Genomic DNA, 57,671 nt, shown 5'->3' on the forward strand with positions numbered 1-57,671 from the left:
ACGCTCTTCCGAGTCATGAGAGGCCACGATGACACTGATTCCCCGTTCGACCGGCTCGTCAAACCATGGTGGAAGTTTAACCGGTTCGAACGTTTGCTCGACGAATCGGTTCCACGCTTTCTTCTCGGCTACGATTTCAGCTAACAGCTCATCGTAGTGACTCATGATGGCTTACATTCCTGCTCGAGTTTCGTGACGAGTTTACCCGCGAACGGGATTGATTTCGCCCGATTGACCACGCCTTGCAAACGCTCAACTTGACTAGTCAACTCTTCGATTCGCTGCTTCTCCTTCATCGCTTCTTGTTTCCACTTGTCCGTATTCGCTTTCGCTTGGCGGATTTCGCGTTCAAGCTCTTTCATTTTTTGGACGGTGTTCTCTTTGCCGCGAATATGCTTCGCGCCTTCTTCAAGCACGTCTTGCTTCACCGTTTCGATTTGGTCTGTCAGTGCATGTAACTGTTCCCGCAAAAATGCATTCTCACGTTCTACATATTCAACTTGTTGACGATCCATGACGATTTCCTCAGCTTTCTATGACCCACGACCCCATCCTCACTTGGACGGTGTGTTGATTGTTTTGGAATTTAATCGCTAACTTGACGAACTTGGCCTCGACTTCTTTCGGCAAACGGTGGCGGAGCGTGTTCACGCCGGGACGGAGCTCATGGCTGAACGCCGTCTTCTTCAAATTCTTTTTCGCGTCGTATTGCATGATATATAGTTCGATCGGTGTCGTCTCGTCAGACACGAGTTCGATCGTTCCTTCGATGTTTATATAAGGGGCGCTACCGAGTGTCGCATCTTTTTGGAACTCTGTCGATGGCGGCGCACTGAAGCTCTGGTTGAACAATTGTACGTAGCCGTTCTCCCCGCCGAGCGGTTTGACTTCGATATGGGTGGCAAATCCTTGTTCACGCATGTTGAACAGTTCGGCGTTGAACGGGATGAAGTAGTGATAGATGAACGGCTTGATCGTGACGCTGCGCGGCTTGTGTGCCTCCGGAATCATCAACTCGACCGTCTCCGGTTCGATTTCCGAACCAGACAGGCGGGCCGACCAGTTTTTAGCCGTCCAGTCGTTCCAAAGTGAGACGTAGCCATGGTCTGGCGTCTCGCTCGGTTGGAAAGCCTCAGTCACGCCCGGTTCGACACCGAGCAATTCATTCATTCGCTTCACTTGATTTGATGCGGTCGCCTCAAGCACGAGCCGCCAGTTGAGCGGCGTCGGTACGACCGTCGGCAACAGCGGTGTGTCACTCCAAGCGAACGTCTCCTTGACGAAGTGGAGCGGTTTCGTACCAAATAGCTCCTCAAGCGCAACTTTGACGAGATGACCTTGGCGGCGCAGTTCGTATGGCGCTTCGAGGATGTGACGCAAGACGTCGCGATCGAAAAGCGGTTGCAACAGCGTCATCTCACCCATGAACCCACGCCGTGCGTAAGCATGGAAATGTTCGATCTTCAAATGGAACCAGACCGCTTCGAGCCGGCCGTTCCAATCGCGTTCCGGTTCTGCGTCGAATAGGCGGTCGAGCATACCTTCCACTTGTTCGCGTTCCGCTTCACCAAATCCTTCGAATGCACGAATCGCTTTACGTGATAATTGTTGCTTCGCTTCGTGCTCATCCATGTTGTCTTTCAAAAACACGTGTTTCCCGTACAACCAATCCGTCCCGTGTTTCCCAACCTCGACATAGTCAAGGTCAACGGCTCTACCGGTCGGGATGCTCTCATAGGCAGTCAAGTTGCCGTCTGTCGCCTCGTAGGAAGCGGCGATCCGTTTAGAGAGCGACAACGCGAGTGTCGCCTCGGGGGCAGCCGTCTCGGCGAGCTCGATGTCGTCGAACAAGTCGCGTGCGACACGCGCCTCGTTCCCTCCCATGTCAGGTACGTGCAGCGTCACGTTTTTTCCGGCTTCGAGATAAAGTTTTGTGAGCAACACGTCGAGCGCTGACCCGGCGAACGGGATATTGACGGCTTGCATCGGTACGTTGACCGCGTTTCGAAGCGTCGTCATCCACGAGTCGACAAAATCGTCGCGGAGCTGTGGCGTACTTTGCGGAAGTTCGTCCCACGTGTCGAGCAATATCGCTCCGTCACGCACCGTCAATCGCTCGCCCGCACCGAGACGTTTGATTCCTTCGAAGCGAGTCCCGTCCCCAAACACATGCCCAATGAGGCGCATCTGTGAGACGGCCTCTGCGCGAACGGCCGTTTTCCCGGCTAGCTGTGCCACTTCTTCAAGTGACGTCCCGACGACGATCGGACTTTCTGAATAGTAGACCGGGATCAAGTTATTGAACGGGACGGCGACGCTGAACTGTTCGTCTAACGTGAACGAGATGTTCATCCCGTTCGGTTCGTCTCGTGACTGATCGTACATACCGAGACGAACGTCGAGCGGCGTCTCCGAGACGATGTGTGTCAGACCGTCGCGGCGCTCGAAATCAAGCGTCTGACCAGTCGATTCATATATAAAATGGCTCATAGCGTATCTCCTCAAAATAATTTCAAAACAAGCAAACCCGGGATGACCGGGCTTGCTTTTAGTGTTTCCGATTCAATTCTATCAAAAGGAGCTGTTCAAGCTTCGGCGCGAGCGTCTCGATGGCGAAATGATGATGTGCGTAAGCCATATAGTCTTGTGTCGCTGCGAGTAGCTTGGCTGAATCATCGCGGAACGATCGGATGATGTCGACGCCGTCTAGCACGTTTTCCATCAGCACGTCGTCCGGATAAATCGTCTCGCTCCCCGTCCAATGACGGATAATCGGGAACGTTCCCGACGTCATCGCCTCTGCTGGCGCAAGATGGAAGCTCTCGAGGTCACTCGTCGATAAGATGAAGCCGATTTTCGTCAGCCATTCCGGAACATCATCACCGTGACCGTCGAAGACGACACTGTCCTTGAACGTCGGTTCCTCGAGTCGTTCGAGCAGACGATCGTAATAGGCGCGCTCGTCTTCCCGTTTGTTGATCCAGTAAATCTCGTTCGGATGATGCCCTTTGATGAACAGCTTGTAGCGCGTGTCTTCCTTGCGGAGCGTCTCGAGCATGTCGAGCGCGAGATCAAGTCGTTTCAACTTCGGATTGACCCCGATCATACCGAGGTGGAACGTCAACTCGTCCAGCTGTTTCGGTTGGATGAGACGCGTCCCGTCGACCGCGTTGTAAATCATCGTCATCTTATGACGCGGGATCCGGAACAAGCGGTACATCTCTTCGAGCATATACGGCGACACGAGGATGATCCGGTCGATGTTGTGAAGGTTGTACTCCCGCGGGAACGGCGTCTCTTTCTCTTGGCGGTGGATGCGCACGATCATCGTCTGGTGTGGCTTTTTATGGTGCGAATACCAGACGGCGTTACCGAGACCCCATTCACAGAAAATGATATCGGCCTGGTCTAAGCACGCCTTACTGTGATTCACGTCATGGATTTTGTGACCTTCCCACTCGTCAATCAAGACGTTGAAGCGCGGATGGCGCTCAAAGTAGTCCATGAACAGACGCAGGAATTTGAAATCGTGTCCGGCGAAGAGCAAGTTGATCTTCTTCATCCCCCACAGTTCATCGTGGAGACGTTTATACGTGTTCGTGAACGTGTAATATTGCGCCATCTCATAGAGGCGACTCGCCGCATCGCGATAGACACGTTCATCTGTGAGCGCGAGCTTCGCCTTCTCGATGAACTCCTCTTCCGAATTGACGAATAGCGGATAGTCCGCACCGAGGATGAGTTCGTGCATCGGGTTACGGTTCAACAGCACCGGTTTTCCAAGCGATCCGTACTCGAGCAGTTTCGTCGACAGTTCAAGACTCGCGTCGAGCTCCGGATGACGCCACGACACACCGATCGCACTCGAGTCGATCAACGTCTCGACATCGGCGCGTGGAATCCCTTTCAACCAATGGACGCCGTCATCCGCCTTCAAGCGGGCGAGTACGTCTCGTTTAAAGTTCGGGTTGTTCGGGTCTTGATTGAACTTGTCGCCGGCGACGTGGAGTTCGGCCGGGTAGTCGGCCCGAAGCTTCGCGAACGCGTCGAGAATCTCCGTCGAATACCACAGCGGGGCGAACTTGCCCGTATAGACGAGGCGATCGTTCGGTTTCGTGAACGTCGGCGTCTCGTCTTTCACGTTCGGGATCATCGGGTTCAAGATGAGGAACGGCCGGTCCGTCGGCAGGAACGATTCGAAATACGTCTTCATCGCCTCGGTCTGACAGAGCATGCGCGCCGAACGCGACGCGATCTGCTGCAAGCGGGCGAGTTCTTCTGCCGACGCCTGCGTATGGTCGTGTGTGAAGTCGGTGATATATGTCCACGTCTTCGCCATCGTCCGTTCATACTGTGACAAGTCGTAGGCAAGCTGGAAGCCACGGATAAATGACATGTCGTAGCCGCCTGTCGTCATCAACTCGTCAATCAGCCCGGCCGCTTCGTCGGCTTGGAGTACCCCGCGCTCGTAGTACGGCGCGTCTTGTCTGCCTGAATCTTTGGCGAACACATCGATGAAGCGGACGTTCGGCAACTCACGGATGCCGGCCGTCACTTCCGGTTTTGTGATCGAGCGCTTCAGCAGCACGTCGACTTGAATCGATGGGTCTTGGTTCAACATCGAGACGACAGATGTCAGCCAAATGGCCGACCCGTCGATCAAATTTAAATTGACATCCCCATAGACGAGGACGCGAAGTGGTGTCGTCATAATTGTACCTCCTGAGCGACCGCTTTTGGCATATCGCTCCCTGCTTTCACGTATTGATACGGGTCTGTACTGAAGATCCGTTCTCCGGACTGAGCGAGCTCTTTGAGCGTCTCGTCTTGTTTTAAGACATCGAGCGCTTCAAGGACGCTGTAGAAGCGGAGCACATCCGGCTTCATGATCGAGCGCGACGGGGTCGCGTCGAAGACGTAGCGGTACGTGCCGTCCGAGTCAATCTTCTCGAGTCCGTCTTTCCAGACGAAGTAATCTTCTTTCGTCAAGATGTTCGAGTCCGCGTAACGCGTCGCGAGCATATAGTCCGACACGTAGGCCGGTCCGTAATAGTCACTCGGACGGATGAACGCCATCCAGTCGAAGCCTTCAAGAATCTCAGACAAGGCGTTATATTGCGTCAAGTAACTGAGCATGAACGTCGAGATGTCCTCGGTGTTGTAAGCTTCATACAAGTCAAGATGCCCCTCGAACTTGTCGAGGAAGACGACGAGGTGTTTATGCTCGTAGTCTTGCGCGCGGAACGTCTCGACGGCGCGGTCCATCTCGTCGGCTGAGCGGACGAACGCGACGAGCGCGACTTCCGGGTGATCGACACGATAAGGCAGACCGATGTTGCCGACGACTTGGGCGAGACGTTGTGTGTACGTGTGGTACTTGAGCACGTGTCGCATGCCGCCCATGGCGACGTCTTCATAGAAGCTGTCGTCCGTGAGCAGTTTGCGGAACGTCTCTTCGAGCATCTCGTCGCCTTCGTCTAGGAAGACGTAATCCCCGAGCATCTGCTTGACGCCGACAGAGCGCGTACTGACGACCGGCGTCGCACAAGCGAGCCCTTCGAACACGCGGCGTGAGAACATCGTCGGTGAATCGTTCACCGAGTTGACGTTCAGCATGACTTTGAAGCCTTTATACGCTTTAGCGATTTGGTTGTACTTCAAGCTACCGCGGATGGATTTACGGAACTGCTCCGGGAATTGGAGTTGATCCGTCTCACCGCGTTGGTTCATTTCATAGTTCCGGTCATAGATGACAAGGCCATATTTATCAGCCGCCGCGAACAAGCGATCCATATCGATACGGCGCGATTCGTGACGGTTTGCGTAATACGAACCGGCGAACGAGGCGTACGGTTCACGTGTGCCCGGCAGACGGATCGGATTATGCTCTTTCGGCTGCGCCGCGAACGGCAAAGCACCGACCCGGTCATGTCCGCAGTCTTCTTTATAGTTATCGAGAATGTTCGCGTCCGTCGTGTAGACAAAGTCGAACCGTTTCGCCGTCTCGATGAAGCGGTCATAGTGAATCGGGTCTTCTTTATTCCAAAACACGGTCGGCACGTTGTTGACGCGGCACCAGTCAAGGAGCGCGTCGAGCTCTTCCCACGTGTTCGTGCCATATTTGACGATTTTCTTCTCCCACGTCTTGTCGTTCCCTTTCCAGGCCGATTCGACCATGAGGAAGTCCGGTTGACGGTCGGCGAGAACAGCCGGCCAATCGTCCGGCGAGAACGTGATCAGTTCACATTCAGGGCGATACGAGGCGGTCGTGAACTCATCAAAGATGGCTGCGACTTTCATCTCGTGAAGCTCGCGTGGTTTCGCTTCAAACAGACGGGCCTCGCGTGGGTCGATCCACTCCGGCACTTGCGTCCGGTCCGTGATGATCTCTTCGGTGACGCGGATGTTCGTGACGAGCGTTTCGCCAGTCCCGTCGACGCGGAGTGCGAAGCGCAGGTAGCGCACGTCTTTCCCGAACTCGAAAATCTTCTCGCTACCGAGTTGTACTTGCTGCATCGACAACCGCTCAGTCAACGAATACGAGATGATGTAGAGGACGACACCGGTGTTCGCATCGAGTTCACCGTCGACCGTCACACGGTAACGATGGTTCGGTCGGACCGTATACGGTTTCTCTTTCGGGAGGACCGTGAAGCGGTTGTTCGTTTCCATATACGACACGTAGCGGCGCACGTCCGGCTCGACATCGAGGACGAGACGGAGACCAGACGGATCTTGTTTTAACTTGATTGATTCCGGTGTCGGGATCGTCCAGAACGTCGGGTCAAGGTCGAACGTCTCGGTACGGCGTACACTGTTCTCACGGATGACGCCGAGCTTCAAGTCTGAGAGTGTACCGTTGCCGTGGAAACGGACGAAATAACGAACCGAATCATGGCTCGGCGTAAGGCTCAAGACGTTACTGAAGCCGAGCGGGACCTCGATGAGCTGGTCGCGCTCACCGTGGGCATACGTCGCGACGAACAACGTCGCTTTCGCCAGCTCTTCGGCTTCTCCTTTTAAATAGAAACGATAGACGTAATCGTCCATATCGGCGAGCGAAAAATCGATACCGCGTTCGGTGTCGACGTGAGGGAGCGCCGTCTCGAACACACCGTAGTGCTCGTATTGGTTCCCTTGCCCGCTGACACGAATGAGCCCGCCATCGATCTCAACGATTCGGCTAAGCGGCGAGATGAGTTCGAGCGAATCCACATCTAAAGGAATCATCGCGTCAAAGTCGGCGTCTGCCACCGCACTGCTCATTCCTTCGACGTTCCAAAGCGATTGTCCGTCAATCAGGAGCGATTGAATCAAGACCCGACCTTTTCCTTGCGTTTGAATCACAAAGCGTGTCTTCGTCTCACCGTCTACAAGCGAGACCGTCGTACGGACACCGTCTCCGACGCGAACGACACGCTTGCGTTCTTCGTCGCTATAAATCATGACGAGCAACGTGACCTCGATGTCACCGCTCTTCTCAACGTTTAAACTCGCGTCAAACTCACGGATTGACGGGTTGAGTTGAAACGAGTTCGCACCAGGTACCGCCCGAAACGACGAGGCGCGCTCACCGTATGATAAAAATTGTTTTTCAGCCATCGTAGAAACGAGCGCCGCACCGTCAACTTCATAGTTCGCAGACGTCCGAGCGTGCCAAGACGGGACGACTTCGACGAACTGTCTCGTCTGCACTTGCGTCTTCGTTCCTTTCATCAACCGACGGCCGATTCGTTTGCCGCGTTGCATGCCTAAATAGACACCACGCTTCACTTTTCGTTTCCAACTCATGGGGGGTTCCTCCAAATTCATAATGGCATCGTTTTCTCTTTAGCCGATGCCCTGTTATTCGAAACATCTCGTTTCGACACCCATTGATTATAGCAAACGCTCAATTCAAAAGGCAAAATCATCTGTTTGACAAAACGGAGACAAAAAAAGGACACCCCGAGGATGTCCTTTCGAAAATCATTATTTGACGTCTTTGATACGGTCTTCAACAGTTGGTGTGACTTCGCCTTGCTTCACGAGATAGTCACGCATGATCTCCCAGTCGATGAGACCGAGGTCGTTGACGCGTCCTTCTTCATAAGCCTTCTTGAACTCGAGGTAGTTGTCGCCACCCTTCGCTGCGAAGAAGTTTGTGGCAATCTTGTAAGTCGCTGCCGGGTCGATGTCGACATACGTCTCGCCTTGGAGCACTTGCGCCTTGACGACACGGCTGTTCGCCGGTTTCGAGCTATCGAACTCAAGCTTCATGCCAGACATGTGGAGGAAGCCGCCGCTCTCGATCGGATAGACGCTGACACTACGTTCAAGTGCCGCGAGCAACTCACTGCCTTGAAGCGTCATGACCGCGAGTGTGTTCCCGAACGGAAGCGTCGTGAGCACTTCGCCTGTCGTGATCGAACCCGCATCGATTTTAGCACGGATACCGCCCGCGTTTTGAATCGCCGCGACGACTTGTGGGTCGGCTTGTTTCGCACGTTCGAGCATGCCGTCCGTGATCAAGTTACCGAGAGCCGTCTCATTTTTACGAACGCTCGGCTTCGTCACGTCACCTGCGTCACGCAAGTTTTCAAACTCGGCAGTCGCTGTCGCGCCGATTTCAGCGTTCTTGATGCCGTCGATTTCAGCCGCGAACGGTGCGAGGAGTCGGGCTGCGCCTGGGTCTGGTGCATACGTCTTCACATCGATGAGCTTACCGGCTTGTGAGACGACTTTTCCGTCTTTATCGAAGACGAGGTCGAGCGTCCCGAGGAAGTCACCGTATTGATACGCTTGGACGACGACGGTCGAGTTACCACCTTCTGTGATGACGACCGGTGCGTCAAGACGTGAGTGTGAGTGACCGCCGATGATGACATCGATGCCGTCGACGTTTTTCACGAGTTCGAGGTCGTTGTCGATTGCCGGGTTGTCGTCGTAACCGAGGTGCGAGACGGCGACGATTTGGTCGACGCCCATGTCTTCGAACGCTTTGACGGCTTTTTTCGCTTCGTCGATATAGTTTTGGAATTGAATCGGTCCTGGGCTCGCGATGTTCGCCGTGTCTTCCGTCGTCAAACCGAAGAATCCGACTTTCTTACCGTCGACTTCTTGGATGATCCCTTCATACAAGCGACCGTTGTAAGGCTTCATCGCGATCTCATCACGGAAGAGCGACTTCACGTATTGATCGTTCGAGTAGTCGACGTTCGAGCTGACGAACGGGAAGTTCGCGTAACGGACGAATTGTGCCAACTCTTTATGGCCTTGCTCTGTGCCGAGGTCGAACTCGTGGTTACCCGGTACCATCATGTCGTACTTCATATAGTTCATGAGCTTGAGATCGACTTGTCCTTTGAATTCGTTGAAGTAGAGCGAGCCAGAGAAGACGTCACCCGCGTCAACTAAGAGGCGGTTCGGGTTAGCGGCACGGAGTTCTTTGACTGCCGAAGCACGGTTCGCCGCAAAGTCGAGCGACGCGTGCGTGTCGTTCGTATGCATGAACGAGAGTTCGAAACCTTTTACTTCGTAAGGAACGTCGAGCGTCACCGTGCGGCCTTTGTGCGTGTATGATGCCGTCGCCGTGAATGTACCGATCTTGTCAGTCGATAAGTTCGTCCACTTCACCGGTTGGCGTAGAACGCGGTCGACGAATTGGATTTGGAGCGTGTTCAATTGCCCAGTCAACTTCTCGCCGTGCTTGAACGTCCAATCACCCTTCGGTGCGATGATCGCTTTCGGATAGTTGATGACGCGCACTTTCTTCTCGAAGTGTTGGTTCTTCCACTTGATGTAGCCTTTTACCGTTTGATATGTACCGAGTTTGTCCATGTTGACTGTCGATTTGTACCAATAGATCTTGTTGCCTTGGTATGTCTTATCGAGCGCTGCGTCAAGATCCCCGTTCTCAACGAAAGCCGCCTTCAATTTGAACGTTTTTTTCGCCGGGGCTGCCTCTGTCACGACCGCCGGGGCGATCACCGATGCCGTGAGCGTCGCCGCGAGCATCCCTTGATAAAACTTGCGTGTCTTCGAATTCAACATGCACTGTTCCTCCTCTATTATGTATAAGTCGACCGAACCGAAGTCATAACCGCCATTTCGTCGCCACTGCCAGATGTCTGACCTCAAGCCAATGGAAGCGATTACAAAACGCGTACAGACTTCACTTTTAAAGATACGCAATCTCACAGAATAACACAATTACTTTTCTGTAAATATTTCGTTATTTCTTTTGAATTTTGAAAAAAAGGACACCGATTGGCATCCTCTCGCTCATTCTGATATTTCAACTTCCTCAAGCTCCAACACCGGTCCTTCACCCTTCGGCATCTCAATCGTCCGCGAGCGTCCGTCCGAAAGAGAATACGTGACAACATAACTCGCATCATTCTCAACCACGTTCGAGAACGTAACGTTCGTCCCCGACTTCGACATGTGGAACAACGTGACGAACGATGTCCCTGCACCCGTTTTCGTCGAGACGACTTGGTGACGCGGCACCCACTCGAAGTCACGGTAGGCGATAAAGCTCGACTCTCGTTTCATGGCACCAGACGACGCGACCGGAAGCTGAACGACTTGGAGAGTGCGTCCCTCTTTGTCGCGGAACGTCATCTCACCAGTTTGTTCCGCGACTGGTTCTAACCCGACACCGAGGTGGAAACGTTGGGTGAACGAGGCACGCGAATCCGACCGAATCGTATCGGCGACAATAACCGTGCCCGCTTGATCATGGGCGATACTGCGCGTATGGTGCATATCCTGCCCAATCAACTCGCTGTATCCAAGTGCTCGTTGTAACCCTTCCGTCTCCTCGACCGATACGATCCCGCTCTTACCGATCGTACTCGGATGAAGCGTCAATTGCCGGGTGCCAGTGTTCACCGTGTTATGGGCGTTGACGTGCACCGCTGCATTTCTCTGCGGAAGCGTCGTGTACCCGAAGCGTCCCGTCTCGACGATGAAGTCACGGCCGTAGCCGTACAAGTCGATGCTCAAGTCGTCTTGATGCTTGTGCGCCGTATTATGGAAGCCGGCCGTCATCATGAGGGAGATGGCATCAGCGAACGGCTCCTTCTCACCCCAATGTTCACGTAGAATCGCGTATTGGGTATGGAGCTGTTTCGTCCGTTCGAGCGGACGTTCCCCTTCCTTCCCGCCACTTACCGCATACATGAGATGCGGATAATTGCGCAGCGTCGATATCATCGACATCGTCCGCGGCTCGCCTGTCGTGTCCCCAAACAGCGGCAGCGTCCGGTTCGGCTTGACGAGATGAGTCAGCGTCTCCGGCATCTGTCGGACGGCTTCGAGCCGTGGTGACGTCGTGAAGGCGTTCGCCTCGATCCAGCGATTGAAGCGGTACAGCATCTCATACGTGTACACTTGATAGCCCGGCGAATGCTCGAGATGGACGTTGTCCGGACTCAACGAGTGGTCGAGCTGCTCGGTCAGACGCAACGCGGCGAGGTCGCGCCACTCCGATGACCGTTCGAGTTCCGGGAACGTCTCGGCGATATCGGTAAGCGCCATGTCTTGGAAGATGCCGTGATTATGGCGCGGACGATAAAATGACGGCGTCGATAGGATGTCACCGTGTCCTTCGACCGTGCGCAACACGAGCGCGCTGAACGCCGGGTCGTTATTCAGACGCGACTTTTTAAATTGATTCCAAAAGTTGATCAAGTGGAACGTCCGGATGGCCGTCCCTTGCTGATGGTAGGCGTTCGGATAACGCTTATACTGCGCCGTCGGATATTGTTTGACCCACCCTTCGACGAGCTGTTTACCGTATGCCAAATACTTGGCGTCTTTCGTGTAATGGTACGCCATCGTCACTTGGTTCAAGACCATCCAGTACTGGGCCTGGAACATGAACGACGTCGAGTCGCCGACTCGAATGTCACGTTCCCAATCGAACGTCGCGATGTCCGGGACGGCTTGTCGACCCGGTGCTGCACCGAGACGCCAACTGCCTTTGAGCGCCGAGTCCGCTTGCGATACCGCCTGCGCCTCGGTCAAGAAACCATAATAGTATGGCACTCCGCGCTTCACCGAGTGCGCCGTATAGTTGTGGAGCAGACGGTCGTACTGACTGTCCGCGACGACCGCCTGCGTGAGGAGTGCCGTCTTGAGCGGGATGTCCCGTTTCAATCCGTATGTACGACGTCCATTGACCTCGACTTGATAGTACCCGCCCGAGACGCCGACGACGTCATAGCGCTTGTTCGGCGTGAGCAATGCGATCGGCTTCATCGACTTATCCGGCATGAGCCGATAGACGGTCGTGTCTTTCGCGACTTCTGTGAAGAAGGGACGCGCGCCGGCCTCGGCCCCGACAGACGTCGCCGCCATGACGAGCGCCGTCGTGAGAAGCGTCCCTCTGATTAAATGTTTCATCGAATACCCCATTTTTTCTTTTTTTACCATCATAACACGTACATAAGGAAACTTTTTCAAAATAGAGGGAACTGTTTTTTGGTTTTTGTTTTCAAACAACTCGTTTCTACCTTCATACAAAGGAGGCTGTTTGCGTATCCGCTCGTCGGAACAGGCATGGCTTCAACACGCTCAGCAGTTCAAGACAGATGGGATGGCCCCACTCGCAGTAGGCAACATGTTTCAGGCAGGCGGATACATATCAAGCAAAGGAAAATCGATTCGAATTCAAGCGTATGGCTACACAGATGTACTCGTCCGAACCCCTTAATTTCTATGCTTTCGAAACGCAATTTCGTAAAATTATTCAATTCCTTGTATTTGGAATTCAAAAAAAGATCAGACGTCAATTAATGCAAAATCATGACCTAAATAACGAAAAAAGAAGCGACAAATTATGGGTATGAATGTATACTGATGTGGAAGAAACTGATAGAAAGAGGTGCGGTCATGACAACTTTTCTCCCTTGTTCCGAGCGATTCACATATAAACGAAATTTACAGCGGCTCGCGGAGATCGATTTGCACCAGTCAGCCACATCTGAATTCTCGTTCACGCTGCGCGTCAGTAAGCAAGCGAAGCTGGCCGAGCCATTCCAACAAATCGATTCACTCGACTCGGCAGCGCTTTGGAAATGGTTCCCGAACGTCAAAGCCAAATACGACACGCAGCGCGACTGCCTCAAAGCGGCGACGTCTTGCCTGTCTGTCATGGTCATCAATTAATTTTTCAAACGAGGTGCTTCACGCGCCTCGTTTTTCTTTACAAGAAAACGCCTGCCCGATTTCAATTCGGACAGGCGTTTTTCGGTTTAGCGGACGGTCACATACACCGTCTGCGTACGCCCTTTCGGCGTCGTGAATTTGATGGTCAGGCGCGTGCCTGACTTTTGTGCCGCAATCGCGACCGGTGTCGATTTCGACGTCACCGTCTTCGTCGCGATCAGCGTCGTTCCGCGACGGACCGTAATCGTGCCGTAGTCGACGTTCGCGTTCACCGTAAGCGTGCGCATCGTACTCGTCGGGGCGGCGACCTTCATGACCGGGGTAAGACCCGCCTTCACGTTCACCGTCTGGACGAAGCGATAGACACCGCGTGTGCTGACGAGCGTGATCTTCGCCTTGAGCGGTTGCGGTGCCAAGCTCATGACGACACGACCCGTCGATGAGCTCTTGCCGCTCGCGACTTGTTTCGTCCCGTTCTGCAACGTGACGCGACTGTTCGGGAGCACCATGCCGACCCACGTCTTCTGTTCATCGTGGAGACGAATGTTGCTGAACGTCACTTGCGGGAGGGCGAGGCGTGTGTCGAGCTTTTGCCCGCCTCGTGTCAAGCGGACGAGGACGATGTCGCCCGGTTTTGCCGGCACCGTGAAGCGTGTCGATGAGACCGGTGTCGCCGTCGTCAACTTCCCGTTGATGAAGAATTGGAGCACAGCGCGCGTGTCACGACGGACGCTGACGACCGTATGTGTCGCCGTCATTGCGACGTCCGTCACTTCTAAAATCGTCGGACCGACCGCGGCGACTTGGTGCTCGATCGTCTTCGTCCGGTCGCCGGCTCGCATGACGACGCGCACGACGTCACCTGGCTGAAGCGACTTCTCGAGATGGAGCAGGCTTCCGCCGGTCCCGATTAACACGTCGTTGACGTAGTAGCTCGTCGTCACGAGGCGCGTCGTCGTCGTGACTCCGATTGACAAGTCCCCTGCCTCCGGTGTTTTACGCAACGTGAACTCAGGTTCGGCCCGTTCGAAAATCGTCAGCACTTTCTCGCTGCTCACAGGACCGCCAAACGGACGATAGTAGAACTGGACGCCTTTCGTGAGCGGGTCGACCGAGTCCGTCACCCGGAAATTCCCGTTTGCATCCGCTTGGACCGTCTCATAGTAGCTATGGTAACGCTCTTTCACGAACAGGCTGATCTTTCCGTGCGGGACTGTCTTGAAGGCGACGCCCGTCTCCGCATTGTCGCCGACGACCGTGATGTTCATGTCGAGCGGGATGCCGTCCGTCACAGTGAAGCGTTTTTGATAGGCGACGGTCGTACTGTCACTCGACGAGATAACGAGAGTGGTGCCTTTCACCAATCGGTCCGTCGGGATGTGGAATCGTCCGCCGGCATCGGCGCGGCCCGTGTACGTGACCGGCTGCCCGCCCGAGATGGCTTCAATCGTGATGTAGGCGCGCGGAGTCGATTCGCCGATCACCTCGCCGTCCATCCCATACTGCTGGACGGTGACGGTCCCTTCACGCTTCGTATGGAACGTGCCCGAGAACTTGACCCCTTTATACATCATGTTGTAAGACACTGACGTCGCATAGTTCGTCCGAAGCGGCGAAGAAATACCGGAATCGGTGTAGGTCGGCGTCAGGCGATCGAGCGGGATCATTCCTTCCGTGCCGTCGATCCGCGTCTCTTTCAAGAAAATCGGATACGACCGGTTGACGTATAACGTCGCATCCCCTGGCTCGTTCGCTTGTCGGTCGACGAACAGCTCGAGTTTCTGCGGGAGTTGACGATAGTCGGATAGCGCCATCCGTTCTCCGTCACTGAAGACGATTCGTTCAGGGAATACGTTCATCGATACCGCGACCGGATACGTCTTGACGTCCGCTGTCGCGACATCGTACACAGAGTACGCGCCGTTATGGAACCAATGAATCGCGCCATTCGTCATCGCATAGTTCGTGTACGATTCGTTCCGTGTCGTCAACGTAACGTTCCCGGTCACTTCATTATAAATATAGTGCGCTTGGTGATGGGCGTGCACCGTATAGATGGTGATATTTTCGAAAGCTAACGGCTTTTTGACAAGGACGCCTTGTTTGGGAAGCGTGCGGGTGAGGCGCGTCTCCCCCGTCTCAGCAGAAACGTGTTCGATTTGTTCCAAGTAGTCCGCTGCCGCAAGGACCGTCTTCCCATCCGCTGTCAGCGACACGTTCGATGTGCCGAGGTTCTTCTCCCAAATGACTTCGCGGTCGAACGTCGTCGCGACGGTTTTCCCGTCATTGAGATACCAGAACAGACGGTCGTTGCCGATATCGGCCCCGATGAGGCGATCGTTTTCCGGGAACGAGCTGACACGAACCGTCCCGTCTAAACCGACGACATAAAGCGTCGACGAACAGTCGGTGCAGCGCTCGGTGAAGACGAGATAGTCGCCTTCCGGGCTGGCAAACTGGTCAACCTGGGTGAAGCGGTTGAACGTGACGTCTCGGGTGAGCGGAATCCGCTCGCCTGTCGTCGTGTGATACAGCGCCTTCCCGTCGTTCAATAAGACGTAAGGACTGTTCGGGATGATTTGATGGGGCGGGAGCGGCTCACTGCCCGTCGCAGCGTTCGCGCTCGGCAAGGCGAGTCCTCCTACCATCAAAAAGAAAGCTAATAAAAAGATGATTCGATTCACGTATGTTTTCCTCTTTTCTTAAAATTATGGGAAATGATATTTTTTATTACAAAAAAAGTATAATTGCTTTTTTAGAAAAGGGGAATAGTTTTTTGTGCAAAAATACAGAAAAAACCGGCAGTGCCGAGGCACTACCGGTTTACAAGATGGCTCCGTCCGAAGACTTTGCTCTATTTAACCCTAAGGGAGGGTCAACGATTACTGAACGACTTTTACGTCGAACGATACTGGTGAAGAAAGGAGGTTCCCGTTCTTAGCAGAAGTTGTAATTTGTGGTACGACGATTGTAGCAGTACCTGAAAGGCGACCTTCTACAAGTGTGAGCTCCCCACCTTCGTACTTAAGACCAACCAAGTTTGTGACAACTGGTGCGATGTTAACTTCCACTCCGTTCGAGAGGATAGCGATATCTTTGTAGTCCATTGTCTTACCGAACTGGTCTACGACCGTTACAGCAGGAGCGAATGCGAACTTGTCGTCTTTGATTTGACCGAAGAGGAGGTCTTCCACTGTCAACGACTTGTTGAACTTAGTAGCAAAGTCAGAAGCGTCGATTGTACGCATCGCTGTGTTGACTTGTGCTTTCGTCGCTACAGAATCAGTGTTTGTGTAGTCCACTGAGTTTGTGTCAACTTGAACACCGTTCACGAGTGCTTTGATCGTTGCTTTACCTGAAGAAGCGAACTTCACAGCAGCGTCGGTGTTGAATTCAAGTACCCCGGTCGCATCAAGTTCATTGAAGAAAGCTTTATCTGTAGCTGAAGAGTAAGTTACAACATAGTCAACTTTAGCGTTGTCGACAGTTGTGATAACGTTGCCATACTTGTCAAGTCCACGGACTTCGAATGATACGAAATTATCATTCGCAGCTGGTTCGACATCTACGTCAGCATCAAGTGACGTGTTCTCTGATGTAAGAACGAGGTCGTAAGAAGCGACTGTTGCATCGAATTCAGATACTTTAACAGCGACTGACTTCGTGAATACCACTTTACCAGCGTTGTCTTTGAACGTGATCGTCACAGTAGCAGAACCGTTGCGACCCTCTTCTTTAACCGACACTTTGCCGTTATCGTCGAGTTTGACTGACGCCACGTTCGTGTTGCTCGATTTCACTTCAAGTGTACCAACTTTAGAAGTACCAAATTTAACGTCTCCATCAGCTTCGATGACTGCGCCGAATGCTTCTTTATACTGATCAAGGAATTTGACTTCTACAGTTTGTGGAGAGTCGACTTTACCAGATACATCTTTAGAATCGAAGCTGAGTGATGATTTTGTAAGTGTTGCATCAGCAATTTTAGAGTCAGCTACAACTGAGAATTCTACGATACGCTCGAAGTCGCCGCTCACAATTTTCACTTTAGCCGTTCCAGTTGCGTGAGCAGAGATGATACCGTCTTCAGATACTGTCGCGATTGCCGGTGTCAAGTTCGTGTACGTTGATGTTGCTTTCGTAAGAACTTGAATGTTACCAGACACGTCTTTCACGAAGACATCCAAGAATTGGTCCTTCTCAGAGAGTTTGATTGTCGTATCAAGTGTGCCATCTTTCTTAGCTTCCTTGTAAGCCGCTACAACTACCGGTGCTTTCGTGTCACCATCGTATGAAGAGATGTGAACGCCATCGAATGCTGCGATTTCTTGAGCACTAGATACAGTTACTTTCACAGCGCCTGTAGTTGCCAAGACTTTCGAACCGTCTACTGCTTTAACTTCAACGAAGAATGTGTTTGCAGATCCAGTAGTAGGTTCAGAATCGAAAACAAATTTTCCATCTGATTTTAAAACAGTTGAAGTTGAAGAAACTTCTAACTCTTTATTTGACAAGAGAACACCGTTTTTGTCTTTGACAACGAGGAAGTCGTAGATGTTTTCGCCATCAAGGAAGTTTGTTTTTGTGAGTGTGATTGAAGCAGCAGCAGCAACTTCGAACTCGAAGTCTTTTTCGATCGCAGTTGTCACTTCGCCAGATGGAACTGAGAAGTTGTTAACTGAAAGCGTGTACTCGCCACGGTCAACCAAGTCTGCGTTGAGTGTGAGAAGCAATTTAGACTTGTCGTCAGCGTCAACTGTTACTTTAGTAACGTAGCGGCCGTTGTTGAGTTTGAAGTCAGCAGCTTCAACGCCTGAAACTTCTTTGTTGAATTTCACTTCAAGTTGGTCAACTTTAACTGGCTTCACTGAGAATTCAGTAGCTTCAACTGTGAAAGCAGTTTCTTCAGTCATTACTTCACCAGACTTGATGACGAATGAGTGAGTTCCTGCAGGAAGAGCTGGAGTCTTAGCAGTCAACTTACCATCCTTGATTGTTGCAGCAACTGGGATTGCTTTAGAAGCGTCTTTGAATGGGTAGATGAGAACATCTGCCTTCGTATCTTCTTTAGCGTTTTCAACGTCAGCAGTTACAGAAAGAACTTCTTTCGCTTGATCGACTGAAGAAGCAACGTTTGAGAATGCAACTTCGCTTGCGACAACTGTGTAAGTCAAGAACGAAGTGATACGGTTACCGTTGTGGTTGTAAGAGATGAGGACTTTTTGCTCGCCTGCATCTTTCGTGTTGTAAGTTGAGCTCATTGTGAAACGCTCAGGAGCTTGTGTGTAAACTTTACCGTCGCGGTACATTACGCGAATCGATGGTTTCACAAGTTCAGAACCAGCTTCGACTTCACCGAGGTCTTGGTCAAGAACGTAGAGTGGGTAGTTACGAGCATAAAGTTTCTTGATGTAAGTCTTGCCATCAGAACCTTGGCCTTTAATTGTCTGCCATGTGTTGATTGCAGTTACGAGGTGTTTGCCCCATTTGATTTCTACACCTTTAGGCGTGTTAAGCGCGAGCGCTTCTTTGAACTTGCCGCCGAGTACGACCTCTGCTTTAAGTTCTACTGTTGAAGTTGAAGCTTCTGCTGCCATTACCGGAGTAAGAGCTGCTGCCGTCACAGCGAGTGCTGCTGACGCTTTGACTAACTTGAATGATTTCTTTGCCATCTTGTGTAAATCCTCCCTTTGGTATGTTGCGATTTTGCGCTACCAGCTTGCAAGCTACGCTCCCCCCACTAAACGATTCCATATGTATACGCCATTCGTTCGAACGACTTATGCAACCTGATCCTTTAGGTCTTGAGCTTCACTTAAACTGATAGGTACTTTTCAAGATGTGAATCTTGAACAATTTACCAAGTATGAACTTGGAAAACCTTACATCCATAATATACATAACGCTTCCAATCAGCACAAGCGTTTTTTTTCGCAAAAATGGGAATGATTTTGAATTTTGGAGTTTTAAAGATAATTAAGTATCGGTTTTACCTCTTTTACAAATGTCGAAAATCGTCGAAAAACGCCGATATAACGCCATTTCGACATCTTTCGATTAAATTAATCCTTTAAATGTATTTTATTTTACTTTTATTACCTCCTCATATAATTACCATGTCTAATTTTAGATTGTATCAAAATAAGGAATAAATTAACCCTTATTTTTACATTGACCAAACTTTTAAAACTGATTCAATAAGACTAGTTTGAAATTCAGGGAATGCATTTTGACTAGTCCGATTGCAAATTATACACAAAAAAAGCTACGAACCGGTTTGGTCCGTAGCTTATGAAAAACGTCTTTCTTCTATATTAGTAACCCGCGTATTGGAGCGATTGAATGAAGGCCCGTTTCTCGCCCCCGAGGAGCGCCCATTCGAATTCATACTCGTAGCCTTCGATGGTGATGACGATCCGGTTCTCTGGACGGACGTGTTGCTTAATGAACGCAATCATCTTCGCATCCGGAATGAACCAATACGTCTCGTCGACCGTTCCATCGTCGTACTCTATATAGTCGACATCGAACGGATCGATCGTATGGACGTACGATGCCGAACCGACACGGATACGGAGCTTCTCGAATTCGAGCGGCTCACCGTCTTCCGCATAGTACTGCAAGAGGAAGCCCATGCTCGCTTTCGTCGGGCGTTCGAAGAAGAACGGTGCGAACGTCTCGTTGTAACGAGTCGAACCATCCGCCGCGAACACTTCCTTATGAACGACGATACGATTTCCCTCTTCGTCACTGACACGGTGGAAGTTGTTGAAGAGTGCGTGTTGGACCGTGAGCGTCTCTGATGCGCTACGGTTGCCGGCACCGTCACGGACGACGAGCGACATCTTCTTGCCGAGCGGTTGTTTCGGGATCGGGAGAACGAACTTCCCTGTCGACATGACCGGGGCCGTGTACGCTTTCCCGTCGATCGTCACGATGACCGTCGCGAGCGGCTCTGCCGTTCCGGCAATCCCGTTCGAAAGCGTCGTGACCGCTTGCGTGAGGCGCGCCTTGCTCGGTGCGACCTTATCCGCTACGACCGTCGATTTGACGAGTTCGCTGATCGCACCGTTCGCCGTCTTCGCCTGCGCCGTCAAGACGGTACCGACTTTTTGAAGCGCGATGACACGGCGGTAGTTCCCGTTCGCGTCGAACGAGCCGTTGAACGTGCTGCCCCCGACCGTCACAGTGACGGCGAGTCCTGGTGTACCTTTCACTTCGATCGCACGAGCCGAGTTATCGACTGGATTGATGACCGGTGCCGCCGGACGTGCCGCCGGGTCTTCCGCGACGATGACGCGTGTCACGGCGCTTGCATTCCCGCTCGCATCGACTAAACGGACATCGATGACGCGGCCGACTGGTTGTGGGGACATCGTGAACACGGCTTCACCGTTCGTACGGATGACGCGCTCGTATGTTTTCCCAGCGACAAGGATTTCAGCTTTTGCACCGATCTCCCCTTGAATCGTGAGCGACGTCGACGTATGGAACGGTGCCGCTACGACCGGCGCAGCAGGTGCCGTCACGTCGGCGACAGTCGTCGTGTCTCCTTCAGCCGCGACGAACGTCGGTGTAAAGCCACCGATGACGAGTGTCCCGGCGAGGAAAAGCGCTAAGTATTTCGGTTGTTTCATTTTATGAATTCCTCCTAAATAATGTATCGAATTAGACAACAGCTTTATTTTAATGGATTTTTTTAAAAATAGGTACATAATTTTCTATTTTAGGTGCACATTTCTCTTCAGCACACAAAAAACATCTCCATCGCTGGAGATGCCTGATCACGTCTCGTGAATCATCGTCGCTTGTCCGCCTTGCCAGAGCCACGTATCCTGGTCTTTCACGTACAAGTGCAGTGCCCAGAATCGGCCCTCGTAAGCGTTCGTCCCAAGGATGAACCGCTCCTCGAGCAACAGTTGCACGACGGCGAGCTCACCTTTGATCGTCTCGTCGAACGTCACCGTCTCTTGGGCGATCCATTGAATGGCGGCCGGATCGACGAACTGATCTAAAAATGTCTCTTTATCGAACTGACGCCCGCTCGAGTCGACATAGCGGAATTCATCGTGCATGATGCCCCGCATCGCGTCAAGGTCGCCCGCCGTTTGAGACGCGGACCGGTCGTCAGAAAGTTGTTTCATGTTGAGTGTTTCCATAGCTGTACCTTCCTTTCACCGTACATCATAGCACAATTTCGTTCATTCGACCGAGCCGATTGCATCTGTCCTCGATCGCGTCCATCAGCGCGCCCCGGTGACGGTTCATTATGAATGGAGCATGATCAGCTTAAGTTCTTGGAATTTAATTTTCCCCGTCATCTCGTTCTCGATTGCCTATACATTCATCGGGAAACAGCAGACGGATCAGCAACTCTCGGATAGACCTTGACAATCTCACTTCATCCCGTTAAAGTAACGATAACATTATACGAACTCGCGATGAGAAAGAAGAGTAGCGCGAAGGAACGTCTCCAGAAAGCCGGTGGTCGATGCGAACCGGTGACGTGTCTCGCGTGAATGGGCTTTTGAGCGTTCAGACCGATACGTAGGCTCTGACGGGTCCTCCCGTTACCGAGGACAGCGAATGATCGTTCGCGATGAGTGGGGGAACTCCCCCAACGAAGGTGGCACCACGGGTCTCCCGTCCTTCATGTCTATTTAGACATGTCGGGCGGGGGACTTTTTTATTTGGAGGAGGAGATTACATGGAACAACTGATCATCAACGGCGACGAACTGACCCCGGTGGCCATCTTCCACCGGTTGCAAGGAGAACGAAAAATACTGCTCGAGAGCCGGGCTGAAGGCAAACACGGACGTTACTCGATCATCGCGGCAAATCCGGTCGAGACGATCCGTGTCGACGGCAACACCGTGACCGATGCAACGGGCACGACCCAGGCGGACGACCCGCTCGCCGTCTTATCCACATTGATCGAACGCGACACGGAAGACGCGCCCTACCCGTTCATCGGCGGCGCCGTCGGGTATATCGGCTACGACCTGCTGCGGACGTATGAGCCGATCCCGAACACGCCGACCGAGACGCGCGACTTGCCGGACGCGTTGTTCCAGCGCTATGAGACGGTCGTCTTATACGACCATCTCGAGGAGCGTGTCATCTTGATTGACACCGGCGACAGCGACGGAGCGGCCCGGCTCGAACAGTTGAAAATCGAGCTCGAGACGGCGAAGACGCATGAACTCGCGCCGGTCGTCCGAACGAGCGAACGGATCTTGACCGACAAGGACGCATTTATCGAGCGTGTCTTGAAAGCGAAAGAAGCAATCCTTGCCGGCGAGGTGTTCCAACTCGTGTTGTCGCAACGGATTGACGCGACGTTCACCGGTGACCCGTTCCACTTCTACCGGACGCTGCGAAAACTTAATCCGAGCCCGTACTTATTCTACATCGACCTCGGCGAAGCGATCGTCCTCGGGGCGTCGCCTGAGAGTCTCGTCCGTGTCGAAGGGAACCGCGTCTCGACGAACCCGATCGCCGGTACGCGCCCGCGCGGCAAGACCGTCGAAGAAGACATGCGCCACGCCGCCGACTTGATTGAAGACGAGAAAGAGCTGGCCGAACATCGGATGCTGCTTGACCTTGGCCGGAACGACATCGGCCGCGTCGCCAAAGTCGGCACCGTCACGATCCCGAAACAGATGGAAGTCGAGCGTTTCAAAAACGTCATGCATCTCGTCTCCGAAGTCGAAGGCGAACTGCGTGACGACTTGAACCCGATCGACGCACTTCGGGCCTGTCTCCCGGCCGGCACCGTCTCCGGGGCACCGAAGATTCGGGCGATGCAGCTGATCGATGAGCTAGAGACGGTGAAACGTGAAGTATACGCCGGGGCCGTCGGCTATCTCGACGTCCGGGGCGGCTTCGACTTCGCCCTCGCCATCCGGACGATGGTCGTCCAAAACGATACGGCGTACGTCCAAGCCGGGGCCGGCATTGTCTTTGACTCGGATCCGGTATCGGAATATGAAGAGACGCTGCATAAAGCCAAATCGTTACTGGAGGTGTTCGCATGATTTTACTGATCGATAACTATGACTCGTTCACGTATAACGTCTATCAAGACGTCGCTCGGTTCAGCGATGTCTCGGTCGTCCGGAATGACGAGCTGACGGTCGATGAAATTCGCGCCCTTAACCCGTCTGGCATCATCATTTCACCTGGTCCAGGGGGTCCGCGTGACGCCGGTGTCTCCCTCGACGTCGTCCGGCAGCTGTCGGGACAGATCCCAATTCTCGGCGTCTGTCTCGGTCATCAAGTCATTGCCGAGGCGTTCGGCGGCACAGTCGGACGGGCCCGGGAGGTCATGCACGGCAAGACGTCCGTGATCGAGACGACACCTGGTGCCTTGTTTGACGACGAGCCGATGGACGTCATGCGCTATCACTCGCTCGTCGTCCAAGCGACGGAACTCGCCGTGACGGCAACGACTGCGGACGGTGTCATCATGGCGCTCGAGCATCCCGAACATCCGACGTACGGCGTCCAGTTCCACCCCGAGTCGATCGGGACACCCGACGGACGGGACCTGTTCGAACGGTTCGTCGCGATTTGTCACACAAAAAGACCGAGGAACGTGTCCTCGGTCTGAGTGTCGAACTTCCGTACAATGATGAAGAAGTCTGATGCTACACATACGATGAATCATATGAACCAAGCGCGTCTTCGTTGAAATCGGAGATGCGCTTTTTCATGTCACTCACGTTCATAATTTGAAATATAACTCATCTATCCCTAAACATAGTCATACATTAAGAGAATGAGTATGTTTAATATTTTAAACTCATCATAAATAGGTTATATTATAGCTAAACATAGTCAAAAATTGATGAAATGAATATGTTTAATCAATTTTGATAATGAATGAGGGTGATTCTTATGCGAAATTACGATTATCAGTATTTAAGAAATCTCTCCTTGCCGATGGAGACCGTACGATTGATCGGCCACATCAATGAATACAAAGGCAAACAAGACCTGTATAAACAACAGGCGCCTCAAATTCTGAACACCTTGCGTGACGTGGCTGTCATCCAATCGACCAAGGCTTCCAATGCAATCGAGGGAATCGTCGTGACCGAGAGCCGCCTACACACCATCATGTCGAAGACCTCTGACCCGGCCGACCGCTCGGAAGCTGAAATTGCCGGATACCGGGATGTATTGAACTTGATTCATGCCTCAGCTCAGGACATCCCAATCAACCCGAACATATTGCTTCAGCTCCATAAAGAGCTCTACAAGTTTGTTCCGATTGAGGGCGGGAGATGGAAGAATGTCGATAATGAAATCAGTGAGACCTTCCCTGATGGCACGCGCCGGACGCGTTTCGTACCAGTCCCAGTCTTTGAGACCCCAGCGGCTGTCCAGGCCTTATGTGACAGTGTAAAAGAACGTCGGCAAAATGAAGACGTCGATTCGCTCATCTTGACGAGTATGTTCATCCTCGACTTTTTATCCATCCATCCGTTCAATGACGGGAACGGACGAATCGCCCGTCTTTTAACCTTGTTGATGCTCTATCAATTCGGCTTCGAGGTCGGTCGCTATATTAGTCTCGAGAAGATTGTCGAGGAACGAAAAGAAGATTACTATGAATCCCTACGATTGTCCTCAATCGATTGGCATGAGAATCAACAAGACCCTTTTCCATGGATTCATTATCTGTTGAGCGTGATTCTTGCCGCATATAAAGAGCTAGAAGATCGTGTAGGACTCGTCACGTCAGGAAGTCAAAGTAAGAGTAGTCGGATCAGACGATTCGTAGAAGGGAGAATCGTACCGTTTACCAAGTCGGATATCCGAAGCGCCTGCCCCGACATTAGTGAGGCGACCATCAACCGTGTCCTTCGGGAATTGCGGGATGAAAGGGAAATCGCTCCGTCTGGACTCGGCCGGAGTGCGAAATGGATTAAGCAATAATTCTTCCGAGACATGTTTTTTAGTAAAGACCGTCAAAGTGAAAAGAATGTATGTATTGTTGGCTCTTTGTGATGCGACTCTCGAATGCCGAGGAACGCGGACTGATGAAAATCGAAGTGATTGAAGACCCAAGATTCATCGGTGATTTACACTATTATGTACACGTGAAAAATGAACATCAGATGGAGCTCTTTCTCGAGGATGTCCCGCCCAACTCAAAGAAATTGATTCGAGACGAAGGACGATTCTATGATTATTTATTAGAAGAATGGACTGATGTCAAAGGCTCAATTGAAGTATTCAATAATTTGAATTTAGGCATTCACCGTGAAGACAAGTGGTCAAACGATTGAACATAAAGGAGAATCAAAATGAATCTATTTGAATACATCAGTCTGTCTGCAACCGCATGGTTTATGGGGTTCTTCCCTATGTTCGAAATCTATTTAGCCATCCCGAGTACGATGTTACTAGGTCTCGACGGCGTCTCTGCCGTCCTTTGGGCCGGGCTTGGTAACTTCTTGCCGGTTCCTCTGCTCGCTTATTTTTACGATTGGCTTCATCGATTCAAACGTCTTAGTGGCTGGTTAGACCGCCTAGAGAAACACCGTTTTAGTCATTTAATGCGCGAACATGGCAGTTGGTCCATCATCCTCGTCACGCCTCTATTAGGATCATGGGTAGTTGGCGTGATTGGTCATTCGATTGGGATGAGGCGCTCTACACTTCTCATCTATTCAGCCATCAGTATATTCGGGTATGGCGTGTTAATAGCTTGGCTCACCTCAAAAGGGATCGAGTTCACAATCTGAGGCATGCCTGACGTCCATAGCAAATGAAAAAGAGTGCTGACTCATTCTGTTTTCGAATGAATCGGCACCCTTTTTTTGATTGCACGAGATTGCTCAATCGTTATCCTTTGCCTGAAGAAGAGATCGTGTTTTTGTCTCTTTCTGCTAAAAACTCATCCAACTGAAAGTCATGCTTGTCGAGCATAATTTGATCGCGTGCGATGCCTCGCTCACGTAGTGTCGCGATCGTCTCCCGCAAGAAGTCGTCGCTCCCAACGATGTAATACAAACCATCCTGATCGGTCGCGAGCATCTCGACCGCCGCGTAATAATCTGAACGATTGGCGACAAACTCTGCCGTGAAGCTGTTTGATGACGTAAATACGTCGTTGAATAGATAGTTCGCTGACGTGTCGACGTTCAACGAATGGAGATGCGGGATACCTGCCCCATTCTGTAAGTATTCGAGTACGATCGGGCGGAACGTCGCGAGCCCGACGCCAGCCGACAGCAGGTAGACGTTCTTCCCGTCACGCTGGAGCGGGACGTTCGAATGTGTCTTGAAGATGGCGACTTGTTCGCCAATCTTCATATCACGCAAGATCGACTTGAACTCGGAGCACTCTCGCTTGATCCGTGTCGTGATACCGATCGCGCCTTCACGCGGCAACGTCGAGATCGACATGTGGCGAATCAAGCTCCGGTTCGGTCTGTCTTCTTTGTTGAACCCTTCTAAAGCGAAGTGGGTATGCGCCCCCTCGTCCCACGTGAATCCGTCGGGCAGCTCGAGTTGGAACGTGTATGTATCCGGCGCTTCGTTCACGATTTTCAGGATTGGCGTCCAGTAAATTTGCATCGTCGTCACTCCTTCCTTCTATTAATAGACCGCAATCGGTCCGTATGGTCCTTGAATGATTTCAAGCTTCGTCTCGAAGATATCGGATAGCGTCTCGGCGACCATGATCTCATCAACCGTACCGAAGGCGGCGATCTTGCCGTCTTTCATCGCACAAATCCGGTCCGAGTACTTGGCCGCGAAGTTGATGTCGTGGAGCACGGTGACGATCGTCCGGCCGAACTCGTCGGCGACGTGGCGCAAGTACTCCATCATCTGGACCGAGCGGGCGATGTCCAAGTTGTTGAGTGGCTCGTCGAGCAACACGTATTCCGTCTCCTGACAGAGCACCATCGCGACGTAAGCGCGTTGGCGCTGACCGCCCGACAGTTCATCGAGGTAACGGTGCTCCAAACTCGTCAAGTCGAGGAAGTCGATATATTTCGAGATGATGCGCTCGTCCTCTTGCGTCAACCGCCCTTTTGAGTACGGGAAACGGCCGAACCCGGCGAGTTGTCGTACGGTGAGACGCGTCACGAAATGGTTCTCTTGCCGTAAGATCGTGATGATTTTCGCCAAGTCTTTCGATTTCGTGCTCGACACGTCCATCCCTGCGACTTGGATCTGTCCTTCGTCCAAGTTGAGCAGACGGCCAATCATCATGAGCGTCGTCGACTTGCCGGCCCCGTTCGGACCAATCAACGACGTGAATCCAGCTTTCGGGATTTGAAGGTCGAGCGGCCCGATCTGGACGTCGTCCGTATACGATTTTTTTACTTGCTCGATTTGTATCATAGGGACCCCTTCCTTAATATCACCGCTAAGAAAATCACACCGCCGAACAATTCGATGATGACGGACACGACACTCGGTGCATTGAAAATGTGATAAATAAAAAAATATGCGCTCGTCAGTACGAAGAAGCCAAGCGCGAACGCCATCGGGAAGACGTATTTATGGTCATACGTCGCCGCGACCTGATAACTGAGCGTCGCGACCAAGAAGCCGAAGAACGTCAGCGGTCCGATCAAGGCCGTCGACACTGACATTAAGAGCGAGATGAGTATAAGCGTATAGATGACGCTTTGGCGATGGTTCACCCCGAACGACGTCGCCATGTCTTTCCCGAGCGCGACGATGTTCAACTGGTTCGAGAACAAGTAAAGCAAGACACCGACGACCACAACGATCGGGATGACGATTGGGAAGTAGGCGGCGTCCGCATTCGTCACCGAACCGAACAGACGCGCCTGCAACAGATCAAACTCGGACGGTGCGAGCATGCGGCGCATGAACGTCGACACCGAGTTCAACCCGGTCCCGATGATGATCCCGATGAGGAGCATCAGTTGGAGGTTGGCGTATTTTCCCGATAACAGCCAGCCGTACAACAGAAGACTCATCAGCACCATGACGGCAACTTGGCTCAAAAACGCACCCGTCCCGCTGAAACCGACCAAAGCCCCAGCCCCGAAGAAGAAGATCATACTCGTTTGAATCGTTGAATAGAGCGCGTCAAACCCAAGTAAGGACGGAGTGATGATGCGGTTGTTCGTCACCGAGTGAAACGCGACGGTCGCGAGACTTTGACAAAGTGCCGCAATCGCCATCGTGATGACGGCGACGACACGGCGCTCGACGACCGGCATGAATGACGGTGAGTCGAACGGGACCGGATTGTTGTAGACGAGAAGACCGAACGCGCATAACAGACCCCCAATAATGAAAGCGATGAGGAACACCCAATAGCGGCGTTCTTCTTTTTTTGAGCGAAACGCAGACGCGCTCCGCTCTTTCCCGCTTAGCGGACGAACGTCTTCTTCGTAAGTTTCTCTCTCCATGACCGTACTCATCGTACACCTCCCGTCTTCCGTTGTCGCAACAGAATCGCGATGAACACGACCGAGCCGACCGTCCCGAGAATGAGTGACACCGGCAACTCGAACGGCATGATGATCGTCCGGGAGATCAAGTCACTGACAAGGATCGCCCCCATCCCGATGACACACACCCACGGCAAGTTGCTGCGGAGGTCGTCACCGCGGAACATCGAAACGAGGTTCGGGACGATCAAGCCGAGGAATGGCAAGTTACCGATGACGGTCGCGACGACCCCGACCGATAACGCAATCAAGCCGGTTGCGATCAACATCAATAAGTTGTAGTTGACGCCAAGGCTCGTCGCAATATCTTCCCCGAGTCCGACGAGCGTCAACCGGTTCGCGAGTAAGAAAATAAAGAACGTGGCGATGATGATGAGCCATAAGTATTCATAACGTCCGACTTGGACCGAGGCGAACGAGCCGACGAACCAGCCTTCGAGCGTCTGGCTAGCCCGGAAGAACAATCCAAGAAACGTCGACACGGCCGAGACGACCGCCCCGAGCATGAGTCCGATAATCGGGACGATTAAGGACGAACGAAGTTTGACCGACCGTAAAAACCAAAAGAATACCATCGTTCCGATAAACGAGAATACGATTGCTCCCGTCATACGCATCATGAGTGACGGTGCCGGGACTAACAAGTAGACTGCCAACAACCCGAGACCAGCCCATTCAATCGTGCCGGTCGTCGTCGGTTCGACCAATCGGTTTTGCGTGATCAACTGCATAACGAGCCCCGCCATCGCCATTGCGGCACCAGTCAACATGAGCGCGACCGTCCGCGGGACCCGCGTGATCCAAAACATATCGAAGCCGTCCGCTTTACTAATGTCGTATACACCGGTGAAGAGCGATAGAATCGCAAGCATCAGGACGACGAGCATGGCAAAGATGAACGACTTCGTCCAAATGTTAGAAAAGGAGGGTTGAGCACTCGTCTCAACCCTGTCTAGTATTGGATTTTGCACAACGTGACCCCGTTACTTCGCGAGCGCTTTTGCGACGCTCTCAAAGAATTCCGAGTACGTTTGAATCGATTCGTTCAAGTACGTGTCTTTCGGTGTGTAGACGATTTGGTCTTCCTTGACGGCTGTCGTCTTTTGAAGTGCAGGTGCGTTATCGATGACGTCTTCAGCCGGGACTGCGCCTTCCGCGTCAGCGAGCGGTGCGTCGCGGTCAAGTACGAACAACCAGTCCGGGTTGCTCTCGGCGATCGCTTCGACCGATACTTCGTCGCCTTGGTGGTCGCCTGTCGTCTTCTCGACTTCTAGTGCTGGCACCCAGCCGAAGATGTCGTACATCGGTCCGAATACGCGGCCGCTGATTGGAGCTGAGAATCCGATGTCGCCACCTGAGACGATGACCGACATAATCGTGTCTTCGCCGTCATAAGCTGTTTTCGCGTCTTCGATTGATTGCCCGAGGTCAGCGACCATGTCTTCCGCTTCTTCGTTTTTGTCGAAGATTTGACCGAGCGTGAGTGTCGTGTCTTCAAGTCCTTGGACTAAAATCTCACCCGGTGTGCCTGAATCTTCCGGTAGTTCGATGTTCAAGTCGATAACAGCCGCATTCGGGACCAACTTTTTGATGTCCTCGTAGTAGTCGGCGAAACGTTGACCGACGATGACGACGTCCGGATCGACTCCGGCGATCGCTTCTAAGTTCGGCTCGAAGTGCATGCCGACGTCGACGATGTCTTCGTCTTTGACGTATGGTGACTCAGCCGGCATCAAGCCGACCGGCGCCGCCGCGAGTTCGACGTCCCACTCTGCGAGCGTCTCGAACGTCCGGTTGTCGAGTGCGACGACCGTCTCCGGGTTGACCGGTACTTCGATCTTGCCATGGGCGTCCGTGATCTCGACCGTCTTCGGTGTCGCTTCCGCTTCCGCGTTGCCCGTATTTTTCGCCTCATTCTCGTTCCCGCACGCCGCGAGTAACAAGACGAGCGATGTCGCCATGATTGATGCTTTCAATTTCCCCACTTTTTCCATCTCCCTATATGTATTGAGTACGCTGACAACCTTCTCAATCGAACGGCATCCCGGTTGTTGGTTTTGTCTATGTAAGTCACAGGAATACTTTCTCATTGATAATGATTATCATTGTCGTTTTCATTGAGAAGCATAGCAAACAAAAAAAGGATGCGCAATGCCAAAATTTCAAAAAGAGATTGGAAATATTTTTCCTACTATCTAACGCAAAATAAAAAGAAAGTGGTGCTCGACCACTTTCTGAAAGGTTAGGTTTCAGGTTCTCTTGTCTCGTTTTCGTTTGAGAATGCTGTAGATATTTGATCATTTTCCTAAGCTTCTGTGTTTGCGTTCGCTTTTTCTGTCGACACCCGTATATAACTCGGCACAGTTGCGACCGGACTCATCGTGCTCGGTGTCATCGTCATGAATTTCGGGAAAACGAATACGGTACACGGCTAACGTTTTTAGAAAGGAGTGACGCGAATGCTCGCACCATTGATCGAAGAGAAAGAACGACTTTTATTGACGACTGAAGTTCGGACGTCGCCCGAGCGATTGCGTGAACTTTTGACCGAAGATTTTTTTGAAATCGGGAGCTCCGGTCGCGTCTTATACAAAGAAGACGACACGAATACGATGGACCTTGGAGAGATTGACATCACACTGTCCGACTTCAACCTCGAAGTCATCCGCGACGATGTCGTGCTCGCTACGTATCGAACCGAAAATCACGCGACTGAGAAGACCGCTCTCCGCAGCTCGATTTGGGTCAGGATTGACGGCGTATGGAAAATGCGATTCCATCAAGGGACACCTGCACAATAACGATAGATAGGGCGCGCCGATTTAAGCGCCCCCTTTTTTTTCTATTCACCCTACCATTTATTTTGCTCACCCGCCTTGTCCGGATGTCCTATAATTCACGTATGAATGACACCAAAAGAGAGGGTCGACAAAATTGAATACATATAGCACACGCAACCACCTTGAACCGGTCATGCGACGACCGAGAGCCACGTTAGAAGAGAAGTTAGCGCTTATGGAGTCACGCCGAAAGAAATTGATGTTCGAGCCGACGATCCCGCTTCGATCCATCCGCAAAAGACGACCCACCGTCACTGTCACGTTCTCCGTCGGTGGCTTCGGTGTCCACAACGAGTCCACGTTGACGTTCTTTGAAGACGGGTCGGTCAAACGAGAAGTGATTTGGCGCGAAGATTACGACTTGAGCGTAGCAATCCCAAGCTCAGGTTGGTACGAGAAGGAGGATGTGATACGCGTCCACGAACGATTCGTCGCCCTCTCCTCACATCGTTGGCCTGAAGTGTTTGAAGAAAAAGGATATTACACCACCGATGGGACGCAGTGGAGCCTCGTTGTGAAACGTCTCGGGAAACTGATCCATCAGCATTCCGGCAGCAACGCCTACCCATCAAGCTGGAAAGCCGTCACGGAACTGTTCGGCATCTCGTGAACCGACAAAAGGAGCACCCACTTGGGCGCTCCCTTTTCTCATATCGCCTGAATCATCTCGACCCGATTGCCGAACGGGTCGCGGAACTCGAACCGGTCAAAGCCAGGGATTGGAATCCCTTCAAGCCGCTCGATTCCTTCTGCTTCGAGTTTCCGTCCCCACTCCTCTAAATCGGTCACCGTATAGGCGACATGTGCTTTCGTTTTCAGCCGATCGACCCCGTCCTCGGTACCGACATGGACGCTTCGGTCGCCGACTTGAAGCCAAAACCCGCCTCGTCCTTGAAGCGACTCCGGTTTGTCGATTTCATTCAAGCCGAGCACGTCGCAATAAAACGCGCGTGCTGTCGTTTCTTCACCTTTTGGGATCGTGATTTGGACGTGATGGATGCCTATGATCATGTCGTTTTCCCCTTCCGATACGTCAATCCGATAAACTGTAGTTTTTGGTTGAACAGACGCGGATACGCCATATAGCCGACCATGACGGCCGAAATCGTCGCCGTCGTCAAAATGAGGAACAAGATGAGCAGTTGGTACAACACCGCCTCCATCGGGTCGGCGCCGCCGATGATAAGGCCGCTCATCATGCCCGGAAGCTGGACGAGCCCCATCGTCTTTTGCGCCTCGACGGTCGGGATCATACTCGTCCGGATGGCGTTCTTCAAGCTCCGCTCGATTGCGATTTTCGGTGCCCCGCCCATCGACAGGATGAGCTCGATGACCTCGTCGCTCCGTTCGACCTCGTCTTTGAACTTGTTCAAAAACAGGAGTGACAACACCATACAGTTGCCGATGACCATACCGCTGATTGGAATGATTTTCTCCGGCTCGAACGGGATGATGCCGAGCCCGAGCATGAGCCCCATCGTCAGCGATTCGACCGTGACGAGTGTGAGGACGATCATCCAGGTGATGCCAGGGATGCCGTCCCCTTTTTTGATGATATTTTGCGTCGCCGCGCCAATCATGAGGAGGATCATGAGCAGCATGAACACCGGGTTATCGCTCTCGAAGACGAACGTCAAAATGTAGCCGATCAACAACAGTTGAATGATCGAGCGTACCGTCGCGATGACGATGTCACGCTCGAGACCGAGCTTCAAAAATAACGCCAACCCGAGCGGAATCGCCACGAAAATCAAGGAAGTCATCAGTTCGATGAACGTCATAGCTCTTCCCCCCTGACGAAACGTCCGATCATCGGATTGTCCGACTCGTCGATGAACGACGCGTCTCCGAACTCAATCAATTCCCCGTTCCGTAAAAACCACATGTCGTCACTGACCCGTCTCGCTTGATCGAGGTCGTGGGTGATCCAAATGACGGTGACCCCGAAATCTTTTTGAAGTCGCACGATCAAATGCTCGATCTCTTTCACCGTCCGGTAGTCGAGGCTCGACGTGATCTCATCTAACAGCAAGACGTCCGGTTTATTGACGAGCGTCCGGGCGATGGCGACCCGGCTCCGCTCCCCGCCCGACAACGTCTTGATCGGTTGGTCGAGCGAGATGCCGTCCAAGTCGACTTTTCCGAGCAGCTCTGTCGCTTTAGCCCGGTCGAGCGTCTCCCCGAAAATCGCTTTCGGCAAATTCAAATTGTCGTACACCGTCCCGTCGATCATCGGGGCGCTTTGGAACGCCATGCCGATCTGTTTCCGGAGCGCGATGACATCGATATCGCGGATGTTCTCGCCTTTGAAATAAATGTCGCCCGCGTCCGGCGACAGTAGCCCGTTAATATGTTTCAGGCACGTCGTCTTGCCGGCGCCGCTCGGTCCGACGAACGTCGTGATCCGGCCTTCGCGGAAGTGGCCGGTGATGTTATGTAGGATGTCGTTATGACTGACCCCAATGAATTCGATAATGTGCATGTGCCTTCAATCCTTTCTCGATCCGATCCCTATTTACTGAAAGTTAGACACGTCGTCGACCACGACGTCACCGTTTGAATCAAGTAACGGCGTGATGCCACCACCCGTCCCGACCCATGTCTGGATGTAGTTGACACCGGTCGCTGTGTCGACGAGTACCATAACTTGGCCAAGTTCCGGCAACTGTTCCGTCAATTTGACTTGAAAACGTGTCGCCCCTGTCACTTCCTCGTCTGTTTTTTTCTTGAATAACATGACATCCCGCCTTCCTACTGTTAACTGTACGCAACATGACCCTTTGTTTCAATGAATGCGATATCTCCAAGGCTGACAAATCCTAAACCCGTTCATTTTTGTTTAATATGACTCTAAAAAAACACGCCGACCTCGGCGTGTTTAGGAATAACTCCGTTCGATGACAAAACTTGTCTTGTCCCCTCGGAAATATGAACGTGAGTACTCGATCGTTTTTCCCGACGCGTCCTCGGTCACCGTCTCGATATAAAAGCACGGTGTTCCGAGCGGACAGTCGAGAAGATCGCTTATCCGTTCGTCGGCGAGCGCGATCTCGAGCGCCTCGGTCGTCTTGGCGACGTGGACGTCGTGGACTTCCGCTAGCGTTTGGAACAGGGAATGCTCGGCCTGGTCTTTCGTGATACCCGGCGCGATCTGCCACGGGATGAACGAGACCTCGTACTGCGTCGGCTCCCCGTCGGCGTGACGGATGCGTTCGATCTTTTGAATCGGCGCTTGCTCGTCGACCGTGAATACGTCCGCGAGCTGAGCGTTCGCCGAGACGACCGACAAGTCGATGAGCGACACTTGCCCGCGCTTGCCTTGGATGGCGAGCTGGGCCGCGTAATTGTTCGGCGTATGCGATAACGTCTGCCGGACTTTCTTCCCGGCGACGAACGTGCCGCGCCCTTGCTGGCGGACGAGATAGCCTTCCGTCGTCAACTGGTTGAGCGCGCCGCGGACCGTCGTCCGGCTGACGTCGAACTCTTCGCATAACGCGTACTCGGTCGGGAATTTCTCGCCTTCTGTATAATGCCCGCTCTTGATGCGGGACAATAACTCTTCTTTGATGGCTGTTTGAAGCGTCGACTGCGACATTCTGTCACCCCTTTGTGTCATCCTTCTTTCCTTTATTCTGATACAGCAAACATACAAATGCAAATACAAAAAACAATTTGTATTATTTGTACTTTTTATATTGCGACAAGTTGTACTATTTGTTATATTTGTTACAACAAAAAGAAATCGCTTTCACAAGGAGGAGTTGGCACTATGGCAGTCAAGGTCGTCATCATCGGTGGAGGTTCGAGTTATACCCCCGAAATCATTGAAGGTTTGATCCAGCGGCAAGCGACGTTTCCGGTTCGGGAGATCGTTCTTGTCGACATCGAGGAAGGAAGAGACAAATTAGACATCGTCGGCCGTCTCGCCGAACGGATGATTCAAAAGGCAGGCGCAGACATCAGACTCAGTTGGACGCTCGACCGGAAAGCCGCACTTGTTGGCGCCGACTTCGTCTCGACGCAGATCCGCGTCGGTGGACTGAAAGCCCGCGCCTTGGATGAACGCATCCCGCTCAAGCACGGCTTCATCGGGCAAGAGACGAACGGTGCCGGTGGCTTGTTCAAAGCGTTCCGGACGATCCCGGTCCTCGTCGAGCTCGCTAATGAGATGGCGGAGATTTGCCCGGACGCGTGGCTCGTCAACTTCACGAACCCGGCCGGTATCGTCACCGAGGCCGTCTTGCAGCACTCGGCCCACAAAAAAGTCATCGGCGTCTGCAACATCCCGTTCAACATGCGCAACTCGGTCGCTGAGATTTTAGACACGCCGGTCGAACGTGTCGCCATCGAATTCATCGGACTCAACCATTTCGTATTCGGCCGCCACGTCTGGGTCGACGGGGTCGATCGCACGGACGACGTGCTCGCGTCACTGAATGCCGGCACCGACTACTCGCCGGCGAACATCGTCGGGCTCGGTTGGAGCGAGTCGTTCTTGAAATCGCTCCGCATGTTGCCGAACCCGTACCATCAATACTATTTCCAAACGGCGGACGTACTCGCGAAAGATCTAGCGGCGTATGAACAGAACGGGACGCGCGCCGAGGTCGTCCAGCAAGTCGAGGCGCAACTGTTCGAGAAATACAAAGACGTCGAACTCGACGTGAAGCCTGTTGAGCTCGAACAGCGCGGCGGCGCCTATTATTCCGACGCCGCCTGCAACTTGATGGACTCGATCTACAACGACCGCGGTGATATCCAGACTGTGAACACACTGAACCGCGGCGCGATTCGCGATTTACCGGACGACGCCGTCATCGAAGTGAACGCCGTCATCACGAAGGCTGGTCCACGTCCGATTTCAATCGGTGCGTTACCGCTCCCGATCAAAGGACTCATCACCAACTTGAAGACGTTTGAACAGCTCGCCATCCGCGCAGCGATGTCCGGCTCATACAACGACGCCTACCTCGCCTGCCTGATGAACCCGCTCATCCAAGACGAGAAGAAAATCGATGTGCTCTTGCGCGATTTGTTCGACGCGCACGAAGCGTACTTACCCCAATTCAAGAAGGAGGTTTACTCATGAACAAGTTTATCGAAATCGCTGGGCGCATCGGCTCCCAGCGACACTTAGTCGCCATCCGTGACGGCTTCGTCTCCGTCATGCCGCTCATCATCGTCGGTTCGCTCGCTGTCCTTATTAACAACTTCCCGGCTATCAATTTAGGTGGCCTCTCGCTCGACTTCGTCGGCATGATGAACAATGCGTTCGGCGAAGGCAGCTGGCAAGGACTCGGCGGCAATATTTGGACGGCCTCGTTCGCCATACTCGGGTTACTCGTCGCTTTCTCGATCGGGTATAACTTGGCCCGGTCATATGGGGTCGATGGACTCGCCGCCGGTATTTTATCGGTCGCGTCATACATCATGCTCGTGCCGGTCACAGAAGACTGGGGCTTAAACTTCGCTTGGCTCGGTGCCCAAGGATTATTCGTCGCCATCATCGTCTCGATCGCGGTCACCGAACTGTTCCGTTACCTCATCAACACGAAACTGACGATCAAGATGCCGGAAGGCGTGCCGGGCGGGGTCACCCGTTCGTTCCAAGCACTCATCCCGTCGATGCTCATCTTGACGCTCGTCGCCGGGGTTCAACTGTTCATGACACTCCAAGTCGAGCTCAGCATTTTTGAAGTCATCTTTAAAGTCATCCAGCAACCGCTTCAAGGGTTCGGCGACTCGCTCGCGGCCGGTCTCGTCATCGCCTTCTTGAACCATATCCTTTGGTTCTTCGGACTTCACGGCACGAACATCATCGGTTCGGTCATCGAGCCAATCTATCTCCCGCTCATCGAGCAAAACTTGGCCGCGTTCCAAGCAGGTGTGTCGGCGTATGACGTGCCGTACACGGTGACTAAACCGTTCCTCGACTCATTCGTCTTCATGGGCGGATCAGGTACGACGTTCGCCCTGCTTCTCGCCATCTTCATCGTCGTCCGCAAACAGCGCAACCACCCGTACCACCAAGTCGCGAAACTGTCGGCGCCGGCTGGACTGTTCAACATTAACGAACCGGTCATCTTCGGTCTCCCGATCGTGTTGAACCCGGTCATGTTGATCCCGTTCATCTTGGTACCGGTCACGCTCACGATCGTGTCGTACGTCGCCCTCTCAACGGGCATGGTACCGAAGACGGTCGCCATCGTGCCATGGACGACGCCACCGATCATCAGCGGTTACCTCGTCACCGGCGGTAGCGTCCGCGGCGTCTTGCTCCAACTCGTCAACTTGACGATTGCGACGGCGATGTATATCCCGTTCGTCATGGCAGGGGCGAAAGCGATGACGGCCGAAATCAATAAAAATAAAGCAGAAATCAACGAAGGAGAGAAAATCAGTTGAAGACAGAAAGCATCCAACAATTATCGTTCATGATCATCTTACACGCCGGCAACGCCCGCTCGTCGGCGTTCGAGGCGATCGCCGCCGCCAAACGCGGCGAAGGTGAACTCGCCGAAGCGAAAATGAAAGAAGCGGACGAGGCGTTTTTAGAAGCCCACAAGCTTCAAACCGAACTGTTGCAGGAAGAGGCACGCGGTGCGACGAGCGACATGAGCGTCCTGCTCGTCCACGCCCAAGATCACTTGATGACGGCAATGACCGTCAAAGAACTTGCGATCGAGATGGTCGACATGATCACTCGACTCAACCAATTGGAGGAACTGAAATGAACATCTTACTCGTCTGCTCGGCCGGTATGTCGACATCGATCCTTGTTGAAAAAATGCGCACCGAGGCTGCCTCACGTGGCTTGGACGCGACAATCGATGCCATCCCGGAATCACGCTTGAAAGAACAAACGAACGTCGACGTCATCTTGATCGGACCACAAGTCCGCTACCTCGAAGGTAAGATCAAGGCATCCGTCACGGTACCGGTCGCCGTCATCGACAATATGGCTTACGGGCTCATGAAAGGCGACCAAGTGCTCGACCAAGCGCTCGGTCTCGTGCAAAATGCATAAGACGCACGTCTTGATCAACGCCGACGACTTCGGATTGACGACCGGCGTGAACCGGGGCACCATCGACAGTCACGTCCACGGCATCGTCAATTCGGCGACACTTATGATGAACGGCTATGCCGTCGATGAAGCCGTCGCGCTCGCAAAACTTCATCCCGCCTTACACGTCGGCGTGCACCTCGCCTTGACGTGGGGACGGCCGCTCGCAAAGACAAGTACACCGCTCACGAAAGAAGACGGGACGTTCCGCTACACGAACCGGTTTCTGACGGAAGCGGCACCCGACCCTGAGCTCGTCTACCTCGAGTGGAAAGCGCAAATCGACGCGTTCCGCGCGACGGGACTGTCGCTCCATCACCTCGACAGCCATCATCACGTCCATGGCTGGCCGGCGATCCAAGACGTCATCGTCCGTCTCGCCGAAGAATATGGCACGACGTTTCGGGCCTTAACGACACTCGATGCACGACGGGACTTGTGGGTGACCGAGCGGTTCAGTGACCAGTTCTACGGCGATGGTGTGTCTCGGGCAACGCTCGACGCAATTCAACCAGGCGACTCGATCGAGGTCATGGTCCACCCGGCCGACATCGATGAGATTTTACCAAGCGTCACGTCTTACCTCGTGCAACGCTTACTGGAAAAGCAGCTATTGATCGACTATGAGCGCCCTGATTGGTGGGTGTAGAAAAAGAGAGTTGTTCACCGTTTGCCGGCGAACAACTCTCTTTTCTGTTCGTAGATTAACCAGGTAGACCTCTTTCTTGTCTACTCATGTCTTCGATCACAATATCGTAAATCTCACCTAGCGACGCACAATATTTAACGAGATCCCACGGTTCGTTCGTGTGAAAATGAATCTTGATTAGATTTTCGTCCCCGACTGCCAACAAACAATCTCCCGCGAAGCTTGTGTTGATGTACTCAAATATCGCATCTTCGGACAGTTGTTCCCCTTCGATCAACAGTTGTGTATCATATTTGAATTCTATCATCTTGTTCACCTCGCATTTCAATGGATAGACTGCAAAGAATGTAATGGTTACTATCTAGTGCTAGATTATCTCTTTTCGTCCCGATTGGCAAATCAGCCGTCGCTCTTCAAACTTCTAAAGGTTGAACTGGCGTTGGATCTGTCGCGCGACCGTTTCGGCATCAAGGTCCGTGTTATTGATCCGCAAATAGTTGTCGACATCGATCTCTCCGTCACGCGAGTTCAAGCGGTACAGCGTCGCCGTCTGCTTCAATTCGGCCTCGGACCAAGCGATATCCCGTTTCGTCGGCTTATGTGCCAGCCGATTCTCGGTCGTGTTCCGGGCGAGCCGCTCCTCGATGTCCGCTTCGAGTTCGACGTAGTAGACGTCCGCCCCGTGCGACTCGAACAGTTCCGCCACTCCTTCGATGTAGGTCCGGTCTTCTTCCATATCAAACGCCCAGACGAACGTGAAGATCAAGCCGGGCTGATCGCTTTTCGCGACCGCTTCGAATAACTCGTGCCGAAACAGTTGGACGAGCCGGCGCCCCTCGTCCGTCCCGTAATCAAAGAACGGGCTGACGAGATCGATCGTCATATGGTTATGCAGTAACTTCAACCCTGTCTGCTTCGCAAGCTCCTGTCCGACCGTCATCTTGCCGACAGCTTGTGGACCGATCAGTATGACAAGCTTCATTCTTCCCCCGTCCTTTATCCATTTCTTGCTAGCATACCATAAGGCTCGAGTCCTCGAGTAGGAAGAGCGAAAAGCGAGCGACATGAGACGTCACTCGCTACTTTTTATTGTTCGAACGCCCGGCGCAATACTTCTTCTTCCTCGGCGTGACCTAAGTTCCGATTGACGACGCGCTCGATGTCGATGTCGAGTTCGTCTTTCAACAAGTTGGCACTCCGGTCTTGCCCGATGATGACGACATCGCTCCATTTGTGCTTCTTGTGCAGCGAGCGAATCTCACCGGCGACGTCGCGATAAAATTGTCGGACTTGTTTTTCTTTCCGGCTGTCGAATTGGTCGACTTGACTACTCGACGATGCATGTCCACCAGCTCCGCGGCCTTGGTACCGTCTCCATTGATCGGTGTCTAAATCAAGATCGAATACGACGATGTCTTCGACTTCACCGAGCCGCGTATCGTACACCGTGATGCTGTCGAGTTGAGCCAACAAGATGCCCGTGTTCGGGAATTCAGCGTCAAGTTTCTCGATTTGATCCAAATTCGGCTTGTCGCCGTAATGGAAATCATTGTCGACATCGAGTTGCAGGAAGTGGAGCTCGAACAAGCCATCGTTTCCTTCCGCGAACAAGACGATACTGCGCAACAGCTTATGTTCGTTGCCCATAATCTCACGCTCGGCCCGTTCCCGGACGCCCTTGAACGCTTTCAACTTCGCCTCGTCCCCGCTCTTGATTTCTTGTTCGAGTCGGCGCAGCTCATTCTTCAAATGAATCTCCCACTTGTCGCGTTCGCTCGGCTTCGTACTTAAGTAGAGACTCAGTACGCCTGCCTCCGCGTTATGCAGTTGCTTAATTTTTCCGAGTTCTGTTGATAATGCCATGTCGTTCCCTCCTTAGTAGATGAAAGCAACAAGATACCGGTGATAAACACAGACATGATTGCGACCATTGAATAATTGTCTTGTATCCTTCTAACAACTTCCTCATCCGTTGTTCGACATATCATTTAATGGTTTCGCTAGACAAGTTCCCGCCGTAGACATAAAGAATGATGTTGGCACTAGACTGGTCAGCTGTTTTAGATGTTTTCAACCTTTCTCGGAGACATTTAGACCTGATTCCTTTCGATCGGAAGCTTCGACTGTTTGCGTAACGCGTATAGTTTTTGCAAGTTGAGGAACGTGACTTTCAGGACGGCATAGAATGGGACGGCGAGCAGCATGCCGACGATACCGGCGAGGCGTCCCGCAACGAGCAGGACAAGAGTGATGGTGATGGGATGGACACGGAGTGACTTGCCTTGAACGAGCGGTGAGATGACGTTGGCGTCAAGCTGTTGGACGATGGTGATGGCGATGATGACGTAGAGCGCTTTGACCGGCTCGTCGATGAACGCAATCAGAACGGCGGGTGCGGCCCCGAGAAACGGACCGAAGTAAGGGATGATGTTCGTTGCGAAAATGAACAGACCGAGCGGCAGGAAGAACGGGACGTCGAGCAGCCAAAGAGCGATTGTCGCGAAGAAGCCGACGAACGTGCAGACGATGAGCTGGGCCCGGACGTAACGTTTGATCGTCTCATGCATGTCATGCAAAATGTGGCGGGCGTTTTGTTCGTACACCTCAGGGATCCAACGTACGATTGCCGTCGACAGCTTGCCCCCGTCAATGAGCATGAATACGTACAAGAACAGGGCGATGAACAATGTGAACAGTCCAGACACGATCAGTGCGAGCACGCGTCCGAGCGAACCGGCGACGGTGCCGATGAGTGATCCGAGCGCGTCGGTCAACTGGCGAATCCACGTCTCGACCGATGTCGCGTTCTGCTCGGCATAGTCCCGAAACCATTCGTATTCCTCGAGCCGTCCGTACAGCAGCAAAAACTGGCGGTAGCTCCCTTCGGCAAAACGTGGGAACGCGTCAAGCAGCGCGAGCAGTTGCCTTGTGATGAGCGGTCCGAGCGTGACGACGAACAACACGGTGAGCGTGAGTAACAACATGAGCACGCTCATGATTGCGAGCGAACGCCGTTTCCATTTGATCTCAAGGAAATCGACGAGACCGACCGTCAAATAAAACAAGATGCCGGCGAACAAGAACGGTGTCAGTACGGTCGCGAAAAAGATGCCGACCGGATAGAACAAAAACTCGACTTGTTTCGCCATGAAGATGATCGTCAAAATGAGCAGTACCCAGATCCCGTTACGGAACGCACGCGTTGTCCAAAAGGGCTGCATGGACGTTTCCCCTTTCTTGAAGGATATCTATTTCATTCCCGATTTCCGGAAGTTCATTCCAACCCCATCTGCTTGCCCCATCAAAATATTGTTTATCCCCTCTTTATTTAAGGTATAGCTAATCATCTATGTATATGAAAGAAGGTGTCACCCTCGTGACTTGTCCACGCTGCGGAACGAAGACCCGCTCAAAAACAACTGCTTGTCCGACGTGTGGCCATCGCCCCCGTCGCTTGAAATGGATTGCCATTCCGACCGTGATTGCACTTATAGCATTCATCTCTATTTTAACAGTCGCCTATTTGAAAGAAGCTCCTCGTTCGACGGATTCACTCGCTGACAAAGTCAACTTGAACATCGCCGAAGACACCGTCTCAGCCGATAACGCTTCGACGATTGATTTAGCGACGCTTGAGAACAGTCTGTTTTCCGTCGGTGCCGGTACAGGGTTTTTGATCAGCCCTCAAGACGTCTTGACGGCTGCCCATAATGTTGAGGGGTTAACGACGATGACAATCGACCACGACGGGAAGAAACTAAAAGGAACGGTCGTCGGACGTACCGTCGACATCGCCGTCATCCGGATCAATCAAATGAAAGAGACGCCGTTCATGTTCAGCCACGCAATTGCTGCGGCGGACGAGACGCTCATCACGCTCATGCCGTCTAAACGGATCGAAGGCCAGATGACGTTCAATGAAACCGGGTATGAGCGCGAGTTCGATATCCCGAGACGGGCAATCGGCAGTCCGATTGTTGCTTCAGATGGACGGGTACTCGCCATGCACCTCAAGTCAAAAGCACTCCCGGTCGCCCTGTTCGAACAAGACGTGCTCGCGTTTCTTGAATCGGACACACCAGCGCCACCGTTAGCTAAACTAGCACCGGTCGCACCAATCACGCCACCTCGAAATGAGCAACCTGTGACGGAACCAGCGCCAGCGCCGCAACCAGAAGCCGAGGCCCCGGAAGCTGCACCAGAACCGGCCGCGCCTGCCGAAGAGCCGGTTGAAGACGCACCGGCAACGCCAGAGGAAACGCCAGAGCCTGAAGTCGTTGAACCGGAAGTGCCAGCTGAAGAACCGACGCCGCCTCCCGTCACAGAAGAACCGGTCACGCCGGAACCTCCTGTGACAGAACCGGCAGAACCGGTGGCGCCTGAAAAACCAGCGGCTGAAGCAGAGAAACCAGTCAAAAAGCAAGAAAGCAAACCGAAAGATCAGCCAAAAGAGAAACCGGTCACAGAAGAAAAACCGGTTAAAAAAGACCAACCCGCTAAACAAGAAAAGCATGTTGAAAAAGAACAGCCCGTTAAACAAGAAAAGCCCGTTCAAAAAGAACAACCTGCTAAACAAGAACAGCCTGTTAAAAAAGAACAGCCCGTTAAAAAAGAACAGCCTGCCAAACAAGAAAAGCCTGCTAAACAAGAAAAGCCTGCTAAAGAAGAAAAAGCTAAACCGGTTGCCACAGAGCGAGACGAAGAAAGCACGCCTTCCGACTAAATCGGAAGACGTGCTTTTTACTCGCCCTTATTCAATTTGCGTTGCACGTTACCGACCGCGGCCCCGAGTAACAGCAGCAAAATCGATAGCATCCAAAACGGGATCGCGTCTTGCAAGAGCCAGACGAGAAATGCGCTCAGCGCGATGACGCCGCCGAGCCAAAGAAAATTCCACTGTCCCATATGACTCACCTCGCATCTATCATAGCACATCAATCCGGTGCGCCGCCGCCTGGGGCGGCAATGATTTCGTCATCATCTCACTATGCTCGACCCGCACGAATTGGCCGACCAAGAGCGTCGATATGTCCTCGATCTGCTCGTCTAGATGAAACACGATGCCGTCGAACGGTTCAGCCTCCAAATTCGGTGCGACCCGAATTCGCGCTGCCCCGAGTTCGACGATATAGCCCGTGAACGTGACCACGTTGATTCCTCCTTCCCCCAAATGCGCTCCCCCTCTTTTCTTTTCCCATTTTTTCAAATAATGCTACTTCATGAAGCGATTGACTTGTATAATAAAGCGACAATCACAAAAGCTGGGAGGGACCTCATTTGAAACACACCATCGACTTACACACCCCAGACTTTCAGCGCACCTTCCTTGAGATGATGCTCCTTGAAGAGTTGATCGAAGACTATAACGCCGAGGCCATCGAGACGCTCATCGTCCGCGGCGAGACGGCTTTCCCGAACGACCCGTTCTTCCCGGCGATGCGCGCTTATCCGCTCATTCGCGAAGGCGATTTCAAGACAGCCAGACAAGTGCTCGAAACCGCGAGTACGATGGGCGACCATTACCTCATCCATTGCCTGCACGGCGCCCTCAGCGAAGACGCCGGGTTTACGTTTGAGGCCGAGCAACATTACTGCCGCGCCGTCGAGCGCTATCCGGACGTGCCGATGACACGGCGCGCCCTTGCCGTCCATTACTTCAATCGTAAATTCTACGGCGAAGCGGGCTTACACATCATGCACTACGTCCGTCTCGCCGGTTTCAGCGAAGAGACCGTGCCGATGTTACTCGAATTCTTCCAAGCGTTCGACGAGATTCCGCTCGAGATGAACGACGAGCTGCTCAAAGCCGCAATCGGCTATTTGAATGCAAATCCGCGAAACCCGCGGGCCCATTCGCTCTATGCCTCGATTTGCAGCCACCGGGTCGAGATGCTCGTCAAACGTTTGCCGGAAGACGGCCAACTCGACGACGAGACGATCGCGACGCTGCTCGAAGTCGAAGAGCACGGCATGTGGAGTGCGACGTACGACGATAGTGAGGACAAAATGTTCCGCGCCATGTTCGCCGACTATATCGATAACGTCGTCTTGCCGAACACGTCCCGAACGTATGTATATCGCCTGCGCCTGCGCTACTGGTATCATCGCCTGACCCACCGCCTGACCGGGGGCTATGCGGATACGATGCGACAATCCTAAACGACAGCCCGAACTCAAAAAGAGTTCGGGCTGTCGTCGGCTTATGGTATTGAACGCTGTCTAACTCACCCCATATACGGGTGAATCGGTCCGCGCAGTTCAAATGAGTAGTCCTCGTGATTGACGATGCCGACCGTTTCATCGCTCTCAAGCAATTGAACTAAAAACTCGGCCATCTCTTCGGCCGTATGGTACTTCGCGACGTTTTCACTGTAATCGAAGTTCTCTTCCTCGCGGGCCCGGCTCGCGAATCCGGTCTCGGTCGCAGCCGGTGCGAGCACTTTCGCCCGCAGCTTGTCCCCGTTTTGGATGAGTTCTTGGGCGAGTCCTTCCGTGTAGGCGCTGACGAAGAACTTCGTCGCGCTGTACGTGACCCCTTTCGCCGCGATGCGGTAGCCGACGACCGAGGCAATGTTTAGGAGTGTCGCCCCTGCGACGTTGTGGTAGTCCCGAACGTACAAGTTCGACAAGACGGTCAGCGCCTCGACGTTTAGACGAATCATGTTTTCCATTTTCCCGACTTCGGCGTCTTTCACAAGATTCGAGTCCCCGAACCCAGCGTTATTGATCCACGTCTCGATATCGAGGTCGGCGAGCGACTCATAGAGTGCATAGACGTTTTCACTATATGACAAGTCATTCGTTTTGAGGATGACGTCGCTGTCTGGTGAGATCGACTTGATCTCGTCACGCAATTTTTGAAGCTCGTCCGTGCGACGCGCGACGAGCACGAACGATTTCCCTTGCTTGGCAAGCTGCTTCGCCGCCTCGTAGCCGATGCCTGAACTTGCCCCTGTGATGACCGTATATTTCATTCAAATTCCCCTTTTCCATCTAAAATGCGTTCTATCCCGTCATTCCCGAAACGTAGCATCGTCAATCCTTTGAACGTACAAAAGCCGTCCGAGGACGGCTAAAGTCATGTATTGAATTTTCCGATCAACGTCTGCAGATCGCCCGTCATGTTCCCGAGTGACTCGGCGACGCCGTTCAACTCTTGGATCATCGCGAGCTGTGAATCGGCTGTCTCGCCGACCGAACGCATCGTCTGCGCCATCTGTTCGCTCTCGGTCGCAATCCCGAGGGCGGCCGTGGCGACTTGTTTTGTCGTCAAAGCGATCTCGTTTGAGGCGACACGAATATGTTTCGTGTTCTCAACCGACGTCTCGAGTTGGACGACGATTTGTTGGAACGCGTTTGTCGCTTTCTCCAACAGTTTCGTATTCGCCTCGACCCGCTTCGCACTGAGTTCGTGCCTTGCGAGCACGGCGTTCGATTGGACTTGGATCGATTCGATCAACCCGGCAATCCGTGTCGCCGACTGTTTCGACTGCTCGGCGAGTTTCCGGACTTCTTCGGCGACGACGGCAAACCCTTTGCCTTGTTCACCGGCCCGGGCCGCTTCGATGGCCGCGTTCAAGGCGAGCAAGTTCGTCTGGTCCGTGATTGATTGGATGACTTCCGTGATCAAGGCGATCTCGTCCGACTGATGTTTCAACGCCGCAATCGATTCCCCGGTCATTCGTGTCTCGGTTTCGAGGGCGAGCACTTCTTGTTTCGCTTGTTGAATCGTCTCGTCCCCTTGTTCGGCGAGCTTTAGACTCATCGCGACGTCTTCGCTGATCGTCCCGATTGAACGAGCGATCTGTTCGACGCCTTCATCGGCCGCAGCGACCGCTTTGGCACTGCCCGTCGCTTCTTTCGCTTGTTGAATCGTCTCTTCGACGACCGCCTCGATCATCCGCGTCGTTTCTTCAGTTTGCGACGACATCTCTTCCGTGCTGGCGTAAAGCTCTTCCGATTGCGCCGTGATCTCTTGGGCGTTACGGTTCACTTCATTGATCAACTCACGCAAGTTGCCTTTCATTTGGTTGAAGCCGACCATGAGCTGCCCGATCTCGTCACGCGTCAGCGCGTCCAAGTCGGCGCGTGTCAAATCGCCATTCGCGACGACGGCGACTTCGTCTGACAACATCCGAAGCGGAACGGTCACCATTTGTTTCAAGGCGTAACCGGCACCGACCGTCAAGAGTAGGATGAAAATCGCGATACCCTCCGAGTACAAGAGTGCCTTCTCACCTAACTTTTCAAGTCTTCGCTGCTGCTCAAACATCTCCGCCTCTGACTCGGCTTGTAACCGCTCGCCCGTCTCCGTGATTGACGCTGTCACATCCGGCATGAGTCGAAGCGCGAGTCGGTCGATCGACTCTTCGTCCCCTTCATCGATTGCTGCAATCAATTGGGCGGCTAACTCATCATAGCCGGTTGCGTAGGCTAAAAGATTCTCAAGTTCTGTCTGCTCTTCTTCTGTCTCGGCAAGCTCAATGAGTGTCTGAATCGCCTGTTTCTTGTCTTCTGACCCACGTTGCTCTGCTTCGAGACGCGAGTCCTCTTGCTCGAGTATGTAACCCCGAAGTCCATACGCCTGACGCGTCATGCCGAGCGACAGGTCGTCGGCCGCCTTCATCTTCATCACGTCATGGCTGATCATGTCTTCATACTGAGTCGTCATATTTTGAAGCGTCCATAAGTTATAACCCATGCCGAACGCGACGAACAATAAAATAAGTCCGATACCACTAAATAATTTTTGCGTTAATGACAGTGTTTTCAATCGTTTCATCTCTTTTGAGGAACACGTCCTCTCCCACCTCTACTTCTCTCTAATTTTGTATTGCCACTCTTATATCGGATGACGAAACCTAATATGTACCAAATAAAAGAAGTCTGACTTCTTATTGACTACCTTTATCAGTTTTATGTTCCAATTTTTGTCACAATTAAAGACCACAGTCGTTTGACTGTGGTCCTGTCTCATAACTTGAACTGTGACACGCGATTCGATAGTTCGGTCGCCCGCTGTTCTGTCTCGTTCATCCGCTGTTGGACATCGTTGAACCGCTCGACGGACAGTTGGACTTTCTCTGAGATCGACTGCGTTCCGTCGGCTCCTTCTGTCACGGTCGTCGCGACTTCTTGGATGACGTGCAAAATGCTATCCGTCATATGGCGGAGCTGCAGCGCGTTCGTCTCGAACGTGTTCGCCGTCTTGCCGAATACGGTCGCGTCCTCTTCGTACTGCGTTGCCGATTCCTCGAGCCGGTCGTAGTCGGTGAGCACGTTCGTGTTCAAGAACGTGAGCATATCCGCCGAGCTCGTATTGAGCCGTTCGACCGAATCGATGACCGTATTCGACACCGCTTGAATCTCGTTCACGGTTTGACGAGAGTTCTCGGCGAGTTTGCGGATCTCTGACGCGACGACGGCAAATCCTCGTCCGGCGTCACCAGCCCGTGCCGCCTCGATCGATGCGTTCAAGGCGAGCAGGTTCGTCTGGTCGGCAATTGTGAGGATCGCACTCGTCAAGACGCGGATCTCTTCGACCGACTTGGCACCTTTGATCGCCTCATCGAGCTCGATGCGTTTTTTCTGGATGATGGCGTTCGCTTCCGTCTTCGAGGCGATGGCTTGCGTACGCATCGTATGGGCACGACGCTCGACGTTTTCTGCCGTTTTGGCACTATCGTTCGAGAGTTCGACGATCGTATCGATCGAGCTGCCCATCTCGGTCGTCGAGGCACTCATCTCTTGCGACGAAGCGGCCGTCTCTTCCATCCCGGCCGTCAGTTCTTCGACCGTACCTGACGTTTCTTCCATATAACGGCTCAGTTGGGTCACTTCCGCGGCGACTTCTTGCGACGACGTGAGCACGACTTTCGCCGTCTCGTCGACATCAATCATAATCTCACGAAGCGAGGCGAGGAAGACGTTGAATGAACGGCTCACTTGCGCGATCTCATCGCTCGACGTGACCGGGATCGACATCGTCAAATCTCCGCCTTGTGATGCCAGTTCATCGAATTTCGTCTGAAGCATCCGCATCGGCTTGATGATTGAACGAAGTAGACTCATCCCGAGGAACAAGAGGATGACAAACGCCCCAACCGTCACGGCAAGTAAGGCGATGAGCGCTTGTTGAAACTTGCGTTCCATGTCCGCCCCGACTTGCCGCGAGCCTCCTGAGTTGTAATCGACGAGTTCGGTCAGGCGTTGCGTAAAGTTATCATATGTAGACTGAGACTGGGCATCGTAGTACGAGCGGGCCATACCGTTGTTGCCCGATGTACTAAAGATGAGCATGTTGTCTGACACGCGTTGATACATCTCCCATTGGCGGGCGAAGTTCGTAAACAGTTCTATGTCCGTCTCGCCTGACGCTGTCGCCTCATATTTCGGCGCGAGTTCATTGATTCGGGTCCGAATCTCTTTCAGTCTCGCCATCAGTTCTTCTTTCCCGGCCGCGTCCTCGGTCACGATATGCTCGAGTTCGAGCGCACGATAGTTCGCGGCGAGCGTGTTCAGTTCGTGGGCGTAGTCGAGCCCTTTATTCCAGTTGTTGACGATATCGTCGCCTTGACGGTTCGCGTCGGCGAGTGACAACAGCGAGTAGCCGCCGACACCGGCGACCATGACGAGCGCGAGGATGACGAGCCCCCATAACTTTTGACGAATCGTCAGGCCTTTACTTGAAGGCGCGGATGTCTCTACTTTTTGTCGTCTCCGTTGTTTCGGTTTCCATGTAAAGCGGCGGGTATCGATGCGACGCAGGTTCAACCGACGTACAGCCGCTGTCCATTTTTCTTTCCATGCCATGTATGTATTCCCCTCTCAAGTACAACGTTTCATTCTTTATCGTCTTGAAATTGAGAAGTTTAAAGCGGATTGACCAAAATAAAAAAAGGTGACTGAAAACTCAGTCACCTTCCGGGTTCGATTATTGGATGTTCAACACCGTCTCGGTGCCTTCAATCATCTTGATTTCGGTCCACTTGACGACGTTTTTGCCGAGCGGGTCGTTCGCGACCATGAAGTCGGCGAGCGCTTGCACTTTCGCTGGGTCGACCGGTTGTTTGACGTTGTTCAAACGGAAGCGGGCAACTTTGTTAAACGTGTCCAAAAAGGCGATCTCTAGTTTTGTCTCAGTCATGGTTCATTTCCTCCTTAGAATGTGAGTCGATTAGGCTAAGTCGTATTCGCGGACGACCGACACGGTGAAATCTTCATGTTCGAGAAGATCGAGCATGAGCTGACCATATGAGTCGGCAACATCTGCCGTGAGCGCTGAACGAATCGGACCGAACCGTTGCGTCTTCTTCGTCGGTTTCAAACTTTCGAGGTCATGGTGCGTCGTCAGGACGAGCGTGGCTTTCTTTTCTGTCAGCTGTGCCATAGGGGATGGCTCCTTTCGGGGAGTGGTTACGATTCAGACGGATAGGTGGAGTCCAGACGTTCGAGCAGCTGAATCATCCGCTCGAGACGTGTCTCGATCCGGTGGAGCAGATAGAGCGAGACGACGATCGGGAATCCGAGATTTGAGATGAGTTCGGGCCAGCTCATGTGACCACCTGCTCATCGTGCCGATTGTGAGCGGCGGGACGAGGGGGTATTAGCATAAGTGGGAGCCTCCAATTTAGACGGTCACGTGGAATTCACGCGACACGACGTACGTAGCGGATTCGACCGCGAGTAACGGGATCAACAAGTCGCCAAACTGTTTGATCTCCTCGGTCTCCATCCGCGCACCGAGCGGACCGAAGCGGACGAGCTGACGTTTTTCCTTGCCGTCAACGAGCCGTTTCGTGTCGAGATAAAAAACGCTTGCGTATTCTCGATACACTGCCATATGTCTCACCTCCTTCGCCCTTATTAACCGACACTAAAACCGTTTTGCTCAAAAACCGCAAATTTTCTAACCGTGACTTTTGAACCACATCATCAAGCAGTCGTTATATCTGCCTCAAATCATTCCTATGACTTGCATCGCCATACCATTTAGGGTATTTTTATAGACGTTGTGTAAATTTCACAACCGCATCGAAAGTCCCATAAATTCATTTCCACGCTTTCAAAAAATGAACAGTTAATTTTTTGAAAATAGGGTACTATACGAGGGAGGGTACTACCACCCGGCAGACTTGAAGAAGGAGCTAACACTAGATGAACAACTTAGACATCACACTCGCCACGCCAATTCCTTCCGCTCAATTTGAAGTTGACACGATCGATTTAACGTTCTTTGCGACCGAATGGGATGCATATCGTCCCGAACTAGGTAAACCATTTCAATATAACGGACGCCATTTAATTGTCTATCCGCTTAAAGAATTGAGTCGCGCCTTCACTGTCGCCGGCATCCCACGCAGCCAGCAACAGTTGATCAAATGGGAGACGGACGGCGTCTTACCGCCGACCCCGTTCACGATGGGACGCAAACGTTTTTATACGGAAAATCAGATTCGGACAATCATCGATATTGCTTTGGAATGTGGATTACGACCACGTACGCACGTCAGAAAGACTAACTTTTCAGATCAAGTACATGTAGAATTGACGTACATACTCCAATACGAATTAGCCGAGCGAGAAAGTTCACTCGCATGAGCACCCAAAAAGCCTTTCCCGACGACACGTTGATCGTCGGGAAAGGCTTTTTGAGTTGAACTCGATTTGAGTCTATTTTTATAACCGTTCCCGGGACATCATCAAGGCACACGGGGGCACGGTCACCGTGACGAGTGACCTCGGTGTCGGGACGACGATTCAGATTGACCTGCCACAATGAAAACAAGGATTCGCTCAACGGAGCGAATCCTTGTTTTCATTGTTATAAGCTTCAATCCACGCCTCGAGCTCATCAATCGGGAGCGGACGCGAGAAGTAATACCCTTGCATCTCGTCACAGCCAAGCAAACGGAGCGCGTCGTGCTGCTCGGTCGTCTCGATGCCTTCGCAGACGGTCTTTAAACTGAGGCCGCGGGCGAGCTCGATGATCGATTGGACGATGACGTTTCCGGTCGGGTCGTTCTCCGTCGCTTGGATGAACTGACGGTCGATTTTGATCTCATGGATCGGATAATGCTTTAAATAGACGAACGCCGAGAAACCGGTCCCAAAGTCATCGATCGAGATCGAGAAACCTTGCTTGCGGAAGGCGATGAACCGTTCGATGACGTGCTGCTGATTCTCCATTCCGACGCTCTCCGTGATTTCAAACGTCAAATAGTTCGGGCAGACACCCATGCTTTCGACGACACGGGCGAACTTCTCAACAACGCCTTCTGATAGGAAGTGACGGGCCGACAAATTGAGCGCCAAGTGATATGTCCGGCCAGAGGCGTGCCACGCGTTCAATTGGCGGCATGCCTCCTCGAGCGCCCACTCTTCGAGGGCGATGATGACACCGGTCGACTCGGCAAGCGGGATAAAGTCGAGCGGCGGGATCAGCCCTTTTTCCGGATGGATCCAACGCATGAGCCCTTCAAAACCGTTAAGCCGTCCGGTCGACCCGTCAATTTTCGGCTGATAGTAGAGCGCAAACTCGTTCAACGCGAGCCCTTTGCGCAAATTCATCTCGAGCGTCAATCGGGCCGTCGCCTTCTCGCCCATCTTCTCTTCATAGAAGATGATGCCACCGCGTTGGACATGATGATGACTAGCGGCGATCCGTGTCGTGTGAATCATCTCGAGCGTCGAGCGCGCCTTATCCTCAATCGAGATAAAGGCACTCATCGTCAGGACGACATCCAGTTCATCGACGGTAAACGGCTCGTTCGTCACCGTCTCACAAAGCATGTCGGCAATCCCGTACGCTTTGATCCGGTCGCCGTACGGTGTCCATATGACGAACCCGGATTGAGAACTTCGGGCGATCATCGCCGGATCGACGACGAGACGGAGCCGATCTGCGATTTCCTGGATTAATTGATTGGCCTTCTCGCTGCCGAACGCGTCCTCGACAGAGCGGAACTCATCGATTCTCACGTAAATGAGTGACCCGAGGTGATGATTGAGTTCGTCCCGCATCCGGTCGACTCGTTCGATGAACGCGTTCTTATTCATCAGTCCTGTCAATTCATCCGTATAGGCGAGCCGGGCGATGTGTTGTTCGACCGACTGACGTTCGAGCCGACTATATAAAATAGCGACAAAATCGGCGAGTGTACTCACGATCAGCTCTTCGACATACGTCCACTTCCGAAGCTCGTATGTCTCACAGCAGATGACACCGCGGGCTTGTCCGTCCGCAAAGATTGGTGCGTCAAGCATCGAGTAAACCCGTTGTCCTTCGACGAAGTATTGTTGATATAAATTTTTCACCCATTCGTGCGTCCGGACATTCTCAAACAGGAGGACACGGTTCGTGCAGAGCGCATCAAAATAGACCGGCGCATCCTGACGATAGACCGTTAATGCCGGCTTGCTGATGCCTTTATCTTTTGAATACGCGACTTGACAACTGATCGAGTGTTGCGTCTCATCGAAGTGCCAGATCGAGACGGTGTCGACTTCGAGCATATCCGCGACGACTTCGCACATATAGCTGATCGCCTGCTCGACTGTCGCATCAGACACGTCCGGCATCCGTACGAGTTCGAACAGTTTCTCTTGATGTTTACGGTATGTTTGTGTTGAAAAGTTCCCCTCGATCATAGTCCCCTACCCTCGTTCAAACAGTTTTGCCTTAATGATAGCATGAAGCACAAATACGAGACCTTCCAAAATTCAACAGAAAGTCAATTTTTAATTTCCCTCTTTTTAGGAGGTATCTATCTGACAGACCTATCAAAAAATATTGACCTGCTTTTCAAGGAATATCGCTCGAATGAGTCCTTTCCACCATTGCTTCCCGGTTTCTCGGCACCGTACAATAAACGTGTATCGTTACCCGTCATGAATGACTCTATTATATTAAAGGAAGTGACTCCATGAATCACAAGTCCGGCCTCATGTACTCATTCGCCGCAATCGCCGCCGTAAGCGTCCTCGCCCAGGCCGAAGAAGCGTCCGCCGCTAGCACCCATATCGTCCGAGCCGGTGACACGCTTTGGTCGATCAGCCAACAGCATCACATCCCGCTCGCGACACTCAAGTCGATGAACAACTTGACGACCGACCGAATCGCCATCGGACAAACACTTCACTTGGCCGGATCACCGACCGTACTCACGACAACGAGCACGGCGGTAAGCAAAAATCGAGTGACGACCGCTGCATTGAACCTTCGCACCGGTGCCGGTACGAGCCATAATGTCTTGCTCACCATCCCGAAAGGTCAAGCGCTCAAACCGCTCAAGACGAGCGGTAAGTGGTCGCAAGTCACTTTTAACGGGAAGACCGGCTGGGTACATAACGATTATCTCAGTACAGCCAAGGCAGCAACGACCAAGCCGACGGCATCAACGAGCACCGTCAGCCCGACCGCCCAATCGACGTCACAGACGACCGTCAACTTGAACCTCCGGGCTTCGAAATCGACAAAGGCGAACGTACTCGTCACGATCCCGAAAGGAAAAACGGTCACGATCCTCAAAGTCGAAGGTTCATGGTCGCACATCAAATACGGTTCGACGACAGGCTTTGTCGCCACTACATACTTAAAGAAAGCCGCCGCGACGCCTTCACCGAGTCAACCTGCCACACCTTCACCGAGTCAGCCGGCGACACCGGCAGCGCCGAAAGAAGAGAGCGTCAATCAATCGTTCGTCACGACGGCGAATTTGAACGTGCGTAAAGGAGCAGGCATCGGTTTCGCGCTCGTCACGACGATCCCGAACGGCGCGACCGTGCAAGCAACGAAACAGAGCGGCACTTGGTACTACGTCACATATAACGGGAAGAGCGGTTATGTCAGTGCCGGCTACTTGAAACAGACGACGACCGCACCGAGTGCACCGGTCGCACCGAACTTAGGTGACGCCGGGGCTGGGAACACTTCGGTCGATTACGTCGTTAATACCCCGTCCTTGAACGTCCGTGCTTCTGCGTCGACGAGTTCCGCCATCGTCGGTAGCGTCAAAGCCGGCCAGACGCTCCGCGTCGTCCAGACGGCAAACGGCTGGCACCAGATTTATATCGGCAACACGACGGGCTTCGTCGCAGCCTCGTTCGTCAAAGAAGTACCGAAAGGCTCAACGACAGCACCGACATGGGTCAGCGGGTCGTTCGACTCACATACGTTCTATACAGCAAGTCCGGCCGCGATCCGCGCCCAAGCAAACGATTCGAGTCAGGTCGTCGGGTCGACGCTCCGCGGCGGACTGTTGAACGTCGTCGGCGAGACGGCGACACACTACCGCGTCAACGAGAACGGGACACAAGGCTTCGTCGCCAAAGCGTTCGTCACCCAAGTCAACGGGCAGACCGCCCAAGCAACCCGGCTCGCGACGATCGCCGTCGCGAAGAAATACGTCGGGACGCCGTACATTTGGGCGTCATCTAGTCCGGTCAACGGCGGCTTTGACTGCTCAGGCATCATCTATTACGCGTTCAATCAAGCGGGTGTCTCGATCCCGCGGACGAACGTCGCCAACTATTGGGCCGGGTCTTACTTCGGGCCGCAGCTCGACAAATCGTTCGTGCCCCAGGCCGGTGACCTCGTCTTCTTCGAGAACACGTATACGGCCGGTCCGTCCCATATGGGCATCATGATCGACGCCGATACGTTCATCCACGCCGGGACGTTTGGTCTCGGCTACAATCAAATCAGCAAAGAGCCGTATTGGAAATCACGCCTCATCGGCTATAAGCGACCGTGACCTTTGACGCATTTGAAAACCCGACCTTTGTCGGGTTTTTTTTTAGTTAGCAGGATTTCACTTGAAAGACTCGAAATGCGATATAAGATAGGAAAGGTAGAAAGGGAGTGTACGATGGGAAGCAACCGATTCGCCAAAATTCCGTACCGGATCTATACGATGGTACTTGCTGTCGCCTGCCTCGTCGGTGTGTTGTTATTCGGTCTCGGATTAAGCTATTACTGGAAAGAGAAACACGTCAGCGTCGATCAGTCCGTGACGAACTTGAACCATGCATCCGACCTTGCCGGCGTCGAGTCTTACCTTGTCCTCCACCAGGCCGCGAAACTGTACGAACTGAACTCGGGCCAGCCGACAGCGTTGTTGTCCTCGCCTTATCGCGAACGCGCGCTCCAGTATAACACCCAGCTGCTCGATGATTTCGAGACCGGGGTCCACGAACGCGAACGGGATGCCCTCCTCGCTTTTTCTGAACGACTAGAAGAGACGCTCGACGGCGAGTTGAGCGAATTCGACAACGTCCCGTTTGACGTCATCGAATCGATTGATCGGCGTTGGCTCTACCAAGGCTTAGAGCGGACCGCCCAAGCGAACACGGCCTACGAGTTGACCGATGCCGTCATGCGGATGCAGATGACGTTCGTCCAAAACGTGACAAACTTGCTGGCGGAGACGCCGGACCGAGAAAAATTAGAAGCCGAACTCGCCTCCATCGCCACTGAAGCGCGTTTACTTGAAGAGATTATCGCGACGAATCCTACTCTCCAAACGAAGTCGACCGCTGATTTAACGGAGAGCGCCCTAGCGTTGGGACGACTGACTTCGAGCGGCTCGACGCTCGAGGCGCGTTACGTCAACGGGACCAAGTTTTACGAAGACTCGCATGAAGTTCTCCAGACTATCCGCTCGTCGACCGAGTCATTGCTCCTGAAAGAACGAAACCGATATGGGACGCTCGCCGTCCTCGTCCTGCTCGCGACGCTCGTGCTTTCGACCGGGCTCTTGGCCGCGCTTTGCTATACACGTAAAATGTATGCCCATGATTTAAGTCATTTGAAAGCCCGTGCACTCGCCATCGACCCAAGCACCGAACCGGTCGAGGCGTCATTCCCGGCCAGTCATGACTTCCGTGGCATCGAGGACGAGCTCCGCGAGATTGCGGTGAGCGTCCATTCGACCGTCAACACGCTCGAGACGCAATCGAACGACCTGCTCCGCTATCACGAGCGTTGGTCGTCCCTGTTCTCAGAGACCGGTCTCGCCATCGCGTTGATCGATGATGCCTATAACTTCATCGAACGGAACGATGTGTTCGATCAGTTCTTCGGCGCCCGGAACTTGTACGAGATCAACCAGCTATTCACCAACACAGGTCGTCGCCTGTTCCAGGAAGCACTTGAAGGTGTGACCGAGCACGGGACGAGCGCCCAGTTCATTCTGCATTTAAAAGGGGAGCACGTCCGTTTCTTGAACGCGAAGATAATCCCGCTCAAGCGTGGCGAGACACTCACGTACTATTTGATCCTCGAAGATGAGACCGAACGCGTCGAGCGTGAACGGAAAGTCGATCGCCTCGTCCGATTCGACCTCGCGACCGAACTGTATAACGAATACGGTTTTATCCGAGCGTGGGAAAAACAAGACATCGATGGGACGTTCCTCTTAATCAAGTTGAACGATTTCCACCATCTCGTCGATTGGTACGATACGATTTATGCTGACCTGCTCATGACCGAGTTTGCCCGTCACGTCG

General features: G+C 52.8%; 54 protein-coding genes and 1 other annotated feature (2 of these 55 cut by a window edge). Of the genes, 19 read left to right on the top strand and 35 right to left on the bottom strand.

Annotation, left to right across the window (positions count from 1 at the left end; genetic code table 11):
• The 7 genes from EVJ26_RS06250 to EVJ26_RS06280 all read right to left on the bottom strand — a co-directional run.
• On the bottom strand, window positions 1-165 hold the 5' portion of the coding sequence (locus EVJ26_RS06250) for a glycosyltransferase (RefSeq protein ID WP_131470083.1). Its footprint begins 1,137 nt before the window's first position; 165 of the gene's 1,302 nt are visible here — the first part of the coding sequence; it begins with the start codon at window positions 163-165; its stop codon lies beyond the left edge, outside the window.
• The gene (locus tag EVJ26_RS06255) at window positions 162-515 is read right to left on the bottom strand and encodes a hypothetical protein (RefSeq protein WP_131470084.1); all 354 of its coding nucleotides are present in this window, start codon (window positions 513-515) and stop codon (window positions 162-164) included. Before EVJ26_RS06255 ends, EVJ26_RS06250 begins: the two co-directional genes overlap by 4 nt.
• Before the next feature lie 10 nt (window positions 516-525).
• On the bottom strand, window positions 526-2,490 hold the full coding sequence (locus EVJ26_RS06260) for a hypothetical protein (RefSeq protein ID WP_131470085.1): 1,965 nt from the start codon (window positions 2,488-2,490) through the stop codon (window positions 526-528).
• Window positions 2,491-2,548: 58 nt separating this feature from the next.
• Window positions 2,549-4,711, bottom strand: coding sequence for a glycosyltransferase (locus EVJ26_RS06265; RefSeq protein ID WP_131470086.1), 2,163 nt, complete (start codon window positions 4,709-4,711; stop codon window positions 2,549-2,551).
• Window positions 4,708-7,791 (bottom strand): CgeB family protein, encoded by a 3,084-nt coding sequence (locus EVJ26_RS06270; protein WP_131470087.1) that lies wholly within the window; start codon window positions 7,789-7,791, stop codon window positions 4,708-4,710. The genes EVJ26_RS06265 and EVJ26_RS06270 overlap by 4 nt, the downstream gene beginning before the upstream one ends.
• 180 nt (window positions 7,792-7,971) lie before the next feature.
• Window positions 7,972-10,032, bottom strand: a complete 2,061-nt coding sequence (locus EVJ26_RS06275; protein ID WP_236635516.1) for a bifunctional metallophosphatase/5'-nucleotidase — start codon at window positions 10,030-10,032, stop codon at window positions 7,972-7,974.
• Between the two features lie 231 nt (window positions 10,033-10,263).
• Window positions 10,264-12,390 carry a heparinase II/III family protein gene (locus EVJ26_RS06280; RefSeq protein WP_161567608.1) on the bottom strand — a complete coding sequence of 709 codons (2,127 nt, stop codon included), beginning with the start codon at window positions 12,388-12,390 and terminating at the stop codon, window positions 10,264-10,266.
• 130 nt (window positions 12,391-12,520) lie between these two features.
• On the opposite strand from EVJ26_RS06280, the gene EVJ26_RS06285 reads away from it, so the two are divergent.
• Window positions 12,521-12,700, top strand: a complete 180-nt coding sequence (locus EVJ26_RS06285) for a hypothetical protein (protein ID WP_131470089.1) — start codon at window positions 12,521-12,523, stop codon at window positions 12,698-12,700.
• 179 nt (window positions 12,701-12,879) lie between these two features.
• Window positions 12,880-13,155 (top strand): hypothetical protein, encoded by a 276-nt coding sequence (locus tag EVJ26_RS06290; protein WP_070328525.1) that lies wholly within the window; start codon window positions 12,880-12,882, stop codon window positions 13,153-13,155.
• Between the two features lie 86 nt (window positions 13,156-13,241).
• On the opposite strand, the gene EVJ26_RS06295 is transcribed toward EVJ26_RS06290, so the two are convergent.
• From EVJ26_RS06295 to EVJ26_RS06310, 4 genes are all read right to left on the bottom strand, one after another.
• Window positions 13,242-15,839 carry a hypothetical protein gene (locus EVJ26_RS06295; RefSeq protein ID WP_131470090.1) on the bottom strand — a complete coding sequence of 866 codons (2,598 nt, stop codon included), beginning with the start codon at window positions 15,837-15,839 and terminating at the stop codon, window positions 13,242-13,244.
• Between the two features lie 198 nt (window positions 15,840-16,037).
• Window positions 16,038-18,827 carry a hypothetical protein gene (locus EVJ26_RS06300; RefSeq protein ID WP_131470091.1) on the bottom strand — a complete coding sequence of 930 codons (2,790 nt, stop codon included), beginning with the start codon at window positions 18,825-18,827 and terminating at the stop codon, window positions 16,038-16,040.
• A gap of 642 nt (window positions 18,828-19,469) precedes the next feature.
• Window positions 19,470-20,792, bottom strand: coding sequence for an Ig-like domain-containing protein (locus EVJ26_RS06305; RefSeq protein WP_131470092.1), 1,323 nt, complete (start codon window positions 20,790-20,792; stop codon window positions 19,470-19,472).
• Window positions 20,793-20,939: 147 nt separating this feature from the next.
• Window positions 20,940-21,314: a nuclear transport factor 2 family protein gene (locus EVJ26_RS06310; RefSeq protein ID WP_131456465.1), complete on the bottom strand. Its 375-nt coding sequence runs from the start codon at window positions 21,312-21,314 to the stop codon at window positions 20,940-20,942.
• A 273-nt stretch (window positions 21,315-21,587) separates the two neighbouring features.
• Window positions 21,588-21,809: a binding site (T-box leader), on the top strand.
• 53 nt (window positions 21,810-21,862) lie between these two features.
• Between EVJ26_RS06310 and trpE the strand changes: the two genes are divergently transcribed.
• From trpE to EVJ26_RS06335, 5 genes are all read left to right on the top strand, one after another.
• A complete protein-coding gene (trpE, locus tag EVJ26_RS06315) occupies window positions 21,863-23,194 on the top strand; it encodes an anthranilate synthase component I (RefSeq protein ID WP_131456463.1) in 1,332 nt (443 codons plus the stop codon).
• The gene (locus EVJ26_RS06320) at window positions 23,191-23,769 is read left to right on the top strand and encodes an anthranilate synthase component II (protein WP_131470093.1); all 579 of its coding nucleotides are present in this window, start codon (window positions 23,191-23,193) and stop codon (window positions 23,767-23,769) included. The genes trpE and EVJ26_RS06320 overlap by 4 nt, the downstream gene beginning before the upstream one ends.
• Window positions 23,770-24,056: 287 nt before the next feature.
• Window positions 24,057-25,100: a Fic family protein gene (locus EVJ26_RS06325; RefSeq protein WP_236635517.1), complete on the top strand. Its 1,044-nt coding sequence runs from the start codon at window positions 24,057-24,059 to the stop codon at window positions 25,098-25,100.
• Between the two features lie 104 nt (window positions 25,101-25,204).
• Window positions 25,205-25,453, top strand: coding sequence for a hypothetical protein (locus tag EVJ26_RS06330; protein ID WP_131470095.1), 249 nt, complete (start codon window positions 25,205-25,207; stop codon window positions 25,451-25,453).
• Window positions 25,454-25,471: 18 nt separating this feature from the next.
• Window positions 25,472-25,912 (top strand): small multi-drug export protein, encoded by a 441-nt coding sequence (locus EVJ26_RS06335; protein ID WP_070328512.1) that lies wholly within the window; start codon window positions 25,472-25,474, stop codon window positions 25,910-25,912.
• Window positions 25,913-26,012: 100 nt separating this feature from the next.
• On the opposite strand, the gene EVJ26_RS06340 is transcribed toward EVJ26_RS06335, so the two are convergent.
• Genes EVJ26_RS06340 through EVJ26_RS06360 form a run of 5 tightly spaced genes read right to left on the bottom strand, consistent with a single transcriptional unit; the run spans window position 26,013 to window position 30,594 of the window.
• Window positions 26,013-26,747 (bottom strand): FAD-dependent oxidoreductase, encoded by a 735-nt coding sequence (locus EVJ26_RS06340; protein ID WP_131456455.1) that lies wholly within the window; start codon window positions 26,745-26,747, stop codon window positions 26,013-26,015.
• A 21-nt stretch (window positions 26,748-26,768) separates the two neighbouring features.
• Complete coding sequence (locus EVJ26_RS06345) at window positions 26,769-27,521, bottom strand: iron ABC transporter ATP-binding protein (RefSeq protein WP_131456453.1); 753 nt, start codon at window positions 27,519-27,521, stop codon at window positions 26,769-26,771.
• Window positions 27,518-28,579 (bottom strand): iron chelate uptake ABC transporter family permease subunit, encoded by a 1,062-nt coding sequence (locus EVJ26_RS06350; protein WP_131456451.1) that lies wholly within the window; start codon window positions 28,577-28,579, stop codon window positions 27,518-27,520. Before EVJ26_RS06350 ends, EVJ26_RS06345 begins: the two co-directional genes overlap by 4 nt.
• Window positions 28,576-29,580 (bottom strand): ABC transporter permease, encoded by a 1,005-nt coding sequence (locus EVJ26_RS06355; RefSeq protein WP_131456449.1) that lies wholly within the window; start codon window positions 29,578-29,580, stop codon window positions 28,576-28,578. The genes EVJ26_RS06350 and EVJ26_RS06355 overlap by 4 nt, the downstream gene beginning before the upstream one ends.
• A gap of 12 nt (window positions 29,581-29,592) precedes the next feature.
• Entirely contained in the window at window positions 29,593-30,594 is a 1,002-nt protein-coding gene (locus EVJ26_RS06360; RefSeq protein ID WP_370253600.1) for a siderophore ABC transporter substrate-binding protein, read from the bottom strand.
• Window positions 30,595-31,068: 474 nt separating this feature from the next.
• On the opposite strand from EVJ26_RS06360, the gene EVJ26_RS06365 reads away from it, so the two are divergent.
• Together EVJ26_RS06365 and EVJ26_RS06370 are read left to right on the top strand one after the other, a co-directional pair.
• Window positions 31,069-31,410, top strand: a complete 342-nt coding sequence (locus tag EVJ26_RS06365; protein ID WP_070328502.1) for a nuclear transport factor 2 family protein — start codon at window positions 31,069-31,071, stop codon at window positions 31,408-31,410.
• 133 nt (window positions 31,411-31,543) lie between these two features.
• A complete protein-coding gene (locus EVJ26_RS06370) occupies window positions 31,544-32,059 on the top strand; it encodes a hypothetical protein (RefSeq protein WP_131470097.1) in 516 nt (171 codons plus the stop codon).
• Between the two features lie 38 nt (window positions 32,060-32,097).
• Here the strand turns inward: EVJ26_RS06370 and EVJ26_RS06375 are convergent, their stop codons facing one another.
• The 5 genes from EVJ26_RS06375 to EVJ26_RS06395 form a co-directional block, all read right to left on the bottom strand.
• Entirely contained in the window at window positions 32,098-32,460 is a 363-nt protein-coding gene (locus EVJ26_RS06375; protein ID WP_131470098.1) for a VOC family protein, read from the bottom strand.
• Window positions 32,457-33,230: an ABC transporter permease gene (locus EVJ26_RS06380; RefSeq protein ID WP_070328499.1), complete on the bottom strand. Its 774-nt coding sequence runs from the start codon at window positions 33,228-33,230 to the stop codon at window positions 32,457-32,459. The genes EVJ26_RS06375 and EVJ26_RS06380 overlap by 4 nt, the downstream gene beginning before the upstream one ends.
• Window positions 33,227-33,931 (bottom strand): ABC transporter ATP-binding protein, encoded by a 705-nt coding sequence (locus EVJ26_RS06385; RefSeq protein ID WP_131468875.1) that lies wholly within the window; start codon window positions 33,929-33,931, stop codon window positions 33,227-33,229. The genes EVJ26_RS06380 and EVJ26_RS06385 overlap by 4 nt, the downstream gene beginning before the upstream one ends.
• A 33-nt stretch (window positions 33,932-33,964) precedes the next feature.
• Window positions 33,965-34,186 (bottom strand): DUF6440 family protein, encoded by a 222-nt coding sequence (locus tag EVJ26_RS06390; RefSeq protein WP_071398173.1) that lies wholly within the window; start codon window positions 34,184-34,186, stop codon window positions 33,965-33,967.
• Window positions 34,187-34,327: 141 nt separating this feature from the next.
• Window positions 34,328-35,044: a GntR family transcriptional regulator gene (locus EVJ26_RS06395; RefSeq protein ID WP_131468877.1), complete on the bottom strand. Its 717-nt coding sequence runs from the start codon at window positions 35,042-35,044 to the stop codon at window positions 34,328-34,330.
• Between the two features lie 174 nt (window positions 35,045-35,218).
• On the opposite strand from EVJ26_RS06395, the gene EVJ26_RS06400 reads away from it, so the two are divergent.
• Genes EVJ26_RS06400 through EVJ26_RS06420 form a run of 5 tightly spaced genes read left to right on the top strand, consistent with a single transcriptional unit; the run spans window position 35,219 to window position 39,164 of the window.
• The gene (locus EVJ26_RS06400) at window positions 35,219-36,538 is read left to right on the top strand and encodes a 6-phospho-beta-glucosidase (RefSeq protein WP_131468879.1); all 1,320 of its coding nucleotides are present in this window, start codon (window positions 35,219-35,221) and stop codon (window positions 36,536-36,538) included.
• Window positions 36,535-37,854 carry a PTS cellobiose transporter subunit IIC gene (celB, locus tag EVJ26_RS06405; protein WP_131470099.1) on the top strand — a complete coding sequence of 440 codons (1,320 nt, stop codon included), beginning with the start codon at window positions 36,535-36,537 and terminating at the stop codon, window positions 37,852-37,854. The genes EVJ26_RS06400 and celB overlap by 4 nt, the downstream gene beginning before the upstream one ends.
• A 29-nt stretch (window positions 37,855-37,883) precedes the next feature.
• Window positions 37,884-38,183, top strand: a complete 300-nt coding sequence (locus EVJ26_RS06410) for a PTS sugar transporter subunit IIA (protein ID WP_035386318.1) — start codon at window positions 37,884-37,886, stop codon at window positions 38,181-38,183.
• On the top strand, window positions 38,180-38,476 hold the full coding sequence (locus tag EVJ26_RS06415) for a PTS sugar transporter subunit IIB (protein WP_131470100.1): 297 nt from the start codon (window positions 38,180-38,182) through the stop codon (window positions 38,474-38,476). Before EVJ26_RS06410 ends, EVJ26_RS06415 begins: the two co-directional genes overlap by 4 nt.
• On the top strand, window positions 38,469-39,164 hold the full coding sequence (locus tag EVJ26_RS06420) for a carbohydrate deacetylase (protein ID WP_131470101.1): 696 nt from the start codon (window positions 38,469-38,471) through the stop codon (window positions 39,162-39,164). The genes EVJ26_RS06415 and EVJ26_RS06420 overlap by 8 nt, the downstream gene beginning before the upstream one ends.
• A 55-nt stretch (window positions 39,165-39,219) precedes the next feature.
• Here the strand turns inward: EVJ26_RS06420 and EVJ26_RS06425 are convergent, their stop codons facing one another.
• From EVJ26_RS06425 to EVJ26_RS06440, 4 genes are all read right to left on the bottom strand, one after another.
• Entirely contained in the window at window positions 39,220-39,471 is a 252-nt protein-coding gene (locus EVJ26_RS06425; protein ID WP_035386313.1) for a dihydroxyacetone kinase, read from the bottom strand.
• 114 nt (window positions 39,472-39,585) lie between these two features.
• A complete protein-coding gene (locus tag EVJ26_RS06430) occupies window positions 39,586-40,146 on the bottom strand; it encodes an AAA family ATPase (RefSeq protein WP_070328491.1) in 561 nt (186 codons plus the stop codon).
• 104 nt (window positions 40,147-40,250) lie between these two features.
• The gene (locus tag EVJ26_RS06435) at window positions 40,251-41,027 is read right to left on the bottom strand and encodes a VLRF1 family aeRF1-type release factor (protein ID WP_131470102.1); all 777 of its coding nucleotides are present in this window, start codon (window positions 41,025-41,027) and stop codon (window positions 40,251-40,253) included.
• A gap of 227 nt (window positions 41,028-41,254) precedes the next feature.
• The gene (locus EVJ26_RS06440) at window positions 41,255-42,385 is read right to left on the bottom strand and encodes an AI-2E family transporter (protein ID WP_131470103.1); all 1,131 of its coding nucleotides are present in this window, start codon (window positions 42,383-42,385) and stop codon (window positions 41,255-41,257) included.
• A gap of 155 nt (window positions 42,386-42,540) precedes the next feature.
• Between EVJ26_RS06440 and EVJ26_RS06445 the strand changes: the two genes are divergently transcribed.
• The gene (locus EVJ26_RS06445) at window positions 42,541-43,887 is read left to right on the top strand and encodes a S1 family peptidase (RefSeq protein WP_131470104.1); all 1,347 of its coding nucleotides are present in this window, start codon (window positions 42,541-42,543) and stop codon (window positions 43,885-43,887) included.
• A 17-nt stretch (window positions 43,888-43,904) separates the two neighbouring features.
• Here the strand turns inward: EVJ26_RS06445 and EVJ26_RS14460 are convergent, their stop codons facing one another.
• Complete coding sequence (locus EVJ26_RS14460; protein WP_167615699.1) at window positions 43,905-44,069, bottom strand: hypothetical protein; 165 nt, start codon at window positions 44,067-44,069, stop codon at window positions 43,905-43,907.
• A 19-nt stretch (window positions 44,070-44,088) separates the two neighbouring features.
• On the bottom strand, window positions 44,089-44,313 hold the full coding sequence (locus EVJ26_RS06450; protein ID WP_131470105.1) for a DUF3221 domain-containing protein: 225 nt from the start codon (window positions 44,311-44,313) through the stop codon (window positions 44,089-44,091).
• 128 nt (window positions 44,314-44,441) lie between these two features.
• On the opposite strand from EVJ26_RS06450, the gene EVJ26_RS06455 reads away from it, so the two are divergent.
• Complete coding sequence (locus tag EVJ26_RS06455) at window positions 44,442-45,323, top strand: tetratricopeptide repeat protein (protein WP_236633332.1); 882 nt, start codon at window positions 44,442-44,444, stop codon at window positions 45,321-45,323.
• A gap of 65 nt (window positions 45,324-45,388) precedes the next feature.
• On the opposite strand, the gene EVJ26_RS06460 is transcribed toward EVJ26_RS06455, so the two are convergent.
• The 7 genes from EVJ26_RS06460 to EVJ26_RS06490 all read right to left on the bottom strand — a co-directional run bounded on the left by EVJ26_RS06460 (window position 45,389) and on the right by EVJ26_RS06490 (window position 51,006).
• A complete protein-coding gene (locus EVJ26_RS06460; RefSeq protein ID WP_131470106.1) occupies window positions 45,389-46,138 on the bottom strand; it encodes an SDR family NAD(P)-dependent oxidoreductase in 750 nt (249 codons plus the stop codon).
• Between the two features lie 104 nt (window positions 46,139-46,242).
• Window positions 46,243-47,937: a methyl-accepting chemotaxis protein gene (locus EVJ26_RS06465; protein ID WP_236635518.1), complete on the bottom strand. Its 1,695-nt coding sequence runs from the start codon at window positions 47,935-47,937 to the stop codon at window positions 46,243-46,245.
• Between the two features lie 200 nt (window positions 47,938-48,137).
• On the bottom strand, window positions 48,138-49,976 hold the full coding sequence (locus EVJ26_RS06470; protein ID WP_131470108.1) for a methyl-accepting chemotaxis protein: 1,839 nt from the start codon (window positions 49,974-49,976) through the stop codon (window positions 48,138-48,140).
• A gap of 121 nt (window positions 49,977-50,097) precedes the next feature.
• Complete coding sequence (locus tag EVJ26_RS06475) at window positions 50,098-50,310, bottom strand: DUF2922 domain-containing protein (protein ID WP_071398188.1); 213 nt, start codon at window positions 50,308-50,310, stop codon at window positions 50,098-50,100.
• A 30-nt stretch (window positions 50,311-50,340) separates the two neighbouring features.
• On the bottom strand, window positions 50,341-50,553 hold the full coding sequence (locus EVJ26_RS06480) for a hypothetical protein (protein WP_131470109.1): 213 nt from the start codon (window positions 50,551-50,553) through the stop codon (window positions 50,341-50,343).
• 26 nt (window positions 50,554-50,579) lie between these two features.
• Window positions 50,580-50,720, bottom strand: a complete 141-nt coding sequence (locus EVJ26_RS06485) for a YvrJ family protein (RefSeq protein ID WP_016510821.1) — start codon at window positions 50,718-50,720, stop codon at window positions 50,580-50,582.
• Window positions 50,721-50,793: 73 nt separating this feature from the next.
• Window positions 50,794-51,006 carry a hypothetical protein gene (locus EVJ26_RS06490; protein ID WP_131456407.1) on the bottom strand — a complete coding sequence of 71 codons (213 nt, stop codon included), beginning with the start codon at window positions 51,004-51,006 and terminating at the stop codon, window positions 50,794-50,796.
• A gap of 314 nt (window positions 51,007-51,320) precedes the next feature.
• Here EVJ26_RS06490 and EVJ26_RS06495 point away from each other — a divergent pair, with 314 nt between their 5' ends.
• Window positions 51,321-51,764 carry a MerR family transcriptional regulator gene (locus EVJ26_RS06495; RefSeq protein WP_131456405.1) on the top strand — a complete coding sequence of 148 codons (444 nt, stop codon included), beginning with the start codon at window positions 51,321-51,323 and terminating at the stop codon, window positions 51,762-51,764.
• Between the two features lie 195 nt (window positions 51,765-51,959).
• Here the strand turns inward: EVJ26_RS06495 and EVJ26_RS06500 are convergent, their stop codons facing one another.
• Window positions 51,960-53,813: a sensor domain-containing phosphodiesterase gene (locus EVJ26_RS06500; RefSeq protein ID WP_131470110.1), complete on the bottom strand. Its 1,854-nt coding sequence runs from the start codon at window positions 53,811-53,813 to the stop codon at window positions 51,960-51,962.
• A 275-nt stretch (window positions 53,814-54,088) separates the two neighbouring features.
• Between EVJ26_RS06500 and EVJ26_RS06505 the strand changes: the two genes are divergently transcribed.
• Both EVJ26_RS06505 and EVJ26_RS06510 read left to right on the top strand, forming a co-directional pair.
• A complete protein-coding gene (locus tag EVJ26_RS06505) occupies window positions 54,089-55,918 on the top strand; it encodes a C40 family peptidase (RefSeq protein WP_236635519.1) in 1,830 nt (609 codons plus the stop codon).
• 114 nt (window positions 55,919-56,032) lie between these two features.
• Window positions 56,033-57,671, top strand: partial view of an EAL domain-containing protein gene (locus tag EVJ26_RS06510; protein ID WP_131470111.1) — the 5' portion only. It continues 1,067 nt past the right edge of the window; the window shows 1,639 of its 2,706 coding nt (coding positions 1-1,639); its start codon is at window positions 56,033-56,035; its stop codon lies off the right edge, out of view.

Origin of the sequence: Exiguobacterium sp. SH3S1 (assembly GCF_004337105.1) — a bacterium.
GTDB classification, from domain to species: domain Bacteria; phylum Bacillota; class Bacilli; order Exiguobacteriales; family Exiguobacteriaceae; genus Exiguobacterium; species Exiguobacterium aurantiacum_A.

Coding starts and splice junctions, on each gene's coding strand:
- EVJ26_RS06255 (WP_131470084.1), bottom strand. CDS start 515: ATGGATCGTCAACAAGTTGAATATGTAGAACGTGAGAATGCATTTTTG.
- EVJ26_RS06260 (WP_131470085.1), bottom strand. CDS start 2,490: ATGAGCCATTTTATATATGAATCGACTGGTCAGACGCTTGATTTCGAG.
- EVJ26_RS06265 (WP_131470086.1), bottom strand. CDS start 4,711: ATGACGACACCACTTCGCGTCCTCGTCTATGGGGATGTCAATTTAAAT.
- EVJ26_RS06270 (WP_131470087.1), bottom strand. CDS start 7,791: ATGAGTTGGAAACGAAAAGTGAAGCGTGGTGTCTATTTAGGCATGCAA.
- EVJ26_RS06275 (WP_236635516.1), bottom strand. CDS start 10,032: ATGTTGAATTCGAAGACACGCAAGTTTTATCAAGGGATGCTCGCGGCG.
- EVJ26_RS06280 (WP_161567608.1), bottom strand. CDS start 12,390: ATGAAACATTTAATCAGAGGGACGCTTCTCACGACGGCGCTCGTCATG.
- EVJ26_RS06290 (WP_070328525.1), top strand. CDS start 12,880: ATGACAACTTTTCTCCCTTGTTCCGAGCGATTCACATATAAACGAAAT.
- EVJ26_RS06300 (WP_131470091.1), bottom strand. CDS start 18,827: ATGGCAAAGAAATCATTCAAGTTAGTCAAAGCGTCAGCAGCACTCGCT.
- EVJ26_RS06305 (WP_131470092.1), bottom strand. CDS start 20,792: ATGAAACAACCGAAATACTTAGCGCTTTTCCTCGCCGGGACACTCGTC.
- EVJ26_RS06310 (WP_131456465.1), bottom strand. CDS start 21,314: ATGGAAACACTCAACATGAAACAACTTTCTGACGACCGGTCCGCGTCT.
- trpE (WP_131456463.1), top strand. CDS start 21,863: ATGGAACAACTGATCATCAACGGCGACGAACTGACCCCGGTGGCCATC.
- EVJ26_RS06320 (WP_131470093.1), top strand. CDS start 23,191: ATGATTTTACTGATCGATAACTATGACTCGTTCACGTATAACGTCTAT.
- EVJ26_RS06325 (WP_236635517.1), top strand. CDS start 24,057: ATGCGAAATTACGATTATCAGTATTTAAGAAATCTCTCCTTGCCGATG.
- EVJ26_RS06330 (WP_131470095.1), top strand. CDS start 25,205: ATGAAAATCGAAGTGATTGAAGACCCAAGATTCATCGGTGATTTACAC.
- EVJ26_RS06335 (WP_070328512.1), top strand. CDS start 25,472: ATGAATCTATTTGAATACATCAGTCTGTCTGCAACCGCATGGTTTATG.
- EVJ26_RS06340 (WP_131456455.1), bottom strand. CDS start 26,747: ATGCAAATTTACTGGACGCCAATCCTGAAAATCGTGAACGAAGCGCCG.
- EVJ26_RS06345 (WP_131456453.1), bottom strand. CDS start 27,521: ATGATACAAATCGAGCAAGTAAAAAAATCGTATACGGACGACGTCCAG.
- EVJ26_RS06350 (WP_131456451.1), bottom strand. CDS start 28,579: ATGAGTACGGTCATGGAGAGAGAAACTTACGAAGAAGACGTTCGTCCG.
- EVJ26_RS06365 (WP_070328502.1), top strand. CDS start 31,069: ATGCTCGCACCATTGATCGAAGAGAAAGAACGACTTTTATTGACGACT.
- EVJ26_RS06375 (WP_131470098.1), bottom strand. CDS start 32,460: ATGATCATAGGCATCCATCACGTCCAAATCACGATCCCAAAAGGTGAA.
- EVJ26_RS06380 (WP_070328499.1), bottom strand. CDS start 33,230: ATGACGTTCATCGAACTGATGACTTCCTTGATTTTCGTGGCGATTCCG.
- EVJ26_RS06385 (WP_131468875.1), bottom strand. CDS start 33,931: ATGCACATTATCGAATTCATTGGGGTCAGTCATAACGACATCCTACAT.
- EVJ26_RS06390 (WP_071398173.1), bottom strand. CDS start 34,186: ATGTTATTCAAGAAAAAAACAGACGAGGAAGTGACAGGGGCGACACGT.
- EVJ26_RS06395 (WP_131468877.1), bottom strand. CDS start 35,044: ATGTCGCAGTCGACGCTTCAAACAGCCATCAAAGAAGAGTTATTGTCC.
- EVJ26_RS06400 (WP_131468879.1), top strand. CDS start 35,219: ATGGCAGTCAAGGTCGTCATCATCGGTGGAGGTTCGAGTTATACCCCC.
- celB (WP_131470099.1), top strand. CDS start 36,535: ATGAACAAGTTTATCGAAATCGCTGGGCGCATCGGCTCCCAGCGACAC.
- EVJ26_RS06410 (WP_035386318.1), top strand. CDS start 37,884: ATGATCATCTTACACGCCGGCAACGCCCGCTCGTCGGCGTTCGAGGCG.
- EVJ26_RS06415 (WP_131470100.1), top strand. CDS start 38,180: ATGAACATCTTACTCGTCTGCTCGGCCGGTATGTCGACATCGATCCTT.
- EVJ26_RS06420 (WP_131470101.1), top strand. CDS start 38,469: ATGCATAAGACGCACGTCTTGATCAACGCCGACGACTTCGGATTGACG.
- EVJ26_RS06425 (WP_035386313.1), bottom strand. CDS start 39,471: ATGATAGAATTCAAATATGATACACAACTGTTGATCGAAGGGGAACAA.
- EVJ26_RS06430 (WP_070328491.1), bottom strand. CDS start 40,146: ATGAAGCTTGTCATACTGATCGGTCCACAAGCTGTCGGCAAGATGACG.
- EVJ26_RS06435 (WP_131470102.1), bottom strand. CDS start 41,027: ATGGCATTATCAACAGAACTCGGAAAAATTAAGCAACTGCATAACGCG.
- EVJ26_RS06440 (WP_131470103.1), bottom strand. CDS start 42,385: ATGCAGCCCTTTTGGACAACGCGTGCGTTCCGTAACGGGATCTGGGTA.
- EVJ26_RS14460 (WP_167615699.1), bottom strand. CDS start 44,069: ATGGGACAGTGGAATTTTCTTTGGCTCGGCGGCGTCATCGCGCTGAGC.
- EVJ26_RS06460 (WP_131470106.1), bottom strand. CDS start 46,138: ATGAAATATACGGTCATCACAGGGGCAAGTTCAGGCATCGGCTACGAG.
- EVJ26_RS06470 (WP_131470108.1), bottom strand. CDS start 49,976: ATGGCATGGAAAGAAAAATGGACAGCGGCTGTACGTCGGTTGAACCTG.
- EVJ26_RS06475 (WP_071398188.1), bottom strand. CDS start 50,310: ATGACTGAGACAAAACTAGAGATCGCCTTTTTGGACACGTTTAACAAA.
- EVJ26_RS06480 (WP_131470109.1), bottom strand. CDS start 50,553: ATGGCACAGCTGACAGAAAAGAAAGCCACGCTCGTCCTGACGACGCAC.
- EVJ26_RS06485 (WP_016510821.1), bottom strand. CDS start 50,720: ATGAGCTGGCCCGAACTCATCTCAAATCTCGGATTCCCGATCGTCGTC.
- EVJ26_RS06490 (WP_131456407.1), bottom strand. CDS start 51,006: ATGGCAGTGTATCGAGAATACGCAAGCGTTTTTTATCTCGACACGAAA.
- EVJ26_RS06495 (WP_131456405.1), top strand. CDS start 51,321: ATGAACAACTTAGACATCACACTCGCCACGCCAATTCCTTCCGCTCAA.
- EVJ26_RS06500 (WP_131470110.1), bottom strand. CDS start 53,813: ATGATCGAGGGGAACTTTTCAACACAAACATACCGTAAACATCAAGAG.
- EVJ26_RS06505 (WP_236635519.1), top strand. CDS start 54,089: ATGAATCACAAGTCCGGCCTCATGTACTCATTCGCCGCAATCGCCGCC.